This window comes from Mesorhizobium sp. 2RAF21, assembly GCF_052115345.1.
In the GTDB taxonomy this organism is placed as follows: Bacteria; Pseudomonadota; Alphaproteobacteria; order Rhizobiales; family Rhizobiaceae; genus Mesorhizobium; species Mesorhizobium terrae.
In genome coordinates this window covers 1-56,061 of record NZ_JBFRGM010000016.1, presented here as the reverse complement: position 1 = coordinate 56,061, position 56,061 = coordinate 1, and the positions used below count along the sequence as shown (strand labels likewise).

At 62.8% G+C, this 56,061-nt stretch carries 54 protein-coding genes, 2 tRNA genes and 2 pseudogenes (1 of these 58 only partly in view); 21 read left to right on the top strand and 37 right to left on the bottom strand.

Going from position 1 to position 56,061, the window contains the following annotated elements:
• On the bottom strand, positions 1–147 hold the 5' portion of the coding sequence (locus AB4136_RS24395; RefSeq protein ID WP_137901220.1) for a quinone oxidoreductase family protein. 831 nt of this gene lie to the left of the window's left edge; 147 of the gene's 978 nt are visible here — the first part of the coding sequence; it begins with the start codon at positions 145–147; its stop codon lies off the left edge, out of view.
• Positions 148–149: 2 nt separating this feature from the next.
• Positions 150–956 (bottom strand): phosphatidylcholine synthase, encoded by an 807-nt coding sequence (gene pcsA / locus AB4136_RS24390; protein WP_024924003.1) that lies wholly within the window; start codon positions 954–956, stop codon positions 150–152.
• A gap of 284 nt (positions 957–1,240) precedes the next feature.
• Here pcsA and AB4136_RS24385 point away from each other — a divergent pair, with 284 nt between their 5' ends.
• Complete coding sequence (locus AB4136_RS24385) at positions 1,241–2,455, top strand: UbiH/UbiF family hydroxylase (RefSeq protein WP_024924002.1); 1,215 nt, start codon at positions 1,241–1,243, stop codon at positions 2,453–2,455.
• A 223-nt stretch (positions 2,456–2,678) separates the two neighbouring features.
• Positions 2,679–3,002, top strand: a complete 324-nt coding sequence (hspQ, locus tag AB4136_RS24380) for a heat shock protein HspQ (protein WP_024924001.1) — start codon at positions 2,679–2,681, stop codon at positions 3,000–3,002.
• Between the two features lie 82 nt (positions 3,003–3,084).
• Here hspQ and aspS read toward each other — a convergent pair whose 3' ends face one another.
• Positions 3,085–4,875 carry an aspartate--tRNA ligase gene (gene aspS / locus AB4136_RS24375; protein ID WP_137901218.1) on the bottom strand — a complete coding sequence of 597 codons (1,791 nt, stop codon included), beginning with the start codon at positions 4,873–4,875 and terminating at the stop codon, positions 3,085–3,087.
• A 170-nt stretch (positions 4,876–5,045) separates the two neighbouring features.
• On the bottom strand, positions 5,046–5,462 hold the full coding sequence (locus AB4136_RS24370) for a GNAT family N-acetyltransferase (protein ID WP_024923999.1): 417 nt from the start codon (positions 5,460–5,462) through the stop codon (positions 5,046–5,048).
• A 227-nt stretch (positions 5,463–5,689) separates the two neighbouring features.
• Here AB4136_RS24370 and rnd point away from each other — a divergent pair, with 227 nt between their 5' ends.
• Entirely contained in the window at positions 5,690–6,847 is a 1,158-nt protein-coding gene (gene rnd / locus AB4136_RS24365; RefSeq protein ID WP_024923998.1) for a ribonuclease D, read from the top strand.
• Positions 6,848–6,903: 56 nt separating this feature from the next.
• Here the strand turns inward: rnd and guaB are convergent, their stop codons facing one another.
• Entirely contained in the window at positions 6,904–8,406 is a 1,503-nt protein-coding gene (gene guaB / locus AB4136_RS24360; RefSeq protein WP_024923997.1) for an IMP dehydrogenase, read from the bottom strand.
• Between guaB and AB4136_RS24355 the strand changes: the two genes are divergently transcribed.
• Entirely contained in the window at positions 8,393–8,617 is a 225-nt protein-coding gene (locus AB4136_RS24355) for a hypothetical protein (protein WP_137901217.1), read from the top strand. The two genes, guaB and AB4136_RS24355, sit on opposite strands and share 14 nt — an antisense overlap.
• An 88-nt stretch (positions 8,618–8,705) precedes the next feature.
• The gene (locus tag AB4136_RS24350; RefSeq protein WP_024923996.1) at positions 8,706–10,121 is read left to right on the top strand and encodes a DHA2 family efflux MFS transporter permease subunit; all 1,416 of its coding nucleotides are present in this window, start codon (positions 8,706–8,708) and stop codon (positions 10,119–10,121) included.
• A gap of 13 nt (positions 10,122–10,134) precedes the next feature.
• Here the strand turns inward: AB4136_RS24350 and AB4136_RS24345 are convergent, their stop codons facing one another.
• Both AB4136_RS24345 and AB4136_RS24340 read right to left on the bottom strand, forming a co-directional pair.
• Complete coding sequence (locus tag AB4136_RS24345; RefSeq protein ID WP_024923995.1) at positions 10,135–10,845, bottom strand: RlmE family RNA methyltransferase; 711 nt, start codon at positions 10,843–10,845, stop codon at positions 10,135–10,137.
• Positions 10,842–12,197 (bottom strand): Ppx/GppA phosphatase family protein, encoded by a 1,356-nt coding sequence (locus AB4136_RS24340; protein WP_024923994.1) that lies wholly within the window; start codon positions 12,195–12,197, stop codon positions 10,842–10,844. The genes AB4136_RS24345 and AB4136_RS24340 overlap by 4 nt, the downstream gene beginning before the upstream one ends.
• A 298-nt stretch (positions 12,198–12,495) precedes the next feature.
• Between AB4136_RS24340 and AB4136_RS24335 the strand changes: the two genes are divergently transcribed.
• The 5 genes and pseudogenes from AB4136_RS24335 to AB4136_RS24315 all read left to right on the top strand — a co-directional run bounded on the left by AB4136_RS24335 (position 12,496) and on the right by AB4136_RS24315 (position 16,119).
• Positions 12,496–13,446: a lysylphosphatidylglycerol synthase domain-containing protein gene (locus tag AB4136_RS24335; protein WP_024923993.1), complete on the top strand. Its 951-nt coding sequence runs from the start codon at positions 12,496–12,498 to the stop codon at positions 13,444–13,446.
• Positions 13,447–13,585: 139 nt separating this feature from the next.
• Positions 13,586–13,659, top strand: a tRNA-Gln gene (locus tag AB4136_RS24330).
• Positions 13,660–13,745: 86 nt separating this feature from the next.
• Positions 13,746–13,916, top strand: a pseudogene (locus tag AB4136_RS24325) (DUF6538 domain-containing protein); the annotation flags it as partial.
• Positions 13,917–13,922: 6 nt separating this feature from the next.
• A complete protein-coding gene (locus AB4136_RS24320) occupies positions 13,923–15,434 on the top strand; it encodes a site-specific integrase (protein WP_171020989.1) in 1,512 nt (503 codons plus the stop codon).
• 424 nt (positions 15,435–15,858) lie between these two features.
• Positions 15,859–16,119: a hypothetical protein gene (locus AB4136_RS24315; protein WP_137901215.1), complete on the top strand. Its 261-nt coding sequence runs from the start codon at positions 15,859–15,861 to the stop codon at positions 16,117–16,119.
• 35 nt (positions 16,120–16,154) lie between these two features.
• On the opposite strand, the gene AB4136_RS24310 is transcribed toward AB4136_RS24315, so the two are convergent.
• Both AB4136_RS24310 and AB4136_RS24305 read right to left on the bottom strand, forming a co-directional pair.
• On the bottom strand, positions 16,155–16,757 hold the full coding sequence (locus tag AB4136_RS24310) for a hypothetical protein (protein WP_137901214.1): 603 nt from the start codon (positions 16,755–16,757) through the stop codon (positions 16,155–16,157).
• Between the two features lie 341 nt (positions 16,758–17,098).
• Entirely contained in the window at positions 17,099–17,341 is a 243-nt protein-coding gene (locus AB4136_RS24305; protein WP_441931647.1) for a hypothetical protein, read from the bottom strand.
• Between the two features lie 133 nt (positions 17,342–17,474).
• Here AB4136_RS24305 and AB4136_RS24300 point away from each other — a divergent pair, with 133 nt between their 5' ends.
• Positions 17,475–17,870 carry a hypothetical protein gene (locus tag AB4136_RS24300; protein WP_441931645.1) on the top strand — a complete coding sequence of 132 codons (396 nt, stop codon included), beginning with the start codon at positions 17,475–17,477 and terminating at the stop codon, positions 17,868–17,870.
• Here AB4136_RS24300 and AB4136_RS24295 read toward each other — a convergent pair.
• The 3 genes and pseudogenes from AB4136_RS24295 to AB4136_RS24285 all read right to left on the bottom strand — a co-directional run.
• A pseudogene (locus AB4136_RS24295) lies at positions 17,784–18,029 on the bottom strand (relaxase/mobilization nuclease domain-containing protein); the annotation flags it as partial. The gene AB4136_RS24300 and the pseudogene AB4136_RS24295 sit on opposite strands and share 87 nt — an antisense overlap.
• A 140-nt stretch (positions 18,030–18,169) precedes the next feature.
• Positions 18,170–18,511, bottom strand: coding sequence for a plasmid mobilization protein (locus tag AB4136_RS24290; protein WP_171020988.1), 342 nt, complete (start codon positions 18,509–18,511; stop codon positions 18,170–18,172).
• Positions 18,512–18,809: 298 nt separating this feature from the next.
• Entirely contained in the window at positions 18,810–19,838 is a 1,029-nt protein-coding gene (locus AB4136_RS24285; RefSeq protein WP_137901211.1) for a hypothetical protein, read from the bottom strand.
• Between the two features lie 1,017 nt (positions 19,839–20,855).
• On the opposite strand from AB4136_RS24285, the gene AB4136_RS24280 reads away from it, so the two are divergent.
• The gene (locus tag AB4136_RS24280; protein ID WP_137901210.1) at positions 20,856–21,335 is read left to right on the top strand and encodes a hypothetical protein; all 480 of its coding nucleotides are present in this window, start codon (positions 20,856–20,858) and stop codon (positions 21,333–21,335) included.
• Between the two features lie 169 nt (positions 21,336–21,504).
• Here AB4136_RS24280 and AB4136_RS24275 read toward each other — a convergent pair whose 3' ends face one another.
• The 14 genes from AB4136_RS24275 to AB4136_RS24210 form a co-directional block, all read right to left on the bottom strand.
• A complete protein-coding gene (locus AB4136_RS24275) occupies positions 21,505–22,557 on the bottom strand; it encodes a hypothetical protein (protein WP_137901209.1) in 1,053 nt (350 codons plus the stop codon).
• Positions 22,558–23,167: 610 nt separating this feature from the next.
• Positions 23,168–24,061, bottom strand: coding sequence for an aldose 1-epimerase (locus AB4136_RS24270; protein ID WP_024922138.1), 894 nt, complete (start codon positions 24,059–24,061; stop codon positions 23,168–23,170).
• Positions 24,061–24,816, bottom strand: a complete 756-nt coding sequence (locus AB4136_RS24265) for an SDR family oxidoreductase (protein ID WP_137901208.1) — start codon at positions 24,814–24,816, stop codon at positions 24,061–24,063. The genes AB4136_RS24270 and AB4136_RS24265 overlap by 1 nt, the downstream gene beginning before the upstream one ends.
• 7 nt (positions 24,817–24,823) lie before the next feature.
• Positions 24,824–25,555 (bottom strand): sugar ABC transporter ATP-binding protein, encoded by a 732-nt coding sequence (locus tag AB4136_RS24260; protein WP_137901207.1) that lies wholly within the window; start codon positions 25,553–25,555, stop codon positions 24,824–24,826.
• Positions 25,552–26,535, bottom strand: a complete 984-nt coding sequence (locus AB4136_RS24255) for an ABC transporter permease (protein WP_024922135.1) — start codon at positions 26,533–26,535, stop codon at positions 25,552–25,554. The genes AB4136_RS24260 and AB4136_RS24255 overlap by 4 nt, the downstream gene beginning before the upstream one ends.
• A 64-nt stretch (positions 26,536–26,599) precedes the next feature.
• The gene (locus AB4136_RS24250) at positions 26,600–27,574 is read right to left on the bottom strand and encodes a sugar ABC transporter substrate-binding protein (protein WP_024922134.1); all 975 of its coding nucleotides are present in this window, start codon (positions 27,572–27,574) and stop codon (positions 26,600–26,602) included.
• A 53-nt stretch (positions 27,575–27,627) separates the two neighbouring features.
• Positions 27,628–28,317 carry a GntR family transcriptional regulator gene (locus AB4136_RS24245; RefSeq protein WP_024922133.1) on the bottom strand — a complete coding sequence of 230 codons (690 nt, stop codon included), beginning with the start codon at positions 28,315–28,317 and terminating at the stop codon, positions 27,628–27,630.
• Positions 28,318–28,391: 74 nt separating this feature from the next.
• Positions 28,392–29,591 (bottom strand): mandelate racemase/muconate lactonizing enzyme family protein, encoded by a 1,200-nt coding sequence (locus AB4136_RS24240; protein WP_036255042.1) that lies wholly within the window; start codon positions 29,589–29,591, stop codon positions 28,392–28,394.
• 3 nt (positions 29,592–29,594) lie between these two features.
• Positions 29,595–30,329 carry a FadR/GntR family transcriptional regulator gene (locus AB4136_RS24235; protein WP_373426362.1) on the bottom strand — a complete coding sequence of 245 codons (735 nt, stop codon included), beginning with the start codon at positions 30,327–30,329 and terminating at the stop codon, positions 29,595–29,597.
• Between the two features lie 314 nt (positions 30,330–30,643).
• Entirely contained in the window at positions 30,644–31,798 is a 1,155-nt protein-coding gene (locus AB4136_RS24230) for a fumarylacetoacetate hydrolase family protein (RefSeq protein ID WP_024922131.1), read from the bottom strand.
• 74 nt (positions 31,799–31,872) lie between these two features.
• Complete coding sequence (locus AB4136_RS24225) at positions 31,873–33,120, bottom strand: enolase C-terminal domain-like protein (RefSeq protein WP_024922130.1); 1,248 nt, start codon at positions 33,118–33,120, stop codon at positions 31,873–31,875.
• 80 nt (positions 33,121–33,200) lie between these two features.
• Positions 33,201–33,986, bottom strand: coding sequence for an SDR family NAD(P)-dependent oxidoreductase (locus AB4136_RS24220; protein ID WP_024922129.1), 786 nt, complete (start codon positions 33,984–33,986; stop codon positions 33,201–33,203).
• Positions 33,983–34,903: an SMP-30/gluconolactonase/LRE family protein gene (locus AB4136_RS24215; protein ID WP_024922128.1), complete on the bottom strand. Its 921-nt coding sequence runs from the start codon at positions 34,901–34,903 to the stop codon at positions 33,983–33,985. Before AB4136_RS24215 ends, AB4136_RS24220 begins: the two co-directional genes overlap by 4 nt.
• Positions 34,900–35,055: a hypothetical protein gene (locus tag AB4136_RS24210; protein WP_161773102.1), complete on the bottom strand. Its 156-nt coding sequence runs from the start codon at positions 35,053–35,055 to the stop codon at positions 34,900–34,902. Before AB4136_RS24210 ends, AB4136_RS24215 begins: the two co-directional genes overlap by 4 nt.
• A 149-nt stretch (positions 35,056–35,204) precedes the next feature.
• Between AB4136_RS24210 and AB4136_RS24205 the strand changes: the two genes are divergently transcribed.
• Positions 35,205–35,888 (top strand): GntR family transcriptional regulator, encoded by a 684-nt coding sequence (locus tag AB4136_RS24205; RefSeq protein WP_024922127.1) that lies wholly within the window; start codon positions 35,205–35,207, stop codon positions 35,886–35,888.
• Positions 35,889–35,984: 96 nt separating this feature from the next.
• Here the strand turns inward: AB4136_RS24205 and AB4136_RS24200 are convergent, their stop codons facing one another.
• Complete coding sequence (locus AB4136_RS24200) at positions 35,985–38,054, bottom strand: oxidoreductase (RefSeq protein ID WP_024922126.1); 2,070 nt, start codon at positions 38,052–38,054, stop codon at positions 35,985–35,987.
• A gap of 267 nt (positions 38,055–38,321) precedes the next feature.
• Between AB4136_RS24200 and AB4136_RS24195 the strand changes: the two genes are divergently transcribed.
• Positions 38,322–38,738: a cupin domain-containing protein gene (locus tag AB4136_RS24195; protein WP_081766797.1), complete on the top strand. Its 417-nt coding sequence runs from the start codon at positions 38,322–38,324 to the stop codon at positions 38,736–38,738.
• 132 nt (positions 38,739–38,870) lie between these two features.
• A complete protein-coding gene (gene argE / locus AB4136_RS24190) occupies positions 38,871–40,040 on the top strand; it encodes an acetylornithine deacetylase (RefSeq protein WP_024922124.1) in 1,170 nt (389 codons plus the stop codon).
• 5 nt (positions 40,041–40,045) lie between these two features.
• Here argE and AB4136_RS24185 read toward each other — a convergent pair whose 3' ends face one another.
• From AB4136_RS24185 to AB4136_RS24145, 9 genes are all read right to left on the bottom strand, one after another.
• Positions 40,046–40,981, bottom strand: coding sequence for a LysR family transcriptional regulator (locus AB4136_RS24185; RefSeq protein WP_024922123.1), 936 nt, complete (start codon positions 40,979–40,981; stop codon positions 40,046–40,048).
• A gap of 50 nt (positions 40,982–41,031) precedes the next feature.
• Positions 41,032–42,522 carry an aldehyde dehydrogenase gene (locus AB4136_RS24180; protein WP_137901206.1) on the bottom strand — a complete coding sequence of 497 codons (1,491 nt, stop codon included), beginning with the start codon at positions 42,520–42,522 and terminating at the stop codon, positions 41,032–41,034.
• 37 nt (positions 42,523–42,559) lie between these two features.
• A complete protein-coding gene (locus AB4136_RS24175) occupies positions 42,560–43,234 on the bottom strand; it encodes a DUF1028 domain-containing protein (RefSeq protein WP_137901205.1) in 675 nt (224 codons plus the stop codon).
• A gap of 9 nt (positions 43,235–43,243) precedes the next feature.
• Positions 43,244–43,657: a RidA family protein gene (locus AB4136_RS24170; protein WP_024922120.1), complete on the bottom strand. Its 414-nt coding sequence runs from the start codon at positions 43,655–43,657 to the stop codon at positions 43,244–43,246.
• 179 nt (positions 43,658–43,836) lie between these two features.
• Entirely contained in the window at positions 43,837–45,111 is a 1,275-nt protein-coding gene (locus AB4136_RS24165; RefSeq protein WP_137901204.1) for a flavin-containing monooxygenase, read from the bottom strand.
• A 157-nt stretch (positions 45,112–45,268) separates the two neighbouring features.
• Positions 45,269–45,970 (bottom strand): ABC transporter ATP-binding protein, encoded by a 702-nt coding sequence (locus AB4136_RS24160; RefSeq protein WP_137901203.1) that lies wholly within the window; start codon positions 45,968–45,970, stop codon positions 45,269–45,271.
• On the bottom strand, positions 45,963–46,748 hold the full coding sequence (locus AB4136_RS24155; RefSeq protein WP_441931612.1) for an ABC transporter ATP-binding protein: 786 nt from the start codon (positions 46,746–46,748) through the stop codon (positions 45,963–45,965). Before AB4136_RS24155 ends, AB4136_RS24160 begins: the two co-directional genes overlap by 8 nt.
• Complete coding sequence (locus AB4136_RS24150) at positions 46,745–47,920, bottom strand: branched-chain amino acid ABC transporter permease (protein WP_137901202.1); 1,176 nt, start codon at positions 47,918–47,920, stop codon at positions 46,745–46,747. Before AB4136_RS24150 ends, AB4136_RS24155 begins: the two co-directional genes overlap by 4 nt.
• Positions 47,921–47,922: 2 nt before the next feature.
• The gene (locus AB4136_RS24145; RefSeq protein WP_024922115.1) at positions 47,923–48,840 is read right to left on the bottom strand and encodes a branched-chain amino acid ABC transporter permease; all 918 of its coding nucleotides are present in this window, start codon (positions 48,838–48,840) and stop codon (positions 47,923–47,925) included.
• A 199-nt stretch (positions 48,841–49,039) separates the two neighbouring features.
• On the opposite strand from AB4136_RS24145, the gene AB4136_RS24140 reads away from it, so the two are divergent.
• The 6 genes from AB4136_RS24140 to AB4136_RS24115 all read left to right on the top strand — a co-directional run bounded on the left by AB4136_RS24140 (position 49,040) and on the right by AB4136_RS24115 (position 55,841).
• A complete protein-coding gene (locus AB4136_RS24140; RefSeq protein WP_024922114.1) occupies positions 49,040–50,170 on the top strand; it encodes a branched-chain amino acid ABC transporter substrate-binding protein in 1,131 nt (376 codons plus the stop codon).
• An 88-nt stretch (positions 50,171–50,258) separates the two neighbouring features.
• Entirely contained in the window at positions 50,259–51,350 is a 1,092-nt protein-coding gene (locus tag AB4136_RS24135) for an ABC transporter ATP-binding protein (protein ID WP_024922113.1), read from the top strand.
• Positions 51,347–52,246: an ABC transporter permease gene (locus AB4136_RS24130; protein WP_051504921.1), complete on the top strand. Its 900-nt coding sequence runs from the start codon at positions 51,347–51,349 to the stop codon at positions 52,244–52,246. The genes AB4136_RS24135 and AB4136_RS24130 overlap by 4 nt, the downstream gene beginning before the upstream one ends.
• The gene (locus AB4136_RS24125; protein WP_024922111.1) at positions 52,243–53,025 is read left to right on the top strand and encodes an ABC transporter permease; all 783 of its coding nucleotides are present in this window, start codon (positions 52,243–52,245) and stop codon (positions 53,023–53,025) included. The genes AB4136_RS24130 and AB4136_RS24125 overlap by 4 nt, the downstream gene beginning before the upstream one ends.
• Before the next feature lie 101 nt (positions 53,026–53,126).
• Positions 53,127–54,164 (top strand): extracellular solute-binding protein, encoded by a 1,038-nt coding sequence (locus AB4136_RS24120; protein WP_024922110.1) that lies wholly within the window; start codon positions 53,127–53,129, stop codon positions 54,162–54,164.
• 84 nt (positions 54,165–54,248) lie between these two features.
• Positions 54,249–55,841, top strand: a complete 1,593-nt coding sequence (locus AB4136_RS24115; RefSeq protein WP_024922109.1) for a GMC family oxidoreductase — start codon at positions 54,249–54,251, stop codon at positions 55,839–55,841.
• Between the two features lie 108 nt (positions 55,842–55,949).
• Here AB4136_RS24115 and AB4136_RS24110 read toward each other — a convergent pair.
• Positions 55,950–56,026, bottom strand: a tRNA-Met gene (locus AB4136_RS24110).
• Positions 56,027–56,061 lie beyond the last annotated feature (35 nt).

Sequence of the window (56,061 nt, the reverse complement as noted above, 5' to 3'; positions counted from 1 at the left end):
GTTGCGGTAATAAACGTCGATGAAATTGAGGCCGATCGCCGTGTGCCGGACTAGGATCTGGCCGGGTCCCGGACGACCGGGATCGACGTCCTCGTAAATCAGCGCTTCAGGTCCGCCATGGGCGTGAATGCGGATGGCCTTGCTCATCTTCAAGCTTTCCTGGCGCCGAGATTGGGGAAGAACTGCATAACGCCGCCGATGCAGAACAGATAGAGGCCAGTCAGGCTGATACCGATCTTCGTGAACAGGCTGACCTGTTCACCTAGAACCCCGATCTGATTGTAGAAACTGGCCAAGGCCGACTGCGCCAGCGCAAGCGCGCCGAAGGCGCACCAAAGCAGCGTAACCGTCAAATTCACCGGCCGCAGCCGCACCACCCGGACGGGGTGCAGGAAATTGATCGGCACGAAGGTGAGAATGCCGGCCGTCACTACGATGGCGAACGACACCCATTGGCCGGGCTCGATGACAAAGAGCGTGAACACAACCATGTTCCACACCACCGGGAAGCCCTTGAAGAAGTTCTCCTTCGTTTTCATGCCGGTGTCGGCGTAGTAGATCGCGCTCGACACCACGATGATCGCCGCCGAGAGGAAGGAAAGCCCCTCGCCCATGAAACCGCGCTGGTAAAGCGCGAAGGCAGGGATCAGCACGTAGGTCACGTAGTCGATGATGTTGTCGAGCAATTCGCCCGACCAGGTCGGCAGGATTTCCTTGACCTCAAGCTTGCGCGCGATCGGCCCGTCGATACCGTCGACGAACAGCGCGAGACCCAGCCACCAGAACATCGCCGTCCAGCGTTCCTCGCTTGCTGCAACCAGCGACAGGAAAGCCAGGAAGGATCCTGACGCCGTAAGCAGATGGACGGAGAACGCCCTCGCTTGCGGCCATGTCAGCTTTTTCTTCGGGCGTGGAATGCGCTCGACAATCTTTTTCGCGGTTGTTTTGTTTTTCACGGCCCCGCCAATCCAGCTTGCAGAACGCCCCGGTCCCCTTGTCGCTGGGACACTAATAGGAGGGTGGCGACCCGTACAAGCGGTATCGCATCGACCCGGCCAACGGGTCCCCGGTCAGCCGAGCGTTCTTCGATCTCGGGAAGCGGGTGGATCATGGGTTAGCAATGGGCTGAATCGCCACGTTGATCAAGCAAGTCTCACTGCACTATATGCATTGTTCACGGCTGGTCGAACCGACACCCGAAAATGTTTGATCCGCCTGCCGAACAACGGGGCGCTCACCGATGCCAGACAACACCGCCAAAGCCCCTGTTCTCGTTGCCGGTACCGGTCCAGCCGGCCTTGTCGCGGCACTCGGCTTCGCTCATGCCGGTTTTCCAGTGACGCTGGCTGGCCCCGAGGCCAATGCCGCCGACGGCCGCACCACCGCGCTGATGAACCCGGCACTCAAGGTCCTCGAACGACTGGGTGTGCTCGAAGACTTGCGGGCGGTCGCCGCGCCTTTGAAGGTGATGCGCATTGTCGATGCCACGCGCCGCCTGATCCGCAGCCCGGTCGTCACCTTTCGCGCGAGCGAGATCGATGAGGAGCAGTTCGGCCTGAATTTCCCCAACACTGTGCTCAATCCCGCGCTGGCAAAAGCGGTCGCAGTGCACCCTGGCATCGAATGGCGCAAATCGCTGGTCGAGACCTGGTCCCTCGACGCCGATGCGGCGACCGCCCGGCTCACCGATGGCACAACCGCTTCGGCTTCTCTCGCCGTTGCCGCCGACGGCCGGCTTTCGCCGGCCCGCGAGGCATCCGGCATTGCCACGTCCAAGCGCCCCTATCCGCAAGCTGCGCTGGTGCTGAACTTCACCCACCGGACCGACCACAACTTTACCTCGACCGAGTTCCACACCGAAACCGGCCCGTTCACCCAGGTGCCTCTACCCGGCAATCGTTCGAGCCTGGTCTGGGTGGTCGAACCCGAAACCGCGAAGGAGCTGGCGGCGCTTGACGACGCTTCGTTGTCGCTGCGGGTGGAAGAGCGCATGCAATCAATGCTTGGTCGCGTCACCGTCGAGCCCGGCCGGCAGATTTATCCCTTGTCTGCGGCGACACCGTTGCGCTTTGCGGCAAAGCGTATCGCGCTGGTCGGCGAAGCGGCGCATGTGTTCCCACCGATCGGCGCACAGGGGCTGAACCTTGGCATCAGGGATGTCGACGACCTCATTGGTGTTGCTTTGAAAAACTCGTCCGACCCCGGCGCGGCAAGGGCACTTGCCGCCTATGATTTCAAACGCCGGCCCGACATCCTCGCCAGGAGTGGTGCTGTCAATCTTTTGAACATGTCGCTGCTTTCTGACATGCTGCCCGCGCAGATGGCGCGCAGCGCGGGACTGAGCTTGCTCGGTGGTTTTGCGCCACTGCGCGCCTTCTTCATGCGCGAGGGCCTGCGCCCCGGCAGCGGTTTCGCCGCCATCTTTGGCGGGTTAGGGGAACAGGTCCGCCGGTAGAATGCCGTGGCGGCTCAGATAAAAACGGCCCGGTGACGGTGAATACCGGCAGGCAGGTCGTGTCGACACGCTCGCAGAAGCCCGCTGTACCCAGACCCCATTATGTCATTCACCGATCCTCCTTGTTTCAGGCTAAAGCCTAGGGATCGCGCGCAATCAGCAAAGGATTGAATTGCGGCCGATGCTGCGCCAAATAACAATGGAAAGTCGCGTGGTGAGTATCATGAAAACAGCCAGATTCTCGATCGGACAGGTGGTGCGCCATCGGCTGTTCCCGTTCCGCGGCATCATCTTCGACGTCGACCCGCAATTCGCCAACACGGAAGAATGGTATCAATCCATTCCCGCCGAGGTCAGGCCAAGCAAGGACCAACCTTTTTACCACCTGCTGGCCGAGAATTCGGAGACCGAATACATCGCCTATGTCTCGGAACAGAACCTGCTGGAAGACGATTCCGGCGACCCTGTCCGCCATCCACAGATCAAGGACATGTTCGACAAGAAGCCGGACGGCCGCTACGAGCCGAAGGGCCAATCCAGGCACTGAGGGCTCGGCCTAAAAGCAAAAAGGCTCCGGATTTCCGGAGCCTTTTTCGTATTAGATCAACAAGCAAAGCGCTTGAAACGGCTCACGCTTCCTTCTTTTGCGGCAGAACGCGCAGTTCGAGCTCGCGCAATTGTGTCAGCGTCGCCGGGCTCGGCGCGCCCATGAGCAAATCCTGCGCCTGCTGGTTCATCGGGAACAGCGAGATTTCGCGCAGGTTCTTGGCGCCGACGAGCAGCATGACGACGCGGTCGATGCCGAAGGCCGCGCCACCATGCGGCGGAGCGCCATACTGGAAGGCGCGATAGAGGCCACCGAAGCGATCCTCGACGTCCTGCTGGCTGAGGCCGACCTTCTCGAAAGCCGCCACCATGGTCTCGGGCGACTGGTTGCGGATCGAGCCCGAGGCGATCTCGAAGCCGTTGCAGACCGCGTCGTACTGGAATGCCTTGATCGTCAGCGGATCCTGGTTCTGCAACGCCTCGAGGCCACCCTGCGGCATCGAGAACGGATTGTGCGCGAAATCGACCTTCTTTTCCTCTTCGCTCCATTCGAAGAACGGGAAGTCGACGATCCAGCACAGTTCGAAACGGTCGCGGTCGACGAGGTTCAACTCTTCGCCGGCACGGGTACGCGCCTCACCGGCGAATTTGTAGAACTTGTCCGGCTCGCCGGCGACGAAGAAACAAGCATCGCCATCATCGAGGCCGAGCTGCGTACGGATCGCGTCGGTACGTTCCTCGCCGATGTTCTTGGCAAGCGGGCCGGCGCCTTCGAGCTTCTCGCCTTCCTTGCGCCAGAAGATGTAGCCGAGGCCCGGCTGGCCCTGCTGCTGGGCCCAGGCGTTCATACGGTCGCAGAAGGCGCGCGAACCGCCAGTTTTGGCAGGGATCGCCCAGACCTGAACCTTCGGGTTGGAGGCGATCATGTTTGCGAAGACCTTGAAGCCCGAGCCGGCGAAATGGTCTGTCACAGCTTCCATGACGATCGGGTTGCGCAGATCCGGCTTGTCGGAGCCGTATTTGCGGATCGCCTCGGAATAGGGAATGCGCGGCCATTCCTTGCTGACGGGCTTGCCCTCGGCAAACTCCTCGAACACCTTGGTCATCAGCGGACCCATGGTGTTCCAGACGTCTTCCTGGGTCACGAAGCTCATTTCGAGGTCGAGCTGGTAGAATTCGCCCGGCAGGCGGTCGGCGCGCGGGTCCTCGTCGCGGAAGCACGGCGCGATCTGGAAGTAGCGGTCGAAACCGGCGACCATCAGCAACTGCTTGTACTGCTGCGGTGCCTGCGGCAGCGCGTAGAAAGTGCCGGGGTGGATGCGGCTCGGCACCAGGAAGTCGCGCGCGCCTTCCGGCGAGGAAGCGGTCAGGATCGGCGTCGAATATTCGGTGAAACCGGCGCCGCCCATCTCGCGCCGCATGGCGGCGATGACCTGCGTGCGCTTGACGATGTTCTTGTGCAGCGTGTCGCGGCGCAGATCGAGGAAGCGGTACTTCAGGCGCACGTCCTCCGGATAGTCGGGCTCGCCGAACACCGGCAGCGGCAGTTCCTTCGCCGCCGACAACACTTCGATCTCGCGCGCGAAAATCTCGATCTCGCCGGTCGGCAGGTTGGGGTTGGCCGTCTCGGCCATGCGCGCCTTGACCTCGCCGTCGACGCGGATGACCCATTCGCCGCGAACGGTTTCGGCGATCTTGAAGGCCGGCGAATCCGGATCGGCAACGATCTGCGTCAGGCCGTAGTGGTCGCGCAAATCGATGAACAGCAGGCCGCCATGATCTCGCACGCGATGGACCCAGCCGGAGAGCCGGACATTCTGACCGACATCCGATTTCCTGAGGGCGGCACAGGTGTGGCTGCGGTAACGATGCATAGGTCTGCCATTCCAAGATTTCAGGAGTTCACGCGACCGGGCGACGCAATCAGCGCCAGGCCCGAAAATTGGCGCGAAAAGCGCACGCAAGCCGGCTTTTGTCAAGGTTAAGACGGCAACCGGCCGGCTTGCGCGTCAACGCCAGCAGATGTGCTTGCCCTGCGGCTTGTTCAGAACTGCTTCTTCAACCAGATCGTGGCGTGTCCGGGCGGATAGTCGTCGATACGACCGAACTCGTGAAAACCCTGGCGTTTGTAGAAGTCCGGCGCCTGGAAGGAAAAGGTCTCCAGATAGGCGCCGAGACAGCCACGCTCGCGGGCAATTTCCTCAGCCTTTCCCAGCAACTGGCTGCCCAATCCTCCCTTGCGATGGTTCGGGTTCACCCAAAGCAGGTCGACGAACATCCAGGAGTAGCCGATGTTGGCTTTTAGCCCGCCCAGAAGCGCGCCATCTTCGTCGCGCGCCAGCACCCACAATTCCTCGTGATTGTAGGGCCCGCCCCTCGCGATGTTGTATTCATCGAGCCCGTTTTCGATCGTGTCGACAATATCGTCGTCGACTCTTGCGCTGACGGTCAACGTCACCATTCGGCCACCTGTGATTTTTGCCTGGACAGAGATCGCTGGAGTCGGGTTGGGGAGACTTGTGGTGTTCCGTCTAGCAGCGATTTTTGCGATTCCGACAGGGTGATTTCGAATTAGGCGGGAAAAAGGCCTCCGGCACACCGTCATGGACAAGAATGCGCAGCTCCATGGCTTGACGAAGCCCGCCGGCAAGCGAGACAAGTTCGCATTCATCGCGCCACGAGATTTTGATGCACCTGATAACAACGCAAGAAGAATTGGATTCGGTCATCCGCGACCTCGCGAAATCCGGATTCGTAACGGTAGACACCGAGTTCATTCGCGAAACCACGTTTTGGCCGGTGTTGTGCCTCATCCAGATGGCGGCGCCCGGCGTCACCGCGTTGATCGACCCGTTGGCACCTGGCCTCAACCTGAAGCCATTCTTCGAACTGATGGCCAATGAGCGCGTGACCAAGGTCTTTCACGCCGCGCGCCAGGACATCGAAATCATCGTCCATCTCGGCGACCTAATCCCGCATCCGGTTTTCGACACGCAGGTGGCGGCGATGGTCTGCGGTTTCGGCGACAGCGTCTCCTACGATCAGCTCGTACAGAAGATCACCGGTGCGCGGCTCGACAAGTCGTCGCGCTTCACCGACTGGCGCCATAGGCCGTTGTCCGACAAACAGCTCGACTATGCGCTCGCCGACGTCACCCACCTGATCGACGTCTACAAACATCTTATCGACCAGCTCGCGCGCGAAGACCGCGCCCACTGGCTGAACGAGGAGATGGAGGTGCTCACCTCGCGCGAAACATACGACCCGCATCCCGAGGACGCCTGGAAGCGGCTGAAGATGCGTTTGCGCAAACCGCAGGAACTGGCTGTGGTGCAGGTGGTCGCGGCGTGGCGCGAACGCGAAGCGCGCGAACGCGACGTGCCGCGCGGGCGCGTGCTGAAAGACGATGCCATCTATGAGATCGCCCAGCAGGCGCCGCGCGATGTCACCGCGCTCGCCCGCCTGCGCACCACGCCGAAAGGCTGGGAACGGTCGGCCACCGCGGCTTCCCTGCTGGAGGCGGTGAACAGCGCTCTGGCCTTGCCAAAGGAAGAGATGCCGAAGTTGCCGAAGACCTTTCAGCCGCCGGAAGGCACCAGTGCCGCCTCCGAATTGCTGAAGGTCCTGCTCAAGATCATCGCGGAGAAACAGGGCGTCGCCGCCAAGGTCCTGGCCACCAGCGACGACATCGACCGTATCGCCGCCGAGGGCGAGAATGCCGACGTTCCCGCGCTGCAGGGCTGGCGGCGCGCCGTGTTCGGCGATGCCGCGCTCAAGCTGGTGCGCGGCGAAATCGGCATCAAGTTCGAGAAGCGCAAGATCGCGGTCTTCGACCTGAAATCCTGATCCCGGTCAATCGGGCGAGAGGATGGCCCCTCGCCCGCTCAAGAGTCCGTGCGCGGTCAGGCGCCGCCGTGATAGTTGGGGCTCTCGCGCGTGATCGTCACGTCATGCGCATGACTTTCGCGTAGCCCGGCGTTCGAAATGCGCACGAAAGTGGCCCGTTCGCGGAAATCCGTCAGGTCGCGGGCGCCGACATAACCCATCGCCGCCTTCAAGCCACCGGCCAGCTGGTGCAGCACGCCGGCCACGGGGCCCTTATAGGGCACCTGCCCCTCGATGCCTTCCGGAACAAGCTTCAAGGTGTCGCGAACTTCCGCCTGGAAGTAGCGATCCGCCGAACCGCGCGCCATGGCGCCGACCGACCCCATGCCGCGATAGGCTTTGAACGAGCGGCCCTGATGCAGATAGACTTCGCCCGGGCTCTCGTCGGTGCCGGCAAGCAGCGAGCCGATCATCGCGGCGCTCGCGCCGGCGGCCAGCGCCTTGGCCAGATCACCCGAATATTTGATGCCGCCGTCGGCGATCACCGAGATGCCGGATTTCTGCGCGGTCTCGACCGCCGACATGATCGCCGAAAGCTGCGGCACGCCGACGCCGGCGACGATACGGGTGGTGCAGATGGAGCCCGGGCCGATGCCAACCTTGACGCCGTCGGCGCCGGCGTCGATCAGCGCCTGGGTGCCAGCGGCGGTGGCGACATTGCCAGCGATGATGCGCACGGAGTTGGACAATTTCTTGGCCCGCGCCACCGCATCCAGCACGCGCTGCGAATGGCCGTGCGCGGTGTCGATGACCAGCAGGTCGACGCCCGCGTCGATCAGACGCTCCGCCCGCTCGAAGCCGTCGTCGCCGACGCTGGTCGCGGCCGCGGCGCGCAAGCGGCCCTGAGCATCCTTGGTGGCGTGCGGGTTGAGCTGCGACTTCTCGATGTCCTTGACGGTGATGAGCCCGACGCAATTGCCATTCTTGTCCACTACCAGCAGCTTCTCGATGCGGTGTTGGTGCAGCAGGCGCTTGGCTTCTTCCTGGTCGACGTTTTCCTTGACCGTGATCAGGTTCTCGCGCGTCATCAGCTCGTAGACTTTTTGCGCGGGATTGGAGGCGAAACGCACGTCGCGGTTGGTCAGGATGCCGACGAGACGGCCGGTGATCTGGCCACCGCTCCCGCCGTTCTCGACAACCGGAATGCCGGAAATGCCATAGTGGCGCATCAGCCCCAGCGCATCGGCCAGCGTCGCGTCGGGCCCGATCGTGACCGGGTTCACCACCATGCCCGATTCGAATTTCTTGACCTGACGAACCTGCTCGGCCTGTTCGGCCGGCGTGAAATTGCGGTGGATGACGCCGATGCCGCCGGCCTGTGCCATGGCGATGGCCAGCCGGGCCTCCGTGACCGTATCCATGGCGGCCGAAATGATCGGCACGTTGAGATCGATGTCGTTGGCGATGCGTGTGCGGATGTCGGTCTCGCCGGGCATCACTTCGGAATGGCCCGGCTGCAGCAGGACGTCGTCGAAGGTCAGCGCCAAAGCGCCGGTGGCGGTTTCGATGATTTTTGCCATTGCCGATCCTTGCTTAAAAACGAAACGGGCGCTGACCCGGATGGGTGCGCCGACTCGATATTCCCTTTCAGGATTGGCGGTGGCTGGTAACACGTCTGTTTGCCAATGGAAAGCGCGCAACGTCACCATGCCGCCGTTTCAACAGCCGGCGGGTGGACGGACGCCACGGGTGATTGCCGGTTGCAATGCCGGCGCGGTCGCACAAAAGTGACCGAACGAGGCAGGACGCCTGCGCGTTGCCATGATAACGGCCTCGGCCTTGTCGCTCATACCCGTCTACCCCGAGGTTCGGACGTCTCGTGAACAGAATCATCCCGCTCGTGCTGGCCGTCGCGCTTTTCATGGAGAACATGGATTCGACGGTGATCGCTACCTCGCTGCCAGCGATCGCGGCCGACATCCAGACGAGCCCGATCGCGCTGAAGCTGGCATTGACCGCCTATCTGGTGGCGCTCGCTGTTTTCATCCCAATCAGCGGCTGGATGGCGGATCGCTTCGGCGCAAGAAACGTGTTCCGCGCCGCCATCGGTGTCTTCATCCTGGGTTCGGTCGCCTGCGCGATGGCGAATTCCCTGGAATTCTTCGTGCTCGCCCGTTTCTTCCAGGGCATGGGCGGTGCGATGATGACGCCGGTCGGACGTCTCGTGCTGGTACGGTCGACCCCCAAAAGCGATCTGGTGGCGGCGATGTCGTGGTTGACCATTCCGGCTCTGGTCGGCCCACTCGTCGGCCCTCCGGTCGGCGGTTTCATCACCACCTATTTCTCCTGGCACTGGATTTTCCTGATCAATGTTCCGATCGGCATCATCGGCATAGTGCTGGCGACGCGCTATCTGCCGGAAACACCGTCCGCCGAGACACCACCCCTCGATTATACGGGCTTTGTCCTGTCGGGTATCGCCGCTTCGGGCATCGTCTTCGGCCTTTCGGTGGTTAGCCTGCCGGCATTACCGCCGGCCGTCGGTTTGATCACCGTGATTGTCGGTGTCGTCTGCGGCATTCTTTACCTGCGCCACGCCCGTCACGCGAAAAACCCGCTGCTGGCGTTGGAGCTGTTCCGCAACCAGGCTTTCCGCGCTTCGGTTCTCGGCGGCGGCCTGTTCCGCATCGGTATCGGCGCCGTGCCGTTCCTGCTGCCGCTGATGTTCCAGATCGGCTTCGGCCTGACGCCGTTCCAGTCCGGCATGATTACTTTCGTGTCGGCGCTCGGCGCTATCGGCATGAAATTCGTCACCGCCTGGCTTTTCCGTGTCGCCGGTTTCCGGCGCGTGCTGATCTGGGGCTCATTGCTGGCCGCCATTTCGATCGCGGTCTACGGTCTTTTCACACCGACCACGCCCTATCCGCTCATCCTGGCAGTGCTGCTGGTCGGCGGCTTCATCCGCTCAATGTTCTTCACTGGCGTCAATGCATTGGCCTTCGCCGAGATTCCCGCCGAAGAGACCTCCAAGGCGACACCAATCACGGCTGTGGCCCAGCAGCTCAACATCGCTTTGGGCGTGGCGCTGGCCGGCGGCATATTGGAGGTTTCAACCAAGGTTCACGGCGGCCCGCTGATGTTGAGCGATTTCCACGTCGCGTTCTTCATCGTTGCCGCAGTAGCGGCCCTTGCCGCCCTGTCCTTCATACGTCTGTCCCCTGAAGCCGGCAATGCCGTTTCAGGCTACAAGGCGCGACCGGCCAAGCCGCTGGAGAACCCTGCCCCGTCCAGTTGAGCTGGCCTTGCCGTCAGTCCCCGGCCGGCGCGCGTCCCTTGAAGTCCTTGGCCAGCAGATAGAGCTCGACCGATTCGTCGCGCGACGCGGGTGGCTTGACATGGTGAACCGAGCGGAACGAGCGCTTGAGCATATCGAGAAGATCGCCCTCGGTGCCGCCCTGAAAAGTCTTCGTCAGAAAATGCCCGCCGGGCTTGAGCACGGACACGGCGAAATCGGCAGCCACCTCGCACAGATGCATGGTGCGTATGTGATCGGTGCGGCGATGGCCGGTGGTGGGGGCCGCCATGTCGGACAAGACGATATCCGGCTCGCCGCCGAGCGCTTCGACCAGGCGTGCCGGCGCCTGTTCATCGAGGAAATCCATCTGCAGGATGGCGGCTCCCGGAACGGCATCCATCTCTAGATAATCGATGCCGACGACATGCGGCGTGGCCTCGCTCGATTTGGTGCGCACGGCCGCCACCTGGCACCAGCCGCCGGGTGCGGCGCCAAGGTCGATCACCTTTTGGCCCGGCTTCAGCAGATGATGCTTGTCGTCGATCTCGATCAGCTTGTAGGCGGCGCGCGAGCGGTAGCCGTCCGCCTTGGAGCGCTGGACATAAGGATCGTTGAGGTGCCGCTCGAGCCATCGGCGCGAGGATTCCTTCAGGCCGCGCTTTTTCTTCACCTTGGTGCGTAGCACGCGGGTGTTGCCGGCGGTCGTATCTTTCTTTTTAGTCATCGCCGGCCCTCGCTATTCCAGGAACCGCGCGCGTTGCGGTCGTCCGCCATCAATTCGCTCAATATGCCTTCGCGCAAGCCCCTGTCGGCGACGCGCAGCCGCTCGGAGGGCCAGACGGCGCGGATCGCCTCGAGGATGGCGCAGCCGGCAAGCACCAGGTCGGCACGGTCGGCGCCGATGCAAGGATTGGCGACACGCTGCTGGAAATCCCATCCCAAAAGCTTCTCCACCATGCGGTCGACATTTTCGCGGCCCATCCACAGGCCATCGACGCGGCGCCGGTCATAACGCTCGAGATCGAGATGGACACCGGCCAGCGTCGTCACCGTGCCGGAGGTGCCAAGCAGGTGGAAATGCGGACCTGCGAGCAGATGGTTGAGCCGGTGACGTCCTTCGAAGGCGGACAGCCGTTGCGCGACATCGTCGACCATGGCGTCAAAGCTTTCGCGCGTCACCGTCCGCCCACCGAATCGCTCCGCCAGCGAAACAACGCCGACAGGCAGCGACGTCCACGAGACGATGTGACTCGCCAGGCGCGACGACCGGCGCGTGGTGAGGTCGATCAGCGCGATTTCGGATGAACCACCGCCGATATCGAACAGAACCACACCCTTGGTGTCGCGCTCGATCAGCGAGCCGCAGCCCGAAACCGCCAGCCGTGCTTCCGTCTCACGATCGATGATTTCCAGCTTCAGCCCCGCCTCGCGCTCGACCCGTTCGAGGAATTCGGCGCCGTTGGCGGCGGCGCGGCAGGCTTCGGTGGCGATCAGCCGTGCGCGCGCCACCTTGCGGATCCGCAGTTTCTCCGCGCAGACCTTCAGCGCCTCGATGGCGCGGTTCATGGCCGCATCGCCCAACCGCCCGCTGGCCGAAAGTCCCTCGCCCAGGCGCACGATGCGCGAGAACGCGTCGATCACCCGGAACTGACCGTGCCTGCCCGGCACCGCCACCAGCAGGCGGCAATTGTTGGTGCCGAGATCGAGCGCGGCAAAGACCGGCAACTCGAAGGCAGCCGGACGCGAGCGATCGGGCGCCCTGGAATTTTCGACGGGCGCGATCGACGGCGCCTGCGCCGGAACTGCGTTGCGCCCAGGCGCAGGCGTGGGATCGGCGGACGCGCCGGTGCCCCCGACCCCGTCGACCGGCGCATAGACCTTGCGGCCGCGACGACGTTTGCGGCGCTTGCGTCCCTTGGCGCGGGGTTGATGGTCCGGGGCGTGCGCATCTTGTCGCGCCACGCTCTCACTGTCCGGCGCACGGCTGGCGGCCGGGGCTTTAGGGCCGCGCGATGCCGAAATCCCCTCCGACACGCCGCCCCCCGGCGCTTTGGCGCCGGCGTCGCGGTCTTCCACTGGCTATTTCCTTCCAGTGCCGCGCGAACCGGTTGCCCGGACGCCGCTGGCACGAATATTTCGTAAGTTGGCGCCAGACTAGCAGCGCCGGGCCCGATCACCAAGAGCCATGCGAAAATTGTAGGCTGCCGCAACGGCGCTAAACGCATCGCCGTAAACGCGCCACAACTGTTGAATAGCCGGCTTCGATCGGGCATTTCTGGGTCCAGCGGGTCAATTCGGGCGGGATAGCCACTCGACCGAACCTGCGCGGGGCATCGAATCGTGATGAATTGGGGTTGCTGATGGCCGTAGCTGCATGAATGTGAAACGTTTTTTCTGGCCTGCCGTCGGTCTGGCCGCCGTCGCCTTCTCGCTGTGGGTCCTGTTCAAGGAACTGCGCGGCATTTCTCTCGACGATGTGTGGACAAGTCTCGCCACCATTCGCTGGAACCACTGGCTGCTCGCCGCGCTGAGTTCGATCGTCGCCTACGCAGCGCTTGCCGGCTATGATCACATCGCGCTGCTGCATCTTCGCAAGCGCGTATCGTGGCTGTTCGTGACGCTGTGTTCCTTCACCACCTACGCGCTGTCGCACAACATCGGCGGTTCGGTCTTTTCCGGAGCAGTCATCCGCTATCGTGCCTACGGGACGAAAGGGCTTTCCGGACAAGACGTCGGCGTTCTGGTGGCGGTCTGCTGGATCACCTTCGTTCTGTCCTCGATCCTTTTGGGCGGCATCGTGCTCATTCTGATCCCGGACCTGTTCGAGCGATTTTCCGACATCCGCTCCTTCACCGAGTTTGGCTATGGGGGGCTGTCGGCGGGCGCCGGCGTCGTGATGATTCTCATCGTCGCCGCCTACGCCTTCGGCAGCTGGCTGCATTTGAAGCCGCTCAAGATCGGTTCCTTCGAAATCCACTACCCGCGGCTGCCGATCGTCGCCCGCCAGTTCATCATCGGGCCGATCGAGATCCTATCGGCCGGCGCGATCCTCTATTTCGCCCTGCCCGTGGAAAACAACCCAGGCTATCTCGTGGTTTTCGGTATCTTCCTCGTCGCCTTTTCGCTGGCGCAGATATCGCATGCGCCCGGCGGGCTCGGCGTGTTCGAGGTCGTCTTCCTGGCGGGCCTGCAGCATATGGACCAGGCCGGCGTGATCGCGGCACTTCTGGTGTTCCGGATGTTCTACCTGATCATCCCGCTCATCCTGGCGCTGATCGTGGTTCTGGTGTTCGAGCGTTCGCAGTTCGGCCGCGCGGCAAATTGAAACGCAGTCGAGGCTTGACTATTTTGGAAGCGCGGCTACAAGGCAGCGCAGAAACGGGCAGCGGCACACCGAACCGCTCGCGAAAGAGCAAGAATTCTCTTTCACCGCTCTGGCCAAAGCATTGAACAAAAATGCTTATTGGGGAATAGGTTAACGGTAGACCCACGGACTCTGACTCCGTTAGTCCTGGTTCGAATCCAGGTTCCCCAGCCAGTTTCCTGTTTATTTTCAATGATTTAGCGCGAATTTGCCCGTGCCGGGAATACCCCCACACGGCACCCCCACATGCGGGCGCGCGAATGCCGAAATATCTTTGCCGGGAAGGCAGCCGATTCCTGTTCCGGAGACGGGTTCCGGACCTCCTCCAAGATCGCCTTGGCTGCCGAGAGATATACCGGAGCTTAAAGACCACCGTGCCAAAGGTCGCACGGCAGCGCGCGGCTGCCCTGTTTCTTGCATCCGAGAGGGTTTTCGCGATGGCGGAAGTTACCGAACTCACCGACGACGATATACGCGCCGCCGCCCGTCATTGGCTTGCACAAGAGCGTTGGCAGGAAACCATCGCGCGGTCAGTGTATGGCCGCCTCCCAGGCCACTTGCGGCGGGATAGCGATACCTTGGCGGATCGACTTCTCGAGACCGGAGCGGAAGGCATCGGTCCCTTGGACTCCCGCCGAGGAGAAGCTGAGCTTGCGCTGGAAAGCGCTGGTTATCCAATGCCGCCTTACCCCCCGGAGCTTCTTGACCGAACGGCATCGGCGTTAGCCGATGTGCTGCGGCAGATTGTAGAACGCAGGATGCAAGAGGTTTTCCAGCCGGAAGAGGCGACAGCTGCCCCTATGTCGCCGGCTACCCCTGTTTCTCAGGCCGCCCGCAAAGGGCCGCGAGTTCTCGACTATGTCGAGGACTGGCAGGTGGCGTTGGTAACCGGCTGGGGCGACTGGAAACCCATAGACGCGCATTCGGCGCGGCAATACGCGGTTGCCGTCAAGCTCTTCACGGAAATCATCGGCAATAGTTACGCCGGACGGATCGAGCGAGAGAACGCTGCATCCTTCCGGGTCCAGCTACTGCGGCTGCCTGCAACGCTCGGCAAGGGCCGACCGGTCCATGCCCTGAAAGCCATTGAACAGGCCGATAGGGCGGACGTGCCTCGGATGACGATGAAGACCGTCAAGCGCCACGTGACAGCCATGAATCGTTACTGGGACTGGCTTCAGCACGCGGGTCACCTCGACGCGGAACAGGCAAGCCCTTTCAAAGGTCATTCCTTTCCGGGCACGAAATCCCGCAAGAGCAACCGCGATGACTGGTCGGCCGAAGACCTCAAGCGGCTGCTGTCGTCCGCCGACTACAGGATGGCTCCCGGAGCCAGCGCCTTGCACTGGCTTCCGCTGATCTCGCTGCATTCGGGGATGCGGCTTGAGGAAATCTGTCGGCTTCGCCCCGCACACGACATCGGGACAGAGAACGGCGTGTCCTGCTTCCTGATCCAACCTCATCCGGACGGCTGGGATCCGAAGTCGGAAGCTGGCGAGCGCAAGGTGCCGATACACTCATGGCTCGTCCGGCACGGCCTTCTTGATCTCGTCGCGCGCCGTCGGGCGGATGGCAGCGAGCGGCTGTTTCCCGATCTGCGCGCGGGAACTGACGGCAAGCAGGGTGCCGAATTCAGCCGCTCTTTCTCTCGCCTCAAGACGGGTATCGGGATCGGGCCTAAGACGGTCTTCCATTCCTTCCGCCATACGTTTCGGACTGTCCTTGAATCATCGGATTTTCGGGATCGACACATAGACGCGGTGATGGGGCACGAGGGCGACGGCCGAAGCGAGGGAAGGACCTACGCGAAGCGCGTCCTTGTCGGCAAGCTACGGGAAGTCGTGGAAGGCTTCGAAAGCCCGCTGCCTCTCGACTTCCTGCCGCCTCCGGATCTCGCCCAGCGTGTCGTACCGCCCATCCGGAAGCGTCGGCTCGTCCGGCGACAGTGACGGGTCCTGTCGGTCTGCATGTCCCCCGGAGCCGCCGTCGCAGGACCGTCAAGGATGAGCGGGGCGGCGGTGGCAAGGGGCTGGCGCGGGCGCAGCCCCCGAAGGGGCGAGCCTCGGGCCCCTTGCCACGGCCGGCACGGTCAGCCAGGTCAAGCGACAAGACGGCGGCTCCCGGGACATGTCCCTTGGTGAGACCAGAGCTCGGTTCAATAAAATTCAATAAAGTCTTAGGCTTTGAATCCTTGGCTCCAAGGATTCAACCATTCATTGAATCCTTGTGCCCCGACTTGAATCCTTTGCTGAAGGGCTAGATAGCTACAACTCGCGGAAATTGCTGAGAAAACGGTCCAAAATTTCTGATTCGACCAGGCCGCAAATGTCATGCTACTAGCCTCCCGTCTACAACCCAAGGGAGCATTGAAGCATGAAAAACATGACACGATTTTTGCAGTGGGAGCCGGAGCCGGACGTATGTGGATACGCATGTGCAATAGCCGGACCAGACGGCGGGCTGCTCGCGGAAGCGACGGTGACCGTCCCTGACGGTGAAGATTTGCAATGCAGCTACGACGTGATCGACCGAGATGGAATCACGATCGCCGACTCGGGCTTCGCGGACACGCCAGGCGAGGCGATGGCGGCCGCAGAGTACGCGATGCGGCGGCTGTCCATCCGCGCGGTGTAGAAGACAAAAGGGAGCCGCAGCGGCTCCCTTTTTCGTCACCGACCTCGCCGGCGGCGCTTGTTATTGTTCTCGTCATCGTCATCGTCGCCGTCGTCATCATCTGTTGAAGCGGCATCGCGCAGCCGGGCTTCACGCGCAGCGGTTACAAGCGCCGCATCAGCTTCCTCGGCGGACATGTCAGGTTGGACGGCCATTCGGAGCAGTCGGTAATCCTCTTCTCGCAGAACCATATACGTCCATTCGAGAGCTTCCATCGGCACCCTCGCGAGCAGCGCCTCTGCCGCGTCCGCACGGGCAGCCGGAGCAGGCCTAGAAAGGTCTTTGAGGATGCGGGTATACGAAGGCTGAGCGCGATAACGGCCATGCACCGCTCGCGGCGGCATGGGTGTCTGGCCGCCTTCACCGCGCTCGCGCTCCACCTGCTCGGGGGAGATGTCCTTGCGTCCGGGCGCGGGGCGAGGTGTCAAGACAGGCAAGCGCGGCGCGCGGCCGACCAGAAACAGCACGATCGCCAGGAGTTTCCCAGCAGCAGACATCGCAGGGTCAGCAGCCTTTCGACGCTGCTGGTAACGCTGATGTCGCCAGCGGTCCCAGCACGTCCGACGGCGTTCCTTCTCAAGCTTGCGGTGATCGTTCATAGCTCTCCCCCCTTTTCAAAAACGTGGTCGATATGCAGGCACCGGCTCTCGTTCCCGAGCGGCGGTGGAAGTCTCGCGCTTGGTGCGGGTCTCGCACTCGCGAGCAATGCGCGCCAATGCCGCCGCCCTGGTCTCCGGCGGTGGCTCGGACAACCGAAACAGAAGCGCCGTAATGCGGCGGCCGATATCTTCGGCGAGTCGCCGAAGCTCATCGAAGTCCACGCGGCTAAGGCGATGCACCGCAGCCGCCTCGCGGCCGCGCGACCGAAGCCGCCTCCGAAGACGGCAGGCACGGGCGCGGACATCGGCGCGGCGCGCGGCGCGGACGAGTGCTGCGCCGGTCAGCGCAGCCTCGGCCCGTCGAGGCGTGCGGCGATCGCCTCGATCGCCGTCAGCGTCCGCTCCTGTGCCTGCAAGATCGTGCGCAAGAGGTCTGTCACCTCGTCCAAGGGACTCCCTTCCGCTCCCTCCGGAGGGTCCAGTAAGGCTAGCAGTGGGGCCAGCGCTTCGGCTGCCTGCCGGCTCTGGCGGGCTTCGTCGTACGTCGCCTTCAGGGCCTTCATCGCCGGCGGTGTCTGAGTCATTTGAAGTCTCCATGCGTGCCGCAACCGCGCGGCGGCGTTCTCTGGCGAGGCGGTCGAGCGCGCCGAGTGTCTGACCGTCCGCCGTGGTGACGATCCACACGCCAGCCTTGTCGCCAGCGACCACAGAAAGGCCGTGCTCGCCAAGGGCTGCCCTAAGCGCGGCCGGGGTGTCGGACTGCTGCCACGCCTGCCGGACGGCCTCGCGCACGCCCGGAAGACTGATGTCGTGACGCTCGGCCCGCGCCCGCTGGCGCGGCGACATGGACGACCGCGGCGGCTCGGGCGGGGTCTCGCCCCGGACCCGCGCGGCAACATCGGCGCGGCCGGTGCACTCCAGCTCGGCTGCGACGGCTGCCGTTTTGCGGCCGAGGTTCAGGCGGTGGCCGAAATCGTGCTCAAGTGCTCGCGCGGCAGCTTCAAGCCGGACATAGGATCGGCCGTCGTCCAGCGCGAGGCCGTCCGGTCCGATGTGACCGGCGACGATATGGTAATGGGTGTCCACGTCGCGGCCGCGCCTTCCTTTCTCTGAATGTTCCCAAACCACATGGGCGTGGTCCTCCGCGCCAAGGGCCGCGAGGACGCGCGCGACAGCCTCGTCCCGTTGCTCGTCGGTAAGGGGCGTGTCCGGCGACAGGGTGATGTGGTGATAGGCAACAGTTGCCCGGCTGCTGTCCCGGAGCGTGGACATGTAATCCAGCGCCTCCGGAGCGGTCGCCGTCGGCGCGGCGATGTGGACAACGCGGGATCGCTGGCCTTGCTCCTTGGAGAGGTGTGCCAGCAGGTAACGGGTGTCTCGCTTCGTTCTTCCGTGGCGCGTTGTCGTCACTATCATCGCGGCGGCTCCCGGAGGGCGATGACGGCAGCCGTCAAGCGGGTAAGCTCCGTCCGGACGGCCGCCAGCACCTCGGCTTGGACACGGCCGCCGACGTGGGCGTGGCGGGCAAGCTGGTTGACGACGTTGCCCACACGGCCGAGGTCACCCAGCGCCCGACCGAGGGCCTGCGCCAGCCGGTCCGGACGACGGCGTACGGCAGTTTCGCGGCCGACCGCTGCCATGACGACGCGCCGCGCGTAGGAGGACGGGCCGAGCCCGGTCGCGTCGGCCGCCGCATCAAGGCTGGCGCGCTCGTCGGCCGTCAGGCGGATCGTCGTTGTCTTCGTCGCGGCCATGGGTCGTCTCCGGAATCGGTCCGCAAGGGCCGGGTTGGGGGTCAACGGGGGAGGTTTCCTCCCCCTTGCCAGCGGGGCGGGCGTAGCACCGCCCATTGCTGGCTATCTCAAAAGCGTGCGTGCCGGCGGAACTGGAGACAAGGGCCCTGCCGGTCAGTTTTCGAACTACGCGCGGCATCTTGGCGACGAGGATTTTTCCGTGGGTCGAGATACCGAACGACCTCGGCGAGGGCATCCTACGGGCATTCCAGCGCGTTAGAATGTTGACGCGACTGTCCGGACGGCAGGATTCGAGGGATCACGCGGCGAGGCCGAGATCCACAACATGACTGCCGACCAGCCCGGCGATGATCGCGGCTTCGTCCGGCGGTGGCCTGTCCGGACGCTCGGCCGACATAGCGGCGACGACGCGCCGGACACGGGCGCGGGTTCCTGCGCCGGGGGCTGCATGGACGCGATCGACGGCCTCGGCTAATGCCTCGTCGTGATCACGGCGGGCTTTCCGGACTTCCTTGTCCGCCTGACGAGCCGCGCGAATTGCCTCCATCTCGTTGGCCTGCTCGTCTGTCCGGGTGACGGCTGCGGCAAAACCTGCCTGGCCGCCATATTCAACACGAGCGAGGAAGGTGCTCCCAAGCCCATGCCGCAGCCACCGCCGCCACGTCTGAGCCTCGACTCGACCGACGATTTCCTCGGGTTCATGGAGCACCTGCTCGCCTTCCTGCCGGTCGTCGGCCGGATCGAGGTCGAGCGCGCGCGCAAGCGCGGCCGACACGACGCATGAGCGGGTACCGGGCATGACTTCGACGTATTCGGCCCAGCGGGCGCGGGCCCAGCCGTCGCCGGCGTAGGCTAGTTCGGCGACATCCCACGGGGTCAGGCTGCCGCTGTCTTTCGTCTCGTCCTTTGTTGGGCCGCCCGCAACCTCCCAGGCGAGCGAGCCCTTGGAGGTGTAGCCGCTCGCGTCGTCCTCGTCGTCGGCGACACGGACACGTACGCCGTGCTCATCGCTGACCTTCCCTCCGGCTGCACGGATGGCCGCCTTGTATCGCTCGGCGACTGCCATGCCCGCCGCCTGCGCGCGGGCGCGGACGAGCTCGGCAAGAGCTTCTTCGTCGCCGCCGGCGGCCGCGCGCTCGGCTTCGGTCGGGCCGTCCACCGGGATGCTGAGGTGCTGATGGTAGTGCGGGCCATGGCGACGGCTCAGGGTGATTTCCTGGCCGACGACAACACCAAGGATTCGGTGGCGTTCGGTGGCCTGCACCCATGCCTTGCCCTTCCGCGCCTTGCCGCTGGCCTGCTGCACGAGGGCCTTGAAGTCGGCCAACGGAGCGTCCGCCGAATGAGACGCGGTCAAGACCACGAGGGCAACCTGACCGCCCCGTTGGTAGGTCGCCGAAGCCACCCTACCGACACGCTCGGCGCGCTCCATGGCCTTCCATACGGCACAAACCGGACAGAGCCACGGGGAGCCGCAGCGGTACACGCCGGACACGCCTGCGCGGAGCTCTCCGGTCGTATCGTCACAACGAAGGTGGACGGCTACTTGCTCTACGTCATAGCCGGGACGGCCGCAGCCACACACTGCCGGGCCTCGCTGGTCGGGGTCCTCGGGGCGGCACAGCCGTTGGACCTTCGTGAGGAGACCCCAGCGGAAGACGGATGACGACGGCCGGAAGGCCGGGGTCTCGGGCAGGACAGGATTGAGAGCAGGCAGCCCCTCCGGGAGAGGAAGGGGGTGAACCGTAGCTCCTCCGTTCCCAAGCTCGCCCCCGCCAAATGGGCGGGAGGCTTCGTCGCACGCGAGCGAAAGCCCCTGTGTTTTCTGGAGCGCGTAAACATTTTTGGCCTGGGGGTTAAACTTGGGCTGTGGTCCGGTCGGGATCGGTCCCGACCGCCGGGTCACTCGCTAGCAGCGAGGGGCTTTACAATTACAGCGTCAGTGTTCATCATTATTGAACGATCCTGAAAAAGCAGCGCGAGGGTTCCAGCCCGTTGACCGCTGCTTTTTTCATGGTCGCTGTCGGCCGCGCACAGGTCAACCGCCTTTCCCCTCCCCGGCCAAAGGGCCGGGCTGCGGGGTTCCCCAGGGAACCCCTCACGCCCCTCGCGGGGGCGTGAGGGGTTTCGCTTCCGGCGCGCCGTGCCGGCGCGCCGGAAGCGCCGGAGGAAGGTCAAGCGGTATCTCTGCCGGTCTTCCCGGATGTGGTAAAAGACCGGAGTCCCCGGCGAGTCGTGAACAGGTGATCAGATGGCAGTGGCCAGCATCGTCGTCGCATCCCTCTCGTTGTGCGCGTCCATCTTGACTGCATGGCTTACGCTCTTCAGGCGTGGCGGCCTCGCTATGACCACTCCCACCGTCCTGTTCTTTGGCTTCGACGAGGTGCCAACAATCACGGCGAAAATCTTCCTCCGGGCTCTGCTTTACAGCACTGGGGTGAGAGGTCAGGTGATCGAAGGCATGCATGCGAAGTTACGGCACGGAAATGACGAACAAGTCTTTGGGTTCTGGGGCTATGGCGAGATCAACAAGCTCGTGCCGGGCAGCGGCCTTCACGTTGGACAGACGGGCCTCGCCGTGAACCACCATTTCGTACGCTCGGTGCACGAACCCGCCTATGAGTTCAGGCCCGGTAACTATACGATCGAAATCTGCGCTCATCTGGTCGGAAAGAAGCAGCCAACGAAGCTTGGCACCTTCGCTCTCTCCCTCAACGACAAACATGCTGCCGTGCTGGCACAGGGAGGCGGCATCCTGTTCGAGCGGAATCCTATTGATCACCAGTATGTCGGGCACGCGCGCGACCATCGCGGCCCGGCCTGAAGGACGCGGCAGGAGTTCGGTCAACTCACTCCGCCTTCGTGGTGCCCCCCATAGCGTGACCGGTGGCCGCATCACCCATGGGGCTTCGACGCTTGCCTACCGGCGAGACAGGTGACGGTGTCAAACCGCGAGATTTGCCCTGCCCGCTCGGGACACCTCACCAGACCTTCTAGTCCCGCGTCGGATGAGGCACCCATACCGCTGGATTCAGGCTCACGACCCGATCAACGACGGACCATGTGGAGCTATCCCAGACGGCTCCTTTTTCTGTGGATGCCTGCATAGCATCTCGCACTCGTTGCGGGTTAATAACGGGTCCGTCGAGCCTTCGCCAGACCTCGTACATCTCGGCCCATAGTTCGAACGGCTTGGCGCGGTGGTCTGGCTTGCCTGCTAATCGTCGAAATAGTCGCCCAGCGAGCCGCAACAGCCAGAAAACAACGGCGAGCAGTACAATACCGACATAGATGCCCAACAGCCGACTTCCGAGCGCGTCATATTCGAAATGGAACGCCGCCCAAATTGCGCCTACAGGGAGCCCAACAGCCCCCCAGAACCATACGTTCCATCTTTCGAAGTTTTCGTTCCAATCGACTTTCGTCATAGCTTCCAAGTTGCCACGCGCCTTAAAGTAACGATGGTGTAGACCGAGGATATCCCGGCGGCCCGGAAGCCACTGCTTCTTAAGTTCTTCTCCAAAGCTGCACAGCTCCCTGCTCACGGTAATATCAACGATGATCCAGTCGAGAAACGGGTGCCTGAGCCAAGGGCGTTCCAGGTACTCTGCAACGATCTGCGCGAAGTCTTCCTTATCGAAACTCGTTTGGAACGGGCTCTCGTATCCCTCACGGTATGCGCGCATCGGATCCTTACGATGCCAGACTACATGTCGAGCCTTTTCGATGCGCTCCCGTTCATGCTCGTCCGGCTGGTCGTCGTCCGACCAGTAATTCGTCGCATACCTTGGAGCGGCTGCGTACCAGATGCCGTGAACGACATCCCAAGCGCGATCGAGACGAGCCCAAAGTTCAGGCTCACCTTCTCTGCACCGTAGCGTCTCGGTGATGCACAGCCGGGCGAGTTCCCCCATCAGCCAACGCGTTTGCGAGCTGCTGGACCCCGCTGGTTTCTCGATTTGATTGTCGATCCACTCCCGCGCAATCGCGGACGCTTGACCGTTGGTCAGCAGATCCGCATCCGGCAAGCCTTCCCCCGCCGCCATTACCGTCCCCAAGGCAGTCCGATAGAATCTGCGCAGAATATATATTTCCTGAGAATACCGCCAGCTGATACAACCATTGTTGACAACCCCGCAGGTTGCCCCCACCTTGCCCGCGCGAATTCGCCTAAGTCATTGATTTCATAGGTTGAGGACGGATGATCTTCTCGAATCCAGGTTCCCCAGCCAAACTGGATGCCTAATGCACAAATTGGCCCTCGCGCTTCTTCCATCCTTGTTGTCGCGATTGTTTCCGCAACACGAATCAACGGTTATCGGAAGACATCTCACACCTCGCAACAGCCCCATTGGCAGTTCGGCGGTGCCAGAACATCAGTCGCTTCTTCTGATCCGCAGACTGTTTTACGAACGGCTGGCTGGGATTGCAGGCCAATTCTAGCAGCCGGATGCCGGTTCTTCAGCTTTTCCACGGCGGTCGGCCTTCCCCCTGCGTGCGGGGCTATTCGGTCCGCCGTTGCACCGACATGCGGTTATTGAACGTAGTAACTATCCGACCGATGTGTTCGTCCAAATACATAGTGGGTAGGCAGCTACCGGTTTGCGACTTATCACAGGGTATCTAGCACCCTAGAAAGCCTCGCTGACCGACAATTCACGCATCCGTCGCGCGTACCGAAAACCTGGCGCTGGCGCGCATTTCGGCTCCGGGCTCCAGCCTTGTCATGCCGTGCGCGATCGGTCCTTCCGGCAGGTTGAACGCATCGACGGGGTGCGAGACCGGTTCGAAACAGAAGAAATCGGCGTCGCCCGACGGAGAAAACAGCACGTATTGATCCAGATGTTCGCTCGCCTCGATGATCACCGACAGGCCGCGATCCGGCCAATCGATACGAGCATTGCGATCCCAGCCGGCGAACCAGTTGTTGACCCAGGACGACGGCAGTTTCCGTAGCGTGTTGAAATCCAGTTCCGGATGATCGGCAACAGCTTCGACCGATCGCGGCAGGTGGTCGGTATGTTCCAACCAGGCTAGGTCGGAACTGGCGGTGAGACAGGTGTTGCGGTCCCGTACGAACCACGGGTGGAATCCCAAGCCATAGGGCAAGGCGATCCCTGCCCTGTTCGTAGCAGTGAGCTCCATCACGAGGGTTGTTCCCTCCAACCGGTAGGTCATCGAGGCATCGTAGCGGAATGGTCCCGGCCCCTTCCCTTCGAGAGTCAGTAGAACGGTCTCGTTCGTCTTTTCGGTGACTGTCCAGACCGAGGAGAATCCGCTGCCATGGATGGGGTATTTTTCCGTCGGCATGTTGCGCTCGACCGGATGAAACGTGCCATCGAAGGCAAAACCGCCGCCCGAGACGCGCCCCGAGAACGGGATCAGCAGGATGTTCGACAGGCCGAACGGCTGTTCGGTTTCAGGGTCGACCGAACGAAACACCGGCGTCCAGCCGCCTTTGTGCATCACATCGAAGGACGTCAGCCCCGCCCCCAGATCCGGCCTGACGGTAATCCTGGCGACCGCATTGGACAGGCCGAGTGGCGCCATCACCAGCCGCCGTCGACATGGATGTTCTGGCCGGTGATCATGTCGGAGGCGGGCGAAACCAGGAACAGGACGAGCTCGGCAACGTGCCTTGGCTCGATCCGCGATTTCAGGCACTGATTTTCGAGGATCCAGTCATTGTACTCCTGCAACCGGTCGGCGAAGACCCGCCGTTCGGCGTCCGAGACCACCGCGCCCGGCGAGACGGCGTTGACGCGCACCCCGTGCGCGCCGAGTTCACGGGCCAGCGTCTTGGTCAGGCCGAGCATGGCGCCCTTGGAAGCGACGTAAGGCACATAGCCATCCCAGCGGCCATTCAGCGTCACCGAACAGAAATTGACGATCTTGCCATAACGCTTTTGCTTCATCTGAGCCGCCACCGCGCGTGTCAGCGCGAATGCCGCGGCTGAATTCACCCGCAACTGGTCTTCGTATTCCTCAAGCGAGAAGGCCTCGAACGGCTTGTTGATGATCAGGGCCGCATTGTTGATGAGGATATCGATGCCGCCCGAGCTTTCCGACAGCGCTTCCCCCCGCGCCTGCGTGCCGGAAAGGTCGTTGAGATCCTGGCCGACAAAGGAAGACGCCACGCCGTGCTTCGCAGCAATCCCGGCGGCGAACGCCTCGCCGCCCTCGGCGTCCGGCCGGTCGAGCAGGAAGAGGTTGGTCCCGGCCTTGGCGAGAATATCGGCCTGGGCACGCCCCAGCGTTCCCAAAGCCCCGGTGAGAAGCACGTTTTTCCCGGCAAGTGTCGTCATGGCGCTCTCACAGAAGCTCGTGGACTTCATCGATGGAGGTTTCGGCGGTCGGCCGATCGAAAACGATCTCGCCGCGCGCCATCGCCACGATCCGGTCGCAAGACTGGAACACGTGCTGCATGTTGTGCGAGATGAAGACGCCGGTCAGCCCCTGCGCCTTCAGCCCGCGCACGAAACCGATGACCTTGTTGGTTTCCTTCACCGACAGGTGATTGGTCGGCTCATCCAGGATCAGCACCTTCGACTTGAAGTGCATGGCGCGTGCGATCGCCACGCCCTGCCGCTGACCGCCCGACAGTTCGCCGACCAGGGCATCCGGCGACCGCAGATGCAGATCGACGTCGGCGATGGCCTGGACGCTTTCCGCGCGCATCCGCTTCTGGTCCATGAGGCCAAAGCCGCCAAGCTTCCATTTCAACGGCTCGCGGCCGATGAACAGGTTGCGGGCGATGGACATGGTCGGAACCATCGAATTGTACTGGTAGATCGTCTCCAGGCCGTGATGCATGGCATCCTTCGGCGAGCGAAGGTGAACCTCCTTGCCCTCGATCAGGATTTCGCCCGCATCCTGGTGGTGGACCCCGGACAGGATCTTGATGAGGGTGGATTTGCCGGCACCGTTGTCGCCGACAAGGCCGACGGTTTCTCCAGGATGGATCGTCAGCGAAACGTTCTTGAGCGCGTGGACGCCGCTGTACCATTTCTGAAGGTTGCGGCATTCGATGATCGGCGTCGTCACTTGCGCACCTCCACCTTGATCTTGCGGGAGATCCTGGCCATCCAGGCGTTGGCGATGACCGCGAACATGGTGAGCAGGCCGATCGCGAACTTGAACCAGTTGGCATCGACGCGCGACAGAACCAGGCCGTTGTCGATGGTGCGAATGAGCAGCGTGCCGATGATGGCGCCGAACACCGTGCCGATGCCGCCGGCAAGCGCTGTGCCGCCGATGACCGCGGCGGCCACGGCCTGCAGCTCCAGCCCTTCGCCGATCGACGGCAGGGGCGAGCCGAGGCGCAACACCTGCAACAGGCCGGCAAAACCGGCAAGCATCGAACACAGCATGAAGCAGATGATCTTCACGCGCTTGACCGGAATGCCCATCGAGGAAGCCGCCTCGTTGAAGCCGCCGGTGGCGCGGATCCAGTTGCCGAAATTCGTCAGCGACAGAAGCGCCGTGGCAAGGGCGGCGATGGCCACGAACCAGATGAAGGACATCCGCAAAATCGAACCCTGCCAGATATAGTCGGTAAACAGCCAGGTCGGCAGGTTGTCGGGCAACAGCGGCGGGAAGCCGCCCGAAATCACGATGGTGAGCGAGCGCGCGATGAACAGCATGCCGAGCGTCGTGATGAAGCTCGGTATGGCGAATTGCAGCGTGATGTAGCCGTTGATGAACCCGATCGCGGCACAGATCATCAACCCCAGCAACAGAGCCACCGGAAAGGGAACTCCGTCGTTCAGCATCACCGCTATGCTCATCGGCATCAGCGCGAAGACCGAACCCACCGAAAGGTCGAATTCGCCGCAGATCATCAGGATCGTCACGCCGATGGCCACCAGCGCCATTTCCGGCAGCAGGCCCATGACGCCCCGGATGTTTTCCATGGACAGCAGGATGCCGTTCGACTTGATCTGGAAAACCGCGATCAGGATGACGAGCAGCGCAAGGCCGGCAAGTTCGGGCTTGTCGAGATAGATTTTCAAAAACCGCTTCATAAGGCTCACACTCATTGCCTGGCGCCCTGCCAAACCGGGCAGGGCGCCTGAGAACATCGGAAGATCAGCGCAGACCCTTCTTGGACATTTCCATGATCGCCGGCACATCCTTCGGCGTGACAATGCCCTGCCCGGTGTCGATGTCGGCCGGGGTCAGGCCGGCGGTCTTGTAGAGATAGGTTTCCATGACCGGCATGAAGCCCTGCATGTAGGGCTGCTGGTCGACCTGGACCTGGACATAGCCGGCCTGCATCTGCTGAAGCACCTCGGGCACCAGATCGAAGCCGCCGAGAAGCACCTTGCCGGGCGCGACGCCGCGATCCTTGAGCACCTTGGCGACACTGGCCTCCCAGTAGCCGGTATCGAAATAGGCCGTCGTGTTGGGATTGGCGTTCAGGTAGGCGCCGATACGGTCGGCGGTGAGGGCAAGATCGGTGGCGGAATCGATGCGCGTGATGTTGATCTCGCGATCCTTGTGCTCGGCCTTGTATTCCTCCAGGAATTTTTTCACGCCGCCTGCCCGCTGCTCGGACCAGGTCTGGCCCGGAGCGTTGACGCCAACCAGCAGGTTGAGCGGGCCTTCCTTCGGGAAATTCTCGGACTGGGCCTTGGCCAGCGCATAGCCGGCGGCAACAAAGCCCTGGCCTATGAAAGCCTTGCGGGCATTGCCCTTGGCGCCCTGGCTGTCGTCGACATTGACCGCCAGCACGAGAATACCGGCATCCGTCGCTTCCTTGATGGCGTTGTCGTAGGCCTTGTCATCGACGATGGCGACAAAGATCGCGTCCGGTTTGGAAGCGATCGCGGCCTGCAGATTGGCCACCGCCTGCTCGACCGAGCCTTCCTGCTGGGTGAGAACCAGCTGGCACGTGGCGCTGACCTTGGCGCAGGCATCGTCAAAACCCTTCTTGACCGACTGCCAGAAGGTGTTAGACGCCGACGAATGGCTGATGAATACGATATTGAGACCTTCGGCGCCGGCCGGCGATGCCATCAGCGACAGGCCGAGTGCGGTGGTGGCCAAGAACTTCTTGAGCATGTTTTCCTCCGTTGACGTGTTGTTATTGTTGGGTGTTCCCGCGCTGCTCCCGTTTAGCTTCGGTCGAACAGTCCGGCTCTGCTGCTGGCGATTTCCGGCAGCGAGTTCAGAATTTCACGCAGATGCAGGCGCATGGCCTTCTCGGCGTCCGCCTGGTCGCCGGTCGCGATCGCCTCGACGATGCGTTCATGCTGGTCGATCAGCCGGCTGACATGCATGTCGTCGACGGACAGGAACCGCACGCGGTCCATCTGCGCCTTGACGCTTTCGATGACATTCCAGGCGTAGCTCTTGCCGGCCGATGCCGCGAGCGTGCGATGGAAGCGCTCGTCGAGGCGCAGGAAGGCAGCCCGGTCATTGTGCGGAACCTGCTTCTGCAGAGCGATCTGCTCGCGCAACTCCTCGATCGCGCTGGCGGCGTTGTTTTCGGCGACCAGACGCACGATGTCAGCCTCTATCGCCTCGCGCACGAAGCGGGCGTCCATCACGGCGGCCACTGAAATCTTGGTCACGAAGGTGCCGCGTTGAGGCAGAACCTGCACGAGGCCTTCCTCGGAAAGCTTGATGAACGCCTCGCGCACCGGCTGACGGCTGACGGAGAGGGTTTTGGCGACTTCGGATTCGGAAAGGCGTTCGCCCGGAAGAAGCTCCGCCTGGATGATCTGCCGGCGCAGCAGACGATAGATCTGCGGGCCGACCGTTTCCGCCGGGGAAATGCCGGCGGGTACGTTGGTGATCTGCATACTGCCCTCCTCCCAGGGTCAGAAATTAATCTAGCATACTACCATACAAGTCAAATTGTTTCTTCGTTTCACCATCAATTGGCCTTGGACGAACGGCGGCAGACGGTGAATTTCCGATCCAGATCCTCGGCAAGCTCGACGCCGTGGCCCGGGCCTGGCGGAACGGTGATCATGCCGTCCGTGACGGTCGGCAATTGCGTGGTGAGGTCGGCGTACCAGGTCTTGTAATAGGCACGCACGCTTTCCTGAACGAGCGCATTCGGCGCATTCAGGGACAGGTGCGTCGACGCTGAAAGCACGACCGGGCCGGTGCAGTCATGCGGCGCGACCGGCAGGTGCCAGGTCTCCGCCATCGTGGCGATCTTCTTGGCCTCCGATATGCCGCCGCACCACGAAAGGTCGAGCATCACCACGCCGGCCGCATCCGTTTCCATCAGGTCGCGAAAAGCCCAGCGTGTCGCCAGCGTCTCGGAGGCGCAGAGCGGCGCGCGGCTGGCGGCCGCATAGCGTTTCAGGCTCGACAGCGAGTCCATCTTGATCGGGTCTTCGTGCCAGAAGGTGGCGTATGGCTCGAGCGCCCGCGCGATCTGGATAGCCGGCGTCAGCTGCCACATCGAGTGGAACTCGACCATGATGTCGATCTTGTCGCCGACCCGCTTGCGGATCTTCTCGAAAGGCTCGAGCGCCTTGCGCAGGTCCCGCCCGGAAATGTACTGGCCGCCGCTCTTTTCGGCCGCGATGTCGAACGGCCAGATCTTCATCGCCGTGATGCCGCTGGCCAACAGGTCTTCGGCCAGTTCGTCGGCTCGCTCGAGGAACCCGTTCAGGTCGTCATAGTCCCTGCCCCGTTCGCCGAGGCCATAATTGGCCGTCTGCTGGCCCTTGGCCTGGCGCATGTAGGTGTTGCCGGCGCAGGTGTTGTAGGTGCGGATCTCTCGGCGCGAGAAACCGCCGAGCAGTTGAGCAATCGGCAGATTGGTCACCTTGCCGAAAAGATCCCAGAGCGCGATGTCGATGGCGGAATTGCCGCGCATTTCCGCGCCCGTCGAACGGAAGCCGAGATAACCGTTGAGGTCCTTGGAAATCTTGTCGATTTCCAACGGGTCGCGCCCGAGCAGCTTGGGTGCCGCAACTTCGTGGATATAGGCCTCGACCGTCTCGGCCATGAAGAAGGTCTCGCCCAGGCCTGCGATGCCTTCATCGGTATGAACACGTACCCACAGGATGTTCGGGAATTCGGTGACCCGGATTGTTTCGAACGCGGTGATCTTCATCGATCAGTACACTCCAGCGGCCAGCAGCGCTTTAACGGTCAGGTCGAAATGCTCGACCATGGCGGCCTCCCCCTTGGCGGGGTCGCCATTGGCGATGGCCTGGGCGATCGCCAGATGCGTGTCGACGCTTTCCTGCCGCGTCTCGTTGCTGGCGCGGCTTGCCCAGCCGATCGGCCAGGTATGGCGCGTCACGACATGGAAGGAACCGACGATCATCGCGAACATGGGATTTTTCGACGCCAGGCCGATGGCCTCGTGGAAGGCGATGTCGTGCTCCATCACCTTCACGGGCTCATGAAAATCGCGCTGCATGGCCTCGGCGAGGTTCAATATCTCGGCCGCCTCCCTGTCCGTGCGCCGCAAGGCGGCAAGCGCCACCGTGCGCCGCTCGACCGTGCGCCGGACATCGAAGATCTGCTGGATGGTCGCCTGATTGGTATGGACGGCGTGGTCGGTGATGATCGCCAGCACGTCTGCCCTTGGCGCCGCGACGCGGGCACGGCGGCCGTTGCCAATGTCGATCAGGGTCAGTGCTGCAAGCGAACGATAGGCCTCGCGAACGATGGTGCGCGAGGTGCCGGTCAGCTCGGAAAAGGCGCCTTCGCTTGGCAGTTCATCGCCCACCTGAAGGCCGTTCTCGCGAATATGGGTCTGCACGGCCGTCATCACGCGATCGAGCAGCCCCTCGCCTTCCGGAACTTGATCCGCCGGAGCCTGCATCGTTGAAACCGTCTCCATGACATACCTATCATACAGGTCTTGTTATACCTATCGATAGATATGCATTTTCCTCTTGTCAACGCCTATCGAGGGCATCGCAGAGCGAACGCGGCCGCTATTCTTTTGGAGGGGCAGATATCAGCGCCAACCGCTTCCGCGGCTTGGCAATCGGCAGGCACACCGGCGCAACGACGCTGGGCTTCTAGCATCAGCCGGCATACGCTATGTCAGGCGAACGAAATCTGCTCAGTTCCCTGCGTTGCCGAAACAAGACAGATCCGGTCGCAGCATCGACTGCGGCCGGTTGATGGCACGCGTACCGGAACCAGGCGTCAGAGTAATTTCCGTGCCGCCAGGTTCCGCATCAGATGCGAAGTGCCGAACACCCAGGGTGGGCAATCCGTCGACAATTTCACGCGGTTGGTCAGCGAGCCAAGCTCGTCGTTCGAAATGGTGACCCTGTCGCCGATCTTGTGCGTGAACCCTTGTCCCGGCGTGTCGCGATCCTCGGTCGGCGCGAACAGCGTGCCCATGAACAACACCAACCCGTCGGGATATTGATGGTGGCGGCCGATCGTCTGCGAGACGAGGTCGAGCGGATCGCGGCTGATTTCCTTCATCGAGCTTCGACCATCGAGCACGAAACCGTCGTCGCCGACGACTTTTAGCCGGAGCTCGGCGTTGCGCACATCGTCAATGGAATAGGTCGCATCGAACAGGCGGATAAACGGCCCGATCGAGCAGGACGCGTTGTTGTCCTTGGCCTTGCCGAGCAGCAGGGCGGACCGCCCCTCGACGTCGCGCAGATTGACATCGTTGCCGAGCGTCGCGCCCACCACCTTGCCGGCGGAACTCACGACCAGCACGATTTCCGGCTCTGGGTTGTTCCACTTCGATATCGGATGCAGGCCGACATCCGCCCCATGGCCAACCGAGGACAGCACCTGCGCCTTCGAGAACACCTCGGCGTCCGGGCCGATGCCGACTTCAAGATATTGCGACCACACGCCCACTTCGATCAGCGCTTCCTTGACCTTGGCAGCTTGCGGCGAGCCCGCCTTCAGGTTGCGCAGGCTGTCGCCGACGATGGCGACGACTTTTTCTCTCATCTTGACGGCAAGGTCCGGGTTACCGGCGGCGCGCTCCTCGATGACGCGTTCGATCATCGATCGCGCAAAGGTCACACCGCACGCCTTGACCGCCTGAAGATCGTTGGGGGCCAACAGGTGCATGGCCTGCGGATCCTGACCCTCGGCGGTCTGCGAAAGCAGCGCCTCCAGCGTTGCCAGCACCGGGCCGTCGGCGCGTACCGCATAGTCGGCCGCATCCTCGCGTTCGAGCAGATCGCGCATCGTCGGCGTGGTTTTCGAAGTGATGTCGATCAGCTTGCCGTCACGCACCACGACAAGGCATGGACCGGCCTTGGCGGGGTCCCAGACGCGTCCCAGAAAGATGCCGGTCTTGAATGTGTCATGTCCAGCTGTCACGTCCGGCACTCCGGTTTTGCATTTGCGGTCGAATTTCCGCGTATGTGCAAATGCGTATACGCGCGGGGATGAGTCTAGTAGTCGACAACACGATTATCGTTTGGATCAGCCCATCGGGTGTTCGGCACCGTGGCGAACCAGCCGGGACGCGCCGGGTCGCGGTCATAGGGATAGCCGCCGAGGCTCTTGTACAGGTCCGCGTATTTTCCGAGCTTGTCGCGATCGATCTCGACGCCGAGGCCAGGTGCCGACGGCACCTTGATGGCACCGTTCTCGTAGCGCATCGGCCCGCCGACGATAATGTCGTCCACGAGCTGGTGGTAGTGCGCGTCCGCATGGAAGACGAGGTTCGGCACGACCGCGCCGAGATGCAGCATGGTGGCAAGCTGGATGCCGAGTTCGCCGGACGAATGCACGGCGATGCCGAGCTGGAAGGTCTCGCAGACGCCCGCCGCTTTCACGCAAGGCCTGATGCCGCCCCAGAAGGTCGTGTCGAGCAGGATGACGTCGACCGCGGGGTTGAGCACATTGGCGGCAAGCTGCTCGAAATTGATGACGACCGTGTTGGTGGCCAGTGGCATCGTCGTGTTTTCGCGCACCCTGCGCATGCCGTTCAGGCCCCAGGTCGGGTCCTCGTAATAGTCGTTGTTGAGATCCTCGATGCCCTTGGCGAAGCGGATCGCCTCCTCCACGGTGAAGGCGGCGTTGGGATCATAGCGCACGCTGTCGGAGCCAAGCGCCTTCGCCCAGGCGCGGTAAACCTCGAGCTCGTAGTCCGGCGGGAAGACGCCACTCTTCAGCTTATGCGAAGTGAAGCCGCACTTCTTCTTCAGCGCCAGCGTCTGCTCGATGAGCTGGTCGGCGGTGCGCGTCTCGCCCTCGCCGGTATCCTTGTTGGGCAGGCGGAAGAACATGTAGCTGGCGAAGGGCACCATCTCCCGCATCTTGCCGCCGAGCAGGTCGTAGACCGGCACGCCGAGGAACTTGCCCATGATGTCGAGGCAGGCGAATTCGATCGCCGCATGCATCTGGGTGCGGTTGTTGTAGAGGCTGGCGGTCGGGTTGCAGATCATGAAGCGCAGATTTTCCAGCTCGAACGGATCGTGCCCGACGAGATAGGGTTTCAGCGCCCGGAAAGCTGCCTCCGCGCTCTCCCCACCGCCGCCCATCTCGCCGAGGCCGACAATGCCCACATCGGTCTCAACCTCGACGATGGTGCGCACGAAACGCCCCCAATGCGCCCCGTTGGAATGGCGCAGCGGCGCCTCCAGCGGAACGGTGACGGTGGTCGCGCGGATATCGGTGATTTTCGGTCGCTTCATGGAAGGCTCCAAGGCAAGGCTATCATCGGGAAGACATCGAGAAACGGTTTCATAGCGGATTTTCCGATCACTCGGACCAATCACTCGGGAATCACGATACCGAGCTTGGCGAGCACGCCGCCGTCGATCTTGATGTCGGCGCCGGTGATGAAGCGGGCCTTGTCGCTGGCAAGGAAGGCGACCAGATCGGCGACCTCGGCCGGCTTGCCGACGCGACCCAGCGGATGGCCCCTGCCCCAGGCATCCAGCGTTGCCTCGGCGGTGTTGTCGCCTTTCCAGATATCCGCCGCCCAGTGCAGCATGGGCGTGTCGATCGAGGCCGGGCAGACGGAATTCACGGTAATGTTGTCCGGCGCATGGTCGAGCGCCATGGCGCGCACCAGCGCGTTGATGGCGCCCTTGCTCGCCGTATAGGCGGCCACGCCCGCCTGCGAGGCATAGGCCTGCACGGAGGAGATGGCGACAATCGCGCCGCCGCCACGCTTCTTCATTTCTGGAATGGCGAATTTCGCGGCGAGAAAGATGCCCTTGAGGTTGATGTCGAGCACGTCGTCCCAGACCTCTTCCGGCGTATCGACCACCGTGCCATAGCGCTGGATGCCAGCGCAGCAGGCCAGCACATCGACGCCGCCATGGTGCGAAACCGCCATTGCCACCGCCGCCGCCATGTCGTCCTTCGAGCGCACGTCGCCGACGAAGCCCGCCGCATGATCGCCAATCGACTTGACCGCATCATCGACCGACGCCTTGTCGTTCGCGACGACCAGCACCTTGCCGCCGCCAGCCGCGAAGCGACGAGCACAGGCAAGGCCCATGCCGAGGCTGCCGCCGGTCACGACGATGCTCTTGCCGGCAAATTCGTTCATTGTGTTTTTTTCCAATCAGGCGCCCCGAACTTCGACTCGGCGACGCCGCGGCCGACGCCCTCGACGGCGAAGAGCCCGCCCTCCAATGGATGCGCGTCGAGATGGGCGGCCGACATGGTGAAACGCGCCGAAGTGACATAAAGCGTCGAAAGATCGGGCCCGCCAAAGGTGCAACTCGTCGGCCAGCTCGCCGGCAATTCGACGAGACCGACAAGATCGCCTTCAACATCGAAGCCCGCTACAGCGGCCCCGCCGGCGACGCGGCAGTTCCACAGCCGGTCCTCGGCGTCGAGGCAGGAACCGTCCGGAAAACCGCGCGCGAAACCGGCGACGATGGTGCGCCGGTTGGCCAGCGTTCCCGTGGCGACAGCACAATCGAAGAGATAAATCTCGTTCGCCAGCGTGTCGGCGAAGAAGAAGCGGCCGTCCCGCGTCCACCCCATCGTGTTGGTGATGCCGTATTCGTTCGGCGTCAGTTGCGAGACGCCGCTGTTCGGGTCGATGCGGTAGATGGCGCCGGCATTGCGGTCCATCTCCTTGGGCGAACCGTCCGGATGGAGATTGCTCTGCATGGTCGACACCCAGAAGGTGCCGTCCGGCGCGACACGCCCCTCATTGAGCCGGTTGTCGGGCAAGTCAGGTTCCGGCACCGCGAATTCCTCGAAGGCGCCGCCCGGCCGCCACAGGCAGACGCTGCGGCGCAGGCCGACGATGAAACCGCCATTCGCCCGCATGCCGATGGAAGTCACGAAATCGGGCGTTGGCCAGACATCATGGCGGCCGTTCGCCGGTTCGAGCCGGTGGATGCGCCGGCCGACAATGTCGACCCAGTAGAGCGCCTTTTCCTCACCAGACCAGATGATGCTCTCGCCGACGACATCCTTGGCATCGAACAGTAAGGAAACCGCCACGCTCATGGAGATACCGAAGCTTCGATCGAGAACATGCTTTCGTCGGCCTTGCCGGATGCCTTCTCCTGGCCCGCCAGGAAGCCGACCGGCAGATCATCGATGCCGGTCGCACCCGAAACGAAAACCGTGACGGGATGTGGGCCGTCGCGATGCGCCATTGTGTCCTCCCAGACCATTTGCATTCTTGTATGCAAGATATAACGAGCGGTCAAGCATCGCTCCATGAGCGTATGGAAAATGTATATTTTTCAGGCTATCGTGTGCCGATTGAAGGATTGCATGCAAGAAAACAAAGAGCTTATGCTTCATGGCGCGTGACACGAAAATCTCGGCGGCGGAGCATTGTTATCGCAGCCTTTCGCAGAAGATCATCAGGCTCGAACTGAAGCCGAACGAGCCGGTGGGCGAGCATGCGCTGGCCGATCTGCTCGGCGTCAGCCGCACACCGGTGCGCGAGGCCCTGTCGCGGCTGAGCGCGGAAGGTCTGGTCGATCTGCGATCCCGCGCGGGCGTCGTGGTCGCACCGATCCGCATGGATGCGGTCCGGACGGCGCAGTTCGTTCGCGAACATCTGGAGCTGGCGATCGTCGCCGAAGCAGCCAGGCAGTCGAACCGCCGCATCCTGCTTGGCATCCGCCAGACCATCGAGGAACAGGAATTGGCTGTCGCGGAAGACAATCCCGACCTGTTCTTCGAATGCGACGAGCGCATGCACGCGCTTTATTGCAACCTGGCCGGCCGCGACGGCGTCTGGGGGTTCATTTCCGACGCGAAGAAGCACATGGACCGCGTTCGCCGCCTGTCGCTCCAGGCGGGGCAGCTCGACCAGTTGGTGGACGATCACCAAAAAGTCCTGGAGGCCGTGACGGCAGGCGACCCGACCGCCGCCCAGGAGATCATGCAGATCCACCTGCGGCGCGTCATGCTCGACCTCGGCGAGCTCGCGCAGCGGTTTTCCTCCTATTTCGAGGCGGACAACGCCGCATCCTAGCCGAAGGAACCCGAGGCGATCGACCCCGGCGAGCACCAGGCCGTGCCGTTCGACGGGACGCTAGCCCGTCGAACACAACGGCTATCGGCCTGGCGACTATTCTGCGGCAAGCGCCGTCACTTCGCGGCGGAACGGCAAGGCGTCGCCGATATCCGGCTCGTCCAGTTCGCGGGCGAAACGGTGGCCGGCATAGGTCGCCCAGGCAATCGGTCCGGGCGCTTCGGCATCGCCGATCACCTTGATCGAGCGAATGCCGTTGTCGGCCCACTCCGCCCGACGGTCCTTGAGCTCGCTCCAGAGCCCGTCGTTTTGCAGCCGCGAGGTTACCAGCACCACCGCGTCGGCCGCGATGTCGCGCTCCGCGCCGGTATAGGCGCAGGCCGTGGCGACACCGCCGGCCTTGATGCGCGTGACGGCGCGGTTCAGCACGATCTCAACGCCGAGTTCGGCCAGCCGGCGATGGATGGCGCCCTGCTCCAGCGTGTTGCGGGTCCAGTCCGACACATAGGCTGAAGCAGTCACCAGCGTGACCTTCGCGCCTTGCCGTGCCATGAGTTCGGCCAGCACGCCGCCCATGTAATAATGGTCGTCATCGAACAGCACGACATTGCCGGTGGGCACCTTACCATCCATCAGATCATCCGGCGTGTAGACGGGCATGGCCGGGTCCATCGGCATCGGCACGACATGGGCGCGGGCGACGCCGTCGCGCCGCCATGTCGAACCGGTGGCGATGGCGATGTTCTGGAAGCCAAAGCCAAGGATGTCGTCGGCGGAGAGCCGGCTGTCGAAATAGACCTCGACATTCTGCATCTGTCCGATCTGATACTGGCGATAATCGCGCACCCGTCCCCATGCCGAAAGACCCGGCAGGCGGCATTCGCGTGCGACACGCCCGCCGAGTTCGGTTCCGGCTTCGGCCAGCGCCACCTGATAGCCGCGCATACCAAGCGCACGCGCCGCTTCCAGGCCGGCGGGGCCGGCACCGACGATGAGCACGCTTTCGCTCGCCCCCTTGGCCTGCATGCGTTCCGGATGCCAGCCCTTGCGCCATTCCTCCATGAAGGTCGGGTTCTGCGTGCAGCGCGAGATCGACATGGTCATGTCGCCGGTGATGCAGATGTTGCAGCCGATGCATTCGCGAATGTCCTCGATGCGGCCTTCCTCCACCTTCTTCGGCAGGTAGGGATCGGCAATCGACGGCCGCGCGCAGCCGATGAAGTCGAGCGTGCCCGACTTGATCATCTTCACCATCACGTCCGGAGAGGTGAAGCGCCCGACGCCCACGACCGGTTTCGACGTCAGCTTCCTGATGCCGGCGACAAGGCTTTCCTGTGCTGCCTCTTCCTTGAAGCGCGACGGGCCGGAACAATCCTCCCAGGCACCATGGGCGAGATCCCACAGGTCCGGCAGATCGGCGTGCATCTCGATCATGTCGCGCACTTCGGAATTGGCGAAGCCCAGTTCGCCGATCATCTCGTCCAGCGAGATGCGCAGCGTCAGCCCGCAGGTGTCGCCGATGGCGTCGCGACCCTCCTCGATCAGTTCACGCATCAGGCGTGAACGGTTCTCCAGCGAGCCGCCATATTCGTCGGTGCGCTGGTTGGTAGCAGTGGACAAAAAGTGCTGGATGATGCCGAAGCCATGCGCGCCATAAAGGCAAACCAGGTCGAAGCCGGCCTGCTTGGCGCGCTTGAAGGCGTTGCGGTGCCAGCGGCGCAGGTCTCTGATATCCTGCTTGTCCATGGCGCGCGCCTGCACCGGGTCGTTGGTGAAGGTGCGGATCGGCAAGGCCGTCGGCCCGCGCGGCACTTCACGGGTATAGAGGTTCGGTCCGTTGATGCCGGAGTAAGCGAGCTGGATGCCAGCCAGCGCGCCATGCGAGCGCATCGCCGCCGCCATCTTGGCGAGTGCCGGAATATCCTGGTCTTCCCACAGCCGCAGTTCGATGAACGGCGTGATTTCCGAGGTGTGGTGCATCTCGGTCTGCTCGGTGAAGATGACACCCCAGCCGCCTTCCGACTTGGTGCGCCGCATCTCGGCCGCTGCAGAAGGGTCGCGATAGCCGCCGCCGTTGCAATGCGGCACCTGATAGAACCGGTTCTTCGCCGTCACCGGCCCGATCTTCATCGGCTCGAACAGAATGTCGTAGCGGGGATCGCGCATGAAACTTCCTCTCCTCGCCGGCCCTGCCGCCGACGCGACTGCCAATCGGATCGTCACGCAACCCAGGCAGCACGGCCCTAGTCATAAGGGTCGCCAAGCACCGGAAAACTATAGTTTTCTTCTGCACCGCTTAGGAGTGGCCTAATCGCCGTGTCGTCGCCGGTTAGGATCAACCGATGCAGGACGAAACCAAATATGACTTCATGCGCAGGAAGCCCAGATCATAGGATGCTCTGAACAATCAACGTCGACTGAGGGGGGATCAATATGATTGCGTTTAAGCTTGGTGCAGAAGCTATCGGCCTTGATGTATGGGGACCTCCCGAAAATCTTTCGGCTGTTACTTTAGAAGGCAAACCGGTCATGCACGGCAAGAATCTGTATTCGTCGAACGGCGGACAGGTCCTCAGTGGCATCTATGAAGTTACGAAAGGCCGTTTCAAAGTAATCTATCCTTTTCATGAGCATGCCACTGTGCTCGATGGCGAGGTGACAATCAGCGATGAAGCCGGGAACAGCGTGACATACGGTCCCGGAGATAGCTGGTTTTGCCATCAAGGCGAGGTCGTGACCTGGGACGTCAAGGACCACCTCCGTAAGACCTTCTTCGTGGTGACGGTCGATCGGTTCGTAACCGTTGCTGCTCAGCCTTCAGAGCCATCGCGCTATCAGATCGCAGGCTAGGCAATTCTAGCAAAGCTGCGCAGCGGTTTTGCGTCCGGAATTTCGTAAAAACAAAGAGATGGAGCAATTCCGCGATTCAGAGAAAAGCGGAATTGCCCTAGAACCGGCTCAAATCACCAGGCAAGCTGCAGTATGGACAGCATCCATATCCTCGAAAGACTGATCGCTTTCCCAACAGTGAGCCGCGATTCCAATTTGGCTCTGATCAACTACGTGGCTGAGCTGCTGGAAGCAAAGGGCATCCAGTGCCACCTCATTCCCAGCCACGACGGCCACAAGGTCAATCTTTTCGCCACGATCGGCCCGGCCGACCGGCCCGGCATCATGCTGTCCGGCCATACCGATGTGGTGCCGGTCGACGGCCAGGACTGGACCGTGCCGCCCTTCGCGATGACGAGCCGGGACGGCAAGCTGCTGGGGCGCGGCGCGGCCGACATGAAGGGTTTTGTCGCCTGCGCCGTCGCAGCGGCGCTGAAGGCGGCCGAACGCCCGCTGCGCACGCCGCTGCATCTGGCCTTGTCCTATGACGAGGAAATCGGCTGCCTCGGCGTTCGCAGCCTGGTGGAAATGCTCGCCGCCGCGCCGCAGAAACCGCTTCTATGCATCGTCGGTGAGCCGACCTCCATGCAGGTCGCCACCGGCCATAAGGGCAAGGTCGCCGCGCGCGCCATCTGCAAGGGCCGCGAAGGCCATTCCGCACTCGCGCCGCTCGCGCTCAACGCCATCCACCTCGCCTGCGATTTCGTCAATGTGCTGCGCAGCGAACAGGAGCGGCTGGCCCGCGACGGTGCGCGCGATGGCGACTACGACATTCCCTACACCACCATCCACGCCGGCAGGATCAATGGCGGGGTGGCCCTGAACATCGTGCCGAACCTTTGCCAGGTCGATTTCGAGATCCGCAACATTGCGGCAGACGATCCCGACACCATACTGGAACGCCTGCGCGGCGAGGCCGCACGCATCGTTTCCACCGCCGCAGAAATTGCACCTGAAGCCGCCATCGATATCGAAATCACCAACACTTATCCCGGCCTCGACACGCCGGTGAATTCGCAAGCGGTGGCTTTCGTGAAATCGCTGACCGGCGCCAATGGCACGATCAAGGTGGCATTCGGCACCGAAGGCGGCCTGTTCAGCCGCGATGTCGGCACGCCGACGGTGGTGTGCGGACCGGGCTCGATGGCGCAGGGCCACAAGCCCGACGAATTCGTCACGGTCGAACAGATGCGCCGTTGCGACGAGATGTTGGAAAAATTGCTGGAGCGGCTCGCCGACGAGGCGTCGCCAGTAACTCGATAGCCGATCTACCCGACGACACGCTCGGTGCCGAACACGCCCTGCTCGACCACGAAGCGGCGGCAATGCTGGATAAAAGCCTGCACCGTTTGTGTGCGGTGCTCCGCATTGGGCATGGCTATGCCCATGGTGAGCGGGCGCAGGTCTCCAGCCAGGGGCACGAACACCAGCGGCTTGCCGTCGGGCGAAAGCGTGTTGAGCGGTCGCATATTGGCAATGCCATAGCCAAAACCATTGGCCACCATCGAACGCATCACCGCGATGTCGCCGGTGCGCTCGGCGATATAGGGTCGAAGCCCTTTCTGCTGGAAGGCGGACAGGAAGTATTCGCGGCTGAACGGCAGATCGAGCAGAACCATCGGCTGATCGACCAGTTCTTCCGGCGCTATCGAGGTTCTGGTGGCCAACGCATGTCCCGCCGGCAACATCACATAGGCCGGCAGTTGCATCAGCGGCTCGAAGGCCATGTCCTGTGAAAGGTCGAGATCGTAGGTCAGCGCCACATCGATGTCGCCACGCTGCAGCAATTCCAGCAACTGGCCCTGGTTGCGCTCGAACTGGCGGACGCGGACATCGGGATAGCTGTCCTCGAACCGGCGGCGCAGCGTCGGGAAGATGATCTGGGCAAAGGTCAGCAGGCAGCCGATCGCCAGCGGACCCCTCACCTTTTCGGCGATATCGCCGGCGACGTCGTGCAAGGCATCCGCGTCAGCAAGCAGCCGCGCCGCCTCTTTCAGGAACACGCGACCGCCGGCCGTCAGCGACAGGCCGTGCGAATGCTTGCGCACGAAAAGCTGGACGCCGAACTCCGTCTCGAGCTGAGCGATGGAAGCCGAAATGGACGGCGGCGAGACATTCACCTGCTCGGCAGCCTTGGCGATCGATCCCGCTTCGCCGACGGCAACGAAATATTCCAGCTGTCTGAGGGTAAAGCGAAGTGGCATGGCTGGTTATGTTGCCAGTTTCGGCGCGCGGATCAAGGCGTTGGTGTTCCTCAATATTTGATCCACGTGGTCTTGAGCGCGGTGTATTTGTCCAGAGCATGCAACGACAGGTCGCGGCCGAAGCCGGACTGTTTGAAGCCGCCGAAGGGCGTCATCGGGCTCAGCGCGTCGACGGTGTTGACCGAAACGGTGCCGGCATGCAGGCGCCCGGCGATGCGGTGCGCGCGCGAAAGACTGTCCGTCCACAGCGAGGCGGCCAGGCCATAGACGCTGTCATTGGCGATACGGACGGCCTCGTCTTCGTCGTCGAAAGCGATGACCGACAGCACCGGTCCAAAAATCTCGTCACGGGCTATGCTGTCGTTCGGCGAGACATTGTCGAAGATGGTGGGCTGCACGAAGCTGCCGCGGCCATTGACGGTGACCTGCTCGCCGCCGGCGACAAGCCGCGCGGTCTTCTTGCCGGTCTCGACAAACCGCATGACGTTGGCGGTGTGACGGGCATCGACCATCGCGCCCATCTTCGAGGCCGGGTCGAGCGGATCGCCCGGCTGCGTCGCGGCGGCTCGCGCGACAAGCTTCTCCACCATCTGATCCTTGACGCTGCGCTGGACCAGCAAGCGCGAATTGGCCGAGCAGACCTCGCCCTGGTTGAAGAAGATGCCGAAGGCAGCCATGTCGGCTGCCGTATCGAGATTGCCGCAATCGGCGAACACCAGGTTCGGGCTCTTGCCGCCTGTCTCCAGCCACACCTGCTTCATGTTGGACTGGCCGGAATACTGCAGGAACATCTTGCCGACAGCGGTGGAGCCGGTGAAGGCGAGGCAATCGACATCCATGTGGCGGCCGAGCGCCTGCCCGGCGGTCTCGCCGAGGCCGGGAACCACGTTGAGCACGCCGGCCGGCAAGCCGGCCTCCATGGCGAGTTCAGCCAGCCGCAACGCCGAGAAAGGCGACTGTTCGGCGGGCTTCAGCACGACCGAATTGCCGGCCGCCAATGCCGGCGCGCATTTCCAGGTCGCCATGTCGAGCGGGAAATTCCACGGCACCACCGCGCCGACCACGCCGAGCGGCTCGCGCCGCACCAACACCAGATCGCCGGCACCGCTCGGTGCAATCTCGTCGTAGATCTTGTCGATCGCTTCGGCATACCATTGGAAGATGCTGGCCGAGCCCGGCACGTCGACGGTCTCAGCATCAGTGACCAGCTTGCCCATGTCGAGCGATTCCAGCAGCGCCAGCTCGTGCAGGTTCTGGCGCAGCAACTGCGCCAGGCGCAAAAGCACTTCCTTGCGGTGACCGGGCGTCGCCCGCGACCAGGCGCCCGAAGCGAAGGCGCGGCGCGCAGAGGCAACGGCGAGGTCGATGTCCTCCTCGCCGCAGGACGCCACCTCGGCCAGCGTCTCGCCGGTTGCCGGGTTGGTGCTGGCGAAGGTGCGGCCGGACCGCGCGGCGACGAACTTGCCGTCGATGAAGGCCTTGTCGCGGAAACGGATCGCAGCCGCCTTGCCGATCCAGTCCTTGTGGCTGAGTTCGCTCATGCGGGCTCCTGCTTGGGTCGCGGCCTTGCCGTTTCGGTTATTCGTCGCCCGGCACGCCGTAGCTCGGCGCGTCGGAGGGATTGATAGCGCGGGTCACATAGGCGTCGAGCTGGGGCTTGTAGATGTCCCATAGTTTTCCCAGCTCCTCGATCGGGCAGCCTTCGGTCCAGTCGCAGCGCAAATCCGCCACCGGCCAGGCCACTTCGCGCACCAGCTTCATGCCGGCCGAACGGACCGGTCCCGCCTCGCCTCCGGCTTTCAGCGCAGCGCGCATCGTCGCAATGATGCGGTCGCCAAGGTGACCTTCCGAGGCGAGGAACGCGTCGACCATCGCCTGCGGCACGCCGTCATTCGCAAGAAGATTGCCGCCGCAGGCGACGTTCTCGCCCCGCGCTTCGGCCCAGATGCCGAGCGCCCTGGGGCCGGAATGGATCGCGCTGATGCCGGCGCCGTCGACGGCCAGAAGCTGCCGAAATTCCATATGTGCGCCGGTGCGCTTCAGGATGGCCACCGCCTCAGTGGCGGATGCACCGCGCGCCATCAGGTCGAGCGCGCGGGTGCCGAGCGTCGGGTCGGTGACGTTCTGGCTGGCGACCGCGCCGACGCCGGCCAGCGCGTAGGCGCAGCGCGCGGCCACAGCCGGCGATGACGAAGATACGGCCACGCCGAACATGCCGGTGCGGCTGCAACGCGCGACGATCGAGAAGGTCATGCCGCGCCCTCAGTCCGGGATAACGGCGGTGCCGTCGATTTCGACCAGCCAGTCGGGCCGGGCCAGCGCCGACACCACCAGCCCGGTCGAAACCGGGTGCACGCCCTTGATGTATTCGCCCATGGTCCGGTAGACCGCCTCGCGGTGGCGAACGTCGGTGATGTAGACCACCACCTTCACCAGATGTTCCATCTTGCCGCCGCACTCCTCGATGAGCTGCTTGATGTTCTGCATGACCTTGTGGGTCTGCTCGACCGGATCGTGGCTGCCGATGTTCTTGGCGGTGTCGAGGTCCTGCGGGCACTGGCCACGCAGGAAGACCGTGGTGCCGCGCGCGATCACCGCCTGGCAGAGATCGTTGTCGAGCTTCTGCTCGGGATAGGTATCCTTGGTGTTGAACTTGCGAATGCGGGTATGCGCCATCGTGGTCTCCATCGGAACGGGCGAGAGGTCGTCGTCGGGCGACGATCCACCCTACCCGCATCTGTTGTGCGGATATTCGTTGGGCGGAATGAGCGCCGAAAGAACAGTCTTTCTCATCGCTGATAAGGCCGGGCCTAATCAGCGAAAGTCAGGGCAGTGAACAGCGCAACCGCCGCCGGCTACGCGTCCTCGGTCTGCTTTATCGCGGCGGCGTGATAGGCCAGATATTTGCGCTGCGTGGAAATGCGGTCTGCCAGATGTTTTGCATCGTGCCAGACGCCCCAGATGAAGGAGGAGCCCCGGCGCGACTGCCACGGCAGGCCGAGGAAATAGATGCCGGGCACGCTCGACACGCCGCGCTGGTGTTTCGGCCTGCCCTTCTCGTCGAAGGCATCGACCTTCATCCAGCTGTAGTCGACGGAATAGCCGGTCGCCCAGATGATCGAGGTAATGCCTGCTTTCGCGAGGTCCAGTTCCAGAATGGGATCGGTCATGCACTCGGGATCGGGATCGATCCGGCGCGCTTCAGGTTCTTCCGGAAGGTCGAGACCGTTGGCCAGGACATAGGCGTCGGCCTCGTCCATCAGCGACAGATGGTTGGCATCGCCGCGCGCCACGTTCTGGTTCAGGTCGGGCGCGAAACGCATCACCCCGTCCCGAAAACTCTCGGCGCGGCCGACAAGCGTCATCCCACGCGCCGCGAGACGCCGGAAATCGATCGTCTCGCCGCCGCGGGCGCCGCTGACGGCAATGGTGACATGTTCAGTGCCTGGGCCCGGCGTTTCGGCGTCCCACTTGTTCAGCACGCCCAGCCACCAGCAGAAATCGCGTCCGCGATAGCTGCGGAACGGACGGTCGTGCGGTCCAACCGCGAGATAGACGCGCTTTCCCGTGCGAACGAGTTCATCGGCGATCTGCACCCCAGACGATCCGGCACCGATCACCAGCACCGCACCCTCGGGCAATTGCTCAGGGTTGTGGTAGGTGTTGGAGTGGATCTGCACGATACCCGCGCTGGCGGGGACGATGTTAGGGACGATCGGGTTCTGGAACGCGCCGGTGGCGGCAACGACGCTGTTGGCCTCGATCACGCCGGCCGAGGTTTCGACCCGGAAGCCCGGGCGGCCCGCAAGCCGCTGCACTTGCTTCACCTCAACGCCGCAGCGGATCGGCGCACCGATCATTTTCGCGTAGGCGACGAAATAGTCCGCGACCGTTTCCTTGGAAGGAAAGCCGTCGGGACCGGTCCCCTGAAACTCCATGCCGGGAAAACGGTCGTGCCAGGCAGGACCGTTGGCAACCAGCGAGTCCCATCTCTCGGAGCGCCAGCGTTCGGCAATGCGGTGCCGCTCAAGAACGAGATGAGGCACGCCGCATTTGCTCAGATGTTCGCTCATGGCCACTCCGGCCTGGCCCGCGCCAACCACAAGCGTGTCTACTGTTTCGACCGACATTTCTGCGCCCTTTTCTGGCCCTCCGGAAGTTTCTGCGGTTGCAGACGGAGGTCTCACGGCTGGTTTACTGGAGGGGTCGGGTCGCGAAAATTACGATTTCACGTGGCACTGGTTAGCTTGTCCCTAAATACCGGGAGGCGGCCCTCTACCGGGTCGGTCAGAGATAAAGGCTCCTGGCTGCCTTCGACGACAACAGCTCGCGAGCCGGCCCTTCTTGCGCGACGCGGCCCTTGACCAGCACATAACCGCGGTCGGCGATCCCAAGGCCCATCTCGGCATTCTGTTCGATCAACAGGATCGTCGTGCCGCGCCGATGCACTTCTTTGGTGATCTCGAAATATTCGTCGATCAGCTTGGGCGACAGGCCAAGCGACGGCTCGTCCATGATGACCAGCCTAGGTTCGCCGATCAGCGCGCGCGCCAGCGCCACCATGGCTTGTTCGCCACCCGACAACGTTCCTGCCACCTGACGCAATCGCTCGCGAATGCGCGGGAACAAGTGACACATCTTGTCCAGTTGCGGCTCGAAATCCGGTCCCCGGCCGGAAACGGCATCATAACCGAGCCGCAAATTCTCCTGCACGGTGAGACTGGGGAACAGCCGCCGCCCCTCAGGCACCAGCCCGACACCGAGCGCCGCCAGATTCTCGGTGCCGAGCGAGGCCAGGTCGCGGCCCATCACCTCGACCCTGCCGCGTTGCGCCCGCACGACACCGCAAACCGTCATGAAGGTCGTGGTCTTGCCTGCGCCGTTGGGCCCGAGCAGACAGACGAGCTCGCCGGGCTGCACGCTCATCGTCACAGTGCGCAGCATCGGCACCGGACCATAGGCCGTGTCGACATCCTTCAGCTCAAGCATGGACGGCCGCCTTTCCGAGATAGGCTTCCTGCACGCGCGGATCGGCCTTCACGGCGGCGAAATCGCCCTCGGCGATCTTGCTGCCATAGTCGATGCAGATGACTTGGTGCGGGAATGCCTCGACCACGCGCATGTCGTGCTCGATCAGGATCACGGAAAGATCCGCTCGTTCGCGCTTCAGGCGCGCGATATCGGCGATCAGCGCATCGGTCTCGATCTCGTCCATGCCGACGGAGGGTTCGTCGAGCAGCAAGAGCTTCGGCTCGGAGGCCAATGCACGGGCAATTTCCAGCCGGCGCCGGTCGGCCTGTGCCAATGTCCCGGCCAGTCTGTAGCGCTGTTCGAACAGATCGCCCGACCCGGCCTTGAGCAGTGCCTCGGCTTTCTCCACGCAGGCAGCCATTTCACGCCGCGATGCGCCGGGAAGAAACAGCGCGCCCAGCACGCCGGTCCTGGTGCGCGTGTGCATGCCGATGATGACGTTGTCCAGCACGCTGAGATCGGAGAACAGGCGCGAGGTCTGGAAGGTGCGGCCGACGCCGCGCGCAACCACGTCATGCGCCGGATGACCGGTGATGTCGGACCCGTCGAAGCGCACGCGCCCGGACGTCGGCCGATAGACACCGGTGACGACATTGAACAGCGTCGACTTGCCTGCCCCGTTCGGCCCGATGACGGCCAGCACCTCGCCGCGACCGACCGAAAAGCTGATGTCGTTCAGCGCGACGAGGCCGCCGAAGCGCATCGTCGCGTTCTCGACCTTGAGGAGAGCGTTCACTGGCTTTCTCCGTAGCTGCGCATGCGCTGCGGAAACAGGCCCTGCGGACGGATCATCAGGAAGCCGATGATGACGATGCCGAAGAACAGCAGCCGGTAGTCGGAAAAGGCGCGCAGCTTCTCGGGCAGGATGGTCAGCAGGAAGGCGCCGACGATAACGCCGAAGATGTTGTCCATGCCGCCGACGATCACCATCGTCATGATGGTGACGGAAACCAGGAAGGTGAAATTATCCGGCGATATGTAGGAGACATAGAAGGCGTAGATGGTGCCGGCGAAGGCGGCGAGGAAAGCGTCGACCGCGAAGGCCAGCACCTTGAACCAGGCGACATTGATGCCCTGCGCACGTGCCGCGATCTCGTCGGCGCGCAACGCGTTCCAGGCCAGCCCGATGCGCGAGGAATGCAGGCGGCGCGCGGTGACGATCGCCACCACCACCAGGGTGGCCGAGAGGTAGTAGAAATTGGCCTGGCTCGGCAGTTTCCAGCCGAACACGACCAGCGGATCAGCAAAGGAATGGCCAAACAGCGAGGGTGCGGGAATGCCGACCAGCCCGTTGGGGCCGCCTGTCCAGCTGAGATTGTTCAGAAGCTGCTGCACCACCACGCCGAAAGCAATGGTGACCAGCGCCAGATAGGTGTCGCGGGTGCGCATCGACGGGATGCCGATGAGGAAGCCGAACAGCGTCGCGGCGACGGCGGCGACCGGCAGGGTCAGCCAAAAGCTCATGCCGAAATTGATGGCCAAAAGCGCCGATACATAAGCGCCGATGCCATAGGAGGCGCCCGTCGCGAAATTCGGGATGTTGGCGCTGCCGAGCTGGAAATTCAGTGCCAGCGCCAGCACCGCATAGAGCTGCGCGACGATGAGCAGATGCAGGACATAGGTGTTCGAGCCGACCGCGAACGGAAACAAAAGCACGACCACCGCCGCTGTCCCGACCGCCACCACGGGAGCCTGGGAAAAACTCGCCGTCACCAGGTCGGCGATCTGCGGCCTCTTTTCCAGGAGATAGAAGCCCGCCGCCAGCAGGGCCAACAGGCCGATGACCTGCCAGCCGCCTTCCGCCTTGAGGATCAAATAGAGGAAACCGGCACCGCAAAGCTGTGCCGCGACGACAATAGTTGCCGCCTTGCCCTGGCCAAGCGTTCGGGATGAAACACCTGCGCCCATATTTACACCTTCACCATGACGGCGCGGCCGAGCAGTCCTTCGGGACGAAAGAGCAGCACCCCGATAACCAGCAGGAAAACGAAAACCAGTCGGTATGAGGCACCGTCCGGCACAAATGTCTGGGCAAGCACCTCTATGCCGGCAATGATCAGACCGCCAAGGATGGCGCCGGGCATCGAGCCCAGCCCGCCAATGACCGCCGCGGAGAAGCCGAGCAGGCCGGCCATGACGCCGAAGTCGAACCGCGTCACCCCGGCATAGCTCGCAAACAGCAGGCCGGCGATCGCGCCGATGGCCGAGGCGACGAAGAAGGTCGCGCGGAAGACACGCGTGTCACGGATGCCCATCATGCGCGCCACGACACGGTCTTCCGAGGCCGCGCGGATGCGCAGGCCAAGAGGCGTCAGGCGCAGGAAGGCGAAAAGCAGGGCGACAAGCACGAATGTCAGCGTCACCACCAGCAGGGAAAACCAGCCGACCTGCACGCCCGCCACTTCGAAGGCGACGCCCGAGGCGAGCCGCGGAAAGGCGTGCGGGTTGGAGCCTTGCGGGTAGAGATGGCGGATCAGTTCGCGGATGACGATGCCCAATGCGACCGTCGCCACCAGCGCCATCATCGGCGGCGCGTCCCGGAAGCGCCGGATCACCACCTTGTCCAGGGTCACGCCGATGAGGCCGACGACAAACACGGCAGCGCATGCGGCAACGATCAGCCAGGCGGGGCTCGCAACCCCGACGGCGATTGCCAGTGCCTGGGCGATTGCCAGCGCGATGAAGGGTGACGTCATCGCCACATCGCCATGCGAGAAGTGGATGACGTTGAGAACGCCGAAGATCAGGCTGAAGCCGATGGCCAGCAAAGCATAGATGCACCCGAGGGTAATCCAGTTCACCGCTTGCTGGACAAATAGCTCTGCCATGCCGCCCGTCTCTCTCCCTTGGAGCCCGGACGATTACCAGCGCCGCCCCTATGAGCACATAATGAATCTCCGATGTAGCAGATAGCAATTTCCGAATTTCGCGAGGCGGTAGCGGCGAAATATAGTTGCGCTAGATGGCGGTCTCCTGATCGGCCGGAACGCGACCTTCGCGGAAGAAAACAAAAAAAGAGGTGGAACCATGCTGAACAGACGCCGCGCGCTTGCGCGCATATCTTCACTGCTGGCCGGATCCGTGTTCGCGCTCTCCTTAGGGATGGCCGAGGCCAGCGCCGACCAGATCAAGCTCGGTTTCATCGGACCGCTGTCCGGCGGCAACGCCCAGCAGGGCCTTGGTGCCCGCAACGGCTTCCTTCTCGCCATCGACGAGGCCAATGCCAGCGGCTATCCGCATCAGGTCGAAGGCGTTGTCCTGGATGACGCGTCGGACCCCGCAGTCGGCGTTTCGGCGGCCCAGAAGCTGATCAACGACCCCGCCGTCGTCGCGGCGACGGGCCATTGGAACAGCTCCGTCGCGCTCGCCACCATCCCGGTCTTCAATCGCGCGCAAATGCCGTTCGTCGTCTGGGGTGCGGTCAGCCCGAAGATCACCGAGCAGAACCTTCCCAACGTCACCCGCGTGACGCCTACGCTGGTCAATGAGAACAAGCCGCTTGCCGAGGCAATCGCCAAGGAAGGCAAGGTCAAGAAGATCGCCATCATCTCCGACACCACCGATTATGGCGCGGCCAACACCAAATGGTTCGGCGACTTCTTCAAGGCGGCGGGCGGCGAGGTCGTCTTCTCAGATGCGGCCGCGGTCGGAACGACCGACTTCCGTGCCATGCTGACAACGGCCAAGGCAGCCAGCCCGGACGCGATCTATTTCGGCGGCGTGGTCACCGAGGCTGCCCTCGTGCGCAGCCAGATGGCCGATCTCGGACTTGGTTCGCTGCCGATGTACGGCATTTCCGGCATCTACGATCCGAAGTTCATCGAGATCGCCGGCCCGGCCGCCGAAGGCACCATCGTCGGCACGCCCGCCGTGCAGACCAACCCGAAGCTGGAGGCCTTCTACAAGGCGTACGAAGCCAAGGGTTATCCTGATCCGGCCGGCTCCTACGCCAAATATGCCTACGAAGCCACGCAGATCCTGCTCGAAACCATCAAGGAAAAGGGTATCGAGGACAAGCAGGCGCTGAGCGAGACCGTCCGCGCGATCAAGCACGATGGCATTTTGGGTACCGTGTCCTTCGACAAGGAAGGCCAGACCCAGATGCCGGTCGAGATCGACCGGTTCATCGTGCACAGCGGCAAGTGGGTCAAGATGTGACGACCTGCCGGCATTGCGCCATCGCGCGCAATGCCGGCGGCCCATTCACGTGGCGGCTTGCCATGCCCTTCCCATCGAGATCGATTACATGGATATGAGCCGCTCGCCGCAGCACAAGAAGGCGGTGGAGATCAAAGGTGTCTCCAAGGCCTTTGGCAACTTCCAGGCGCTGAAGCCGGTAACCTTCGACATCTACGAAAACGAGTTCTTCACGCTGCTTGGCCCGTCTGGCTGCGGCAAGACCACGCTGTTGCGGATGATCGCCGGCTTCGAACAGCCTTCGACCGGCGAGATATCGCTACGTGGCGCCAACATCCAGGCCCTGCCCCCGCACAAGCGCCGGGTAAACACCGTGTTCCAGTCCTATGCGCTGTTTCCGCATATGACGCTGGAGCAGAACATCGCCTTCGGACTGGAAAACCTCGGCTGGTCCAGGGATCGCCGCTCGGCGCGCGTGGCCGACATGTTGCGCCTCGTGCACATGGAAAAATTCGCGGCCCGCAAGCCACAGCAATTGTCGGGCGGTCAACGCCAGCGCATCGCGCTTGCCCGGGCGCTGGCCCCCGAGCCGGAAGTGCTGCTGCTCGATGAGCCGCTTTCGGCGCTCGACCTCAAGCTCCGGCAGGCCATGCGCGATGAACTGCGCACACTGCAGCGCCAGACCGGCATCACCTTCGTGTTCGTCACCCACGACCAGGAAGAGGCGCTCGACATGTCGGACCGCATCTGCGTGCTGGGCGATGGCGAAATCCAGCAATTGGGAACGCCGGCCGACATCTACGAGGAACCATCGAACCGCTTCGTCGCCGATTTCATCGGCGAGACCAATTTCCTCGAGGCCGACGTCATCGCGCTCGATGGCGACAGCGCCACGGTGTCGATCCCGCTCGGCGTGACGCTGAGTGCTCCGCACAAGCAGGCCGTGGCCGGCGGCAAGGCCGTGATGTCCATCCGCCCCGAAAAGATCAGCCTGCCCTCGCAGGATGGCCATATCGCGGCCGAGGGCACCATTGTCGGCGCCAACTATCTCGGCGGCTACACACACTATGTGGTGGACGCGAACGGCACCTTGCTGCGCGTTTCCAAACGCAACAGCCAGAGCCGCGACCGCACGCTCGAAGTCGGCCAGTCGGTAAAGCTCAGCTTCGCGGCGGAATCGGCGCGGATCCTGGGCGCATGATCGGGCGCCTGAAAACACCCGGCTGGAACGTGCTCGGCCTTTTGCCGGCACAACTCATCATGCTTCTGACGCTGATCGTGCCGGTGGGCATCATCATCCTGGTCTCGTTCTCGACCCGCGGCCCCTATGGCGGCTTCGACTATGTGTTCACCACGGCGCCCTACAAGCAGATCCTGTTCAACGAGGGCTGGTCGGGCGAGCTGGAGTTCAATCCGCAATATCTGATCGTCGTTGCTCGCACGATGATCCTGGCCGCGGCGACGACAATCATCTGCCTGCTTCTCAGCTTTCCGGTCGCCTACTTCATTTCGCTGCAGAAGGCGTCGGCCAAGATGATGCTGATCTATCTGGTGACGCTGCCGTTCTGGGTCTCGATGATCGTGCGCGTCTATTCCTGGATCATCATCCTCGGCAATGACGGGGTGATCGCCAAGGCGCTGCGAGCGCTTGGGCTGGTCGACAATATGGGCAGCCTGCTCTTCACCGACACGGCGATGCTCATCGGGCTCGTCTACAGCTACATTCCCCTGATGATCCTGCCGGTCTTCGCCTCGATCGAAAAGCTCGACCCGGCGCTGGTGGAGGCTTCGCACGACCTCTATGGCAGCCGCTTCACCACATTGCGCCGCGTGATCCTGCCGCTGTGTGCCCCTGGAATGATCGCCGGCGCGATCCTCGTCTTCGTGCCTTGCCTGGGCGCGGTGCTGGAACCGACGCTGCTGGGCGGTGGCAAGACGATGATGATGGGCAATCTCATCCAGCTGCAGTTCGGTGCTGCCCGCAACTGGCCGCTGGGCGCCGCCATCTCCATCGTGCTGATGTGCGCGGTGATGATCTTCCTGCTCTGGCGCGGCCTTCAGGCTACCCGCAAGGAAAGCCGGGAGAGCAACGCATGACCGGCAATGTGCGGCGCTATCCGGGCTTCGGCCTGTTCAGCATCATCTTCTTTGTCTACCTCTATCTGCCGATCGCGGTGGTGATCTTCTATTCGTTCAACGCCAACCGCATCGTGGCCAATTGGGGCGGCTTCTCGCTGCACTGGTACACAACGGCCCTGTCGAACGCCGCACTTGTCGGCGCGGTCAAGACGTCGCTTTTCGTCGCCAGCATCGCCACGGTTCTGTCCACCATCGTCGCGCTGATGGCGGCGCTGGTGCTGGTGCGCGGCAGGAATGTGCGCTTCCGGCGCGTCTCCGAAACGATCGTCAATCTGCCGCTGCTGCTACCCGAGATCGTCGTTGCCGTGGCCGTGCTCATCCTGTTTTCCGAACTGGGCCTGACCAACGGTCTGCTGAAGCTCACCATCGCGCACACCACCTTCTGCATCCCCTTCGCATTCCTGCCGATAAGGGCGAGATTGCAAGGCATGGATGCCGATCTGGAGGAAGCCGCGCGCGACCTCTACGCGTCGGGCTGGGTTGCTTTTCGCCGGGTGACGTTGCCGCTGATCCTGCCCGGCGTGTTCGCCGGCGCCATGCTCGCCTTCGTCATTTCGATGGACGATTTCATCACCAGTAATCTTCTGAATTCCGGCGGCGCCACCACCTTGCCGGTCTATATCTTCTCGCTGATCAAGCAGGGCGTCTCGCCACAGCTCAACGCCATCTCGACGCTGATCATGATCGTTTCGGTCGCGCTGGCCACAGTCGCTTTCCTGCTGCAACGCCGCCAATAGACAGAGCGAGCTTTTTCCTAAGCAGCACGTCGGGCAAATGAAATTTATCGCCGTCGCCCGTTTGTTATCGTTCCCCGAACCATAAAGATAAGGGGAACTCCATGCCTATCCGCATCCGCATCTCAACGCTTGCCGCCGCCAGCGCCATCAGCCTTTTGGCGACGGCCTCCGCGTGGGCCGAAGGCACGCTTTCGATCTATGCCTGGGCCGATTCCATCGCGCCCGACATGGTCGCGAAGTTCGAAAAGGAGACGGGGATCAAGGTCACCGTCGACGCCTTCTCCTCGAACGAAGATCTCTTGACCAAGCTGCAGGCCGGCTCGTCGGGATACGACATCGTCACGCCGTCCCAGCATTTCGTGAAGATCATGATCGACAGCGGCCTGCTCGAGGATATCGGCGCCAGTTCGATGCCCGCCTTCCAGCAGATCTCGACACAATGGCAGAAGCAATGGTGGGACCCGACCGGCAACTATTCCGTGCCGCTGGCCTATGGCAATGCCGGTTTCACCGTCAACCGCAACCTCTACAAGGGCCCGGTCGACAGCTGGAAAATCTACTTCGAGCCGTCCGAGGATTTGAAGGGCAAGATCGCCAGCCTCGCCCAGCCCGACGAAGTCATCCCCGCCGCGCAGAACTATCTCGGCATCAAATATTGCAGCGAAGACCCGCAGGAGATGAAGCGCGTTCTCGACCTGTTGAAGGCACAAAAACCGTTCGTGGCTGCCTATTCGAGCGACAACATCGAAAACCGCATCGGCGGTGGTGAAGTGGCCATGCACTTCTGGTGGGACGGCAACACCATGCGGCTGCGCCGCAACGACAAGGCCAATGTCGAATATGCGATGCCTAAGGAAGGTCTGGTCGGCTGGCTCGATTCCTACGTCGTGCCGAAGGGCGCGACCAACATCGAAAACGCCAAGAAATTCATCAACTTCATGACGGAACTCGACAACGCGACCGGCCAGTACAACTACTACGGCCATTCGTCGCCGGTGAAGGTGGATGAAGCGAAGGCGCTCTATAACAAGCAGAACGCGCCCGAACTGTTCCCGTCCGCGCCGGTCAAGATGGGCCAGGCCTGTTCGCCGGCCGCGCAGGAACTGGTGACCAAGGTCTGGACCCAGCTCCTTCAATAGACCGTCGATCGCCTTGATTCACTTGGCATTTCATACCCGCCCATTCCATGGGCGGGTCGTCCCCCTGCTCGCTCGACAAAAGCCATGAATGAACCATTTGACTACATCGTCGTTGGCTCCGGCTCCGCCGGCTGCGTCTTGGCGAACCGCCTCAGCGCCGATCCGGCAACCAGGGTCTGCCTGATCGAAGCCGGCGGCAGCGACCAGAGCCTGCGCGTCAAAGTGCCGGCGGGCATCCTCTCGCTCTACGGCAATCCGAACTACGATTATTGTTATGTCGGCGTGCCGCAGCCGCAGCTGAACGGCCGCCGCATTCCGGTCAATCGCGGCAAGGCGCTCGGCGGCTCGACCTCGATCAACTCGATGGTCTACATCCGCGGCTCCGCCGCCGATTATGACGAATGGGCGCGCCTCGGCTGTAACGGCTGGTCCTATGATGACGTGCTGCCGGTCTTCAAGCGGCTGGAGCGCAACCTGATCGGCCAGGACAGCCACTACCACGGAAGCGACGGGGACCTTTTGGTCGACAATCCCCGCGATCCCAACGAATTATCGCGCATGTTCGTGGCGGCCGGTCGCGCTGCGAACCTTCCGGAAAACAGCGATTTCAACGGCGAGAGCCAGTTTGGGCTCGGCGTCTACAACGTGACGCAGGACCGTGGACAGCGTTTCAGCGCGTTCACCGCCTTCGTGCGCCCGGTCATAAACCGCCCGAACTTGACCATATTGAGCGAGTGCCAGGTCAAGAGCATCGTCGTCGCGGACAAGCGCGCGACCGGTGTCCGCGTCCTGCGCGAAGGCGTGGAGACGACACTGTCGGCCCGCGAAGTGGTGCTTTCGGCGGGTGCCATCAACTCACCCCAGATCCTGCTCGAATCCGGAATAGGCCCCGCCGAAGAGTTGTCGCGCGCTGGTATTGCGCCGGCTCACGATCTGCCCGGTATCGGCAAGAACCTGCAGGATCATGTCGACGGCATGATCACCGTACGCTCGTCGAGCACGCGCGGCCTGGGTCTTTCCCTGGCCAACCTGCCCCGAATCCTTGCCGCGCCCTACCGGTACCTCGCGCGCCGCAAGGGAATGCTCACCACCAACTATGTCGAAGCCGGCGGCTTTGCGCGCACCAGATATGCCGGCGAAGAACCGGACATCCAGTTCCACTTCGTGCCCGGCTACCGCAGCCATCGCGGCAGGCTGGTCGAATATGGCCATGGCTATGCGATCCACACCTGCGTGCTCAGGCCGAAAAGCGTCGGCGAAATCACGCTTTCACGGGACGGCTCACGCCGAGCCATCCACATCGACCACCGCTTCTTCTCCGACGAGCAGGATGCACGGGTTCTGGTCGAAGGCATCAAGATCGCCCGCAGCATCTTCGCCTCGTCGGTGTTCGATCCGCTGCGCGGTGCCGAGATACTGCCCGGCAAGGACGTCCGCTCCGACGACGAGATCCTCGCCTATCTGCGCGCCGAGGCGCTGACCGTCTACCATCCGGTCGGCACCTGCAAGATGGGCAACGACGCCATGGCTGTCGTCGATCCCCGCACCTTGAAAGTACGCGGCATGGAAGGGCTTCGTGTCGCCGACGCCTCCGTCATGCCGCGATTGATCAGCGGCAACACCAACGCGCCGACGATGATGATCGGCCAGCGCGCGGCGGATATGATCCTGGGCTAAGCGTGGGTGGTGTCGGGATGCAGTCGTTGCCGCTGCCCCTATGGGACCGTTAGCCGTGTCGCCCTTGTCCAAACGCAAAAAACCCGGCTGATCGCCGGGTTTTTGATTTGGTTGCGGGAGTAGGATTTGAACCTACGACCTTCAGGTTATGAGCCTGACGAGCTACCGGGCTGCTCCATCCCGCGTCAACCGAGTTTATGTAAGCATTTGCCTACATAAA

Coding starts and splice junctions, on each gene's coding strand:
- AB4136_RS24305 (WP_441931647.1), bottom strand. CDS start 17,341: ATGACTCAGACACCGCCGGCGATGAAGGCCCTGAAGGCGACGTACGAC.
- argE (WP_024922124.1), top strand. CDS start 38,871: ATGGACAGCATCCATATCCTCGAAAGACTGATCGCTTTCCCAACAGTG.
- AB4136_RS24115 (WP_024922109.1), top strand. CDS start 54,249: ATGAATGAACCATTTGACTACATCGTCGTTGGCTCCGGCTCCGCCGGC.
- AB4136_RS24210 (WP_161773102.1), bottom strand. CDS start 35,055: ATGGCGCATCGCGACGGCCCACATCCCGTCACGGTTTTCGTTTCGGGT.
- AB4136_RS24185 (WP_024922123.1), bottom strand. CDS start 40,981: ATGCCACTTCGCTTTACCCTCAGACAGCTGGAATATTTCGTTGCCGTC.
- hspQ (WP_024924001.1), top strand. CDS start 2,679: ATGAAAACAGCCAGATTCTCGATCGGACAGGTGGTGCGCCATCGGCTG.
- AB4136_RS24245 (WP_024922133.1), bottom strand. CDS start 28,317: ATGCAGATCACCAACGTACCCGCCGGCATTTCCCCGGCGGAAACGGTC.
- AB4136_RS24200 (WP_024922126.1), bottom strand. CDS start 38,054: ATGCGCGATCCCCGCTACGACATTCTGTTCGAGCCGATGAAGATCGGG.
- AB4136_RS24265 (WP_137901208.1), bottom strand. CDS start 24,816: ATGACGACACTTGCCGGGAAAAACGTGCTTCTCACCGGGGCTTTGGGA.
- AB4136_RS24165 (WP_137901204.1), bottom strand. CDS start 45,111: ATGTCGGTCGAAACAGTAGACACGCTTGTGGTTGGCGCGGGCCAGGCC.
- AB4136_RS24310 (WP_137901214.1), bottom strand. CDS start 16,757: ATGAACGATCACCGCAAGCTTGAGAAGGAACGCCGTCGGACGTGCTGG.
- AB4136_RS24175 (WP_137901205.1), bottom strand. CDS start 43,234: ATGACCTTCTCGATCGTCGCGCGTTGCAGCCGCACCGGCATGTTCGGC.
- AB4136_RS24240 (WP_036255042.1), bottom strand. CDS start 29,591: ATGAAGATCACCGCGTTCGAAACAATCCGGGTCACCGAATTCCCGAAC.
- AB4136_RS24150 (WP_137901202.1), bottom strand. CDS start 47,920: ATGGGCGCAGGTGTTTCATCCCGAACGCTTGGCCAGGGCAAGGCGGCA.
- AB4136_RS24220 (WP_024922129.1), bottom strand. CDS start 33,986: ATGAACGAATTTGCCGGCAAGAGCATCGTCGTGACCGGCGGCAGCCTC.
- AB4136_RS24135 (WP_024922113.1), top strand. CDS start 50,259: ATGGATATGAGCCGCTCGCCGCAGCACAAGAAGGCGGTGGAGATCAAA.
- AB4136_RS24275 (WP_137901209.1), bottom strand. CDS start 22,557: ATGGCGGCGGGGGAAGGCTTGCCGGATGCGGATCTGCTGACCAACGGT.
- AB4136_RS24270 (WP_024922138.1), bottom strand. CDS start 24,061: ATGGCGCCACTCGGCCTGTCCAATGCGGTCGCCAGGATTACCGTCAGG.
- AB4136_RS24195 (WP_081766797.1), top strand. CDS start 38,322: ATGATTGCGTTTAAGCTTGGTGCAGAAGCTATCGGCCTTGATGTATGG.
- AB4136_RS24255 (WP_024922135.1), bottom strand. CDS start 26,535: ATGAAGCGGTTTTTGAAAATCTATCTCGACAAGCCCGAACTTGCCGGC.
- guaB (WP_024923997.1), bottom strand. CDS start 8,406: ATGGCAAAAATCATCGAAACCGCCACCGGCGCTTTGGCGCTGACCTTC.
- AB4136_RS24160 (WP_137901203.1), bottom strand. CDS start 45,970: ATGCTTGAGCTGAAGGATGTCGACACGGCCTATGGTCCGGTGCCGATG.
- aspS (WP_137901218.1), bottom strand. CDS start 4,875: ATGCATCGTTACCGCAGCCACACCTGTGCCGCCCTCAGGAAATCGGAT.
- AB4136_RS24205 (WP_024922127.1), top strand. CDS start 35,205: ATGGCGCGTGACACGAAAATCTCGGCGGCGGAGCATTGTTATCGCAGC.
- AB4136_RS24120 (WP_024922110.1), top strand. CDS start 53,127: ATGCCTATCCGCATCCGCATCTCAACGCTTGCCGCCGCCAGCGCCATC.
- AB4136_RS24250 (WP_024922134.1), bottom strand. CDS start 27,574: ATGCTCAAGAAGTTCTTGGCCACCACCGCACTCGGCCTGTCGCTGATG.
- AB4136_RS24225 (WP_024922130.1), bottom strand. CDS start 33,120: ATGAAGCGACCGAAAATCACCGATATCCGCGCGACCACCGTCACCGTT.
- AB4136_RS24145 (WP_024922115.1), bottom strand. CDS start 48,840: ATGGCAGAGCTATTTGTCCAGCAAGCGGTGAACTGGATTACCCTCGGG.
- AB4136_RS24345 (WP_024923995.1), bottom strand. CDS start 10,845: ATGACTAAAAAGAAAGATACGACCGCCGGCAACACCCGCGTGCTACGC.
- AB4136_RS24335 (WP_024923993.1), top strand. CDS start 12,496: ATGAATGTGAAACGTTTTTTCTGGCCTGCCGTCGGTCTGGCCGCCGTC.
- AB4136_RS24235 (WP_373426362.1), bottom strand. CDS start 30,329: ATGGAGACGGTTTCAACGATGCAGGCTCCGGCGGATCAAGTTCCGGAA.
- AB4136_RS24280 (WP_137901210.1), top strand. CDS start 20,856: ATGACCACTCCCACCGTCCTGTTCTTTGGCTTCGACGAGGTGCCAACA.
- AB4136_RS24355 (WP_137901217.1), top strand. CDS start 8,393: ATGATTTTTGCCATTGCCGATCCTTGCTTAAAAACGAAACGGGCGCTG.
- AB4136_RS24180 (WP_137901206.1), bottom strand. CDS start 42,522: ATGAGCGAACTCAGCCACAAGGACTGGATCGGCAAGGCGGCTGCGATC.
- AB4136_RS24125 (WP_024922111.1), top strand. CDS start 52,243: ATGACCGGCAATGTGCGGCGCTATCCGGGCTTCGGCCTGTTCAGCATC.
- AB4136_RS24170 (WP_024922120.1), bottom strand. CDS start 43,657: ATGGCGCATACCCGCATTCGCAAGTTCAACACCAAGGATACCTATCCC.
- AB4136_RS24315 (WP_137901215.1), top strand. CDS start 15,859: ATGAAAAACATGACACGATTTTTGCAGTGGGAGCCGGAGCCGGACGTA.
- rnd (WP_024923998.1), top strand. CDS start 5,690: ATGCACCTGATAACAACGCAAGAAGAATTGGATTCGGTCATCCGCGAC.
- AB4136_RS24290 (WP_171020988.1), bottom strand. CDS start 18,511: ATGGCCGCGACGAAGACAACGACGATCCGCCTGACGGCCGACGAGCGC.
- AB4136_RS24140 (WP_024922114.1), top strand. CDS start 49,040: ATGCTGAACAGACGCCGCGCGCTTGCGCGCATATCTTCACTGCTGGCC.
- AB4136_RS24215 (WP_024922128.1), bottom strand. CDS start 34,903: ATGAGCGTGGCGGTTTCCTTACTGTTCGATGCCAAGGATGTCGTCGGC.
- AB4136_RS24370 (WP_024923999.1), bottom strand. CDS start 5,462: ATGGTGACGTTGACCGTCAGCGCAAGAGTCGACGACGATATTGTCGAC.
- AB4136_RS24130 (WP_051504921.1), top strand. CDS start 51,347: ATGATCGGGCGCCTGAAAACACCCGGCTGGAACGTGCTCGGCCTTTTG.
- AB4136_RS24320 (WP_171020989.1), top strand. CDS start 13,923: ATGGCGGAAGTTACCGAACTCACCGACGACGATATACGCGCCGCCGCC.
- AB4136_RS24385 (WP_024924002.1), top strand. CDS start 1,241: ATGCCAGACAACACCGCCAAAGCCCCTGTTCTCGTTGCCGGTACCGGT.